The 57,671-nt window shown below is 62.1% G+C and carries 48 protein-coding genes, 1 tRNA gene, 1 pseudogene and 1 riboswitch (2 of these 51 cut by a window edge); of the genes and pseudogenes, 28 read left to right on the top strand and 22 right to left on the bottom strand.

The features are described 5' to 3' along the window. The 5 genes from WS54_RS16830 to glyA form a co-directional block, all read right to left on the bottom strand. Window positions 1-452: the 5' portion of a type IV pilus assembly protein gene (locus WS54_RS16830; RefSeq protein ID WP_059779340.1), read on the bottom strand. 382 nt of this gene lie to the left of the window's left edge; 452 of the gene's 834 nt are visible here — the first part of the coding sequence; the start codon lies at window positions 450-452; its stop codon lies beyond the left edge, outside the window. Beyond that, window positions 442-843 (bottom strand): type IV pilus modification PilV family protein, encoded by a 402-nt coding sequence (locus WS54_RS16825; protein WP_082724994.1) that lies wholly within the window; start codon window positions 841-843, stop codon window positions 442-444. The genes WS54_RS16830 and WS54_RS16825 overlap by 11 nt, the downstream gene beginning before the upstream one ends. Before the next feature lie 5 nt (window positions 844-848). Then, the gene (locus tag WS54_RS16820; protein WP_059779336.1) at window positions 849-1,412 is read right to left on the bottom strand and encodes a GspH/FimT family pseudopilin; all 564 of its coding nucleotides are present in this window, start codon (window positions 1,410-1,412) and stop codon (window positions 849-851) included. Between the two features lie 153 nt (window positions 1,413-1,565). Continuing rightward, complete coding sequence (nrdR, locus tag WS54_RS16815) at window positions 1,566-2,045, bottom strand: transcriptional regulator NrdR (RefSeq protein ID WP_034206522.1); 480 nt, start codon at window positions 2,043-2,045, stop codon at window positions 1,566-1,568. Between the two features lie 6 nt (window positions 2,046-2,051). Beyond that, window positions 2,052-3,299 carry a serine hydroxymethyltransferase gene (glyA, locus tag WS54_RS16810; protein WP_059501074.1) on the bottom strand — a complete coding sequence of 416 codons (1,248 nt, stop codon included), beginning with the start codon at window positions 3,297-3,299 and terminating at the stop codon, window positions 2,052-2,054. 137 nt (window positions 3,300-3,436) lie between these two features. After that, a riboswitch (ZMP/ZTP riboswitch) is annotated at window positions 3,437-3,537 on the bottom strand. Between the two features lie 180 nt (window positions 3,538-3,717). Here glyA and WS54_RS16800 point away from each other — a divergent pair. The 11 genes from WS54_RS16800 (at window position 3,718) to WS54_RS16750 (ending at window position 11,834) form a co-directional block, all read left to right on the top strand. Continuing rightward, on the top strand, window positions 3,718-4,464 hold the full coding sequence (locus tag WS54_RS16800) for an SDR family NAD(P)-dependent oxidoreductase (protein ID WP_059779334.1): 747 nt from the start codon (window positions 3,718-3,720) through the stop codon (window positions 4,462-4,464). 107 nt (window positions 4,465-4,571) lie between these two features. After that, window positions 4,572-5,060: a tol-pal system-associated acyl-CoA thioesterase gene (gene ybgC, locus WS54_RS16795; protein ID WP_059779331.1), complete on the top strand. Its 489-nt coding sequence runs from the start codon at window positions 4,572-4,574 to the stop codon at window positions 5,058-5,060. 144 nt (window positions 5,061-5,204) lie between these two features. After that, on the top strand, window positions 5,205-5,882 hold the full coding sequence (tolQ, locus tag WS54_RS16790; RefSeq protein WP_027783647.1) for a protein TolQ: 678 nt from the start codon (window positions 5,205-5,207) through the stop codon (window positions 5,880-5,882). A gap of 10 nt (window positions 5,883-5,892) precedes the next feature. Further along, window positions 5,893-6,342 (top strand): protein TolR, encoded by a 450-nt coding sequence (gene tolR, locus WS54_RS16785; RefSeq protein WP_006484943.1) that lies wholly within the window; start codon window positions 5,893-5,895, stop codon window positions 6,340-6,342. Next, the gene (gene tolA, locus WS54_RS16780; protein ID WP_059779329.1) at window positions 6,339-7,391 is read left to right on the top strand and encodes a cell envelope integrity protein TolA; all 1,053 of its coding nucleotides are present in this window, start codon (window positions 6,339-6,341) and stop codon (window positions 7,389-7,391) included. Before tolR ends, tolA begins: the two co-directional genes overlap by 4 nt. 109 nt (window positions 7,392-7,500) lie before the next feature. Next, complete coding sequence (gene tolB / locus WS54_RS16775; protein WP_034206517.1) at window positions 7,501-8,796, top strand: Tol-Pal system beta propeller repeat protein TolB; 1,296 nt, start codon at window positions 7,501-7,503, stop codon at window positions 8,794-8,796. A gap of 17 nt (window positions 8,797-8,813) precedes the next feature. Next, window positions 8,814-9,326 (top strand): peptidoglycan-associated lipoprotein Pal, encoded by a 513-nt coding sequence (gene pal / locus WS54_RS16770; protein WP_006484980.1) that lies wholly within the window; start codon window positions 8,814-8,816, stop codon window positions 9,324-9,326. 19 nt (window positions 9,327-9,345) lie between these two features. Further along, entirely contained in the window at window positions 9,346-10,095 is a 750-nt protein-coding gene (gene ybgF / locus WS54_RS16765) for a tol-pal system protein YbgF (protein ID WP_011544679.1), read from the top strand. Window positions 10,096-10,203: 108 nt separating this feature from the next. Further along, window positions 10,204-10,280, top strand: a tRNA-Lys gene (locus tag WS54_RS16760). Window positions 10,281-10,979: 699 nt separating this feature from the next. Further along, window positions 10,980-11,315, top strand: a complete 336-nt coding sequence (locus WS54_RS33680) for a hypothetical protein (protein ID WP_159086681.1) — start codon at window positions 10,980-10,982, stop codon at window positions 11,313-11,315. A gap of 57 nt (window positions 11,316-11,372) precedes the next feature. Next, on the top strand, window positions 11,373-11,834 hold the full coding sequence (locus WS54_RS16750) for a hypothetical protein (RefSeq protein ID WP_059779327.1): 462 nt from the start codon (window positions 11,373-11,375) through the stop codon (window positions 11,832-11,834). Window positions 11,835-12,546: 712 nt separating this feature from the next. On the opposite strand, the gene WS54_RS33675 is transcribed toward WS54_RS16750, so the two are convergent. Next, window positions 12,547-12,735 carry a hypothetical protein gene (locus WS54_RS33675; RefSeq protein ID WP_159086680.1) on the bottom strand — a complete coding sequence of 63 codons (189 nt, stop codon included), beginning with the start codon at window positions 12,733-12,735 and terminating at the stop codon, window positions 12,547-12,549. Window positions 12,736-13,344: 609 nt separating this feature from the next. Between WS54_RS33675 and WS54_RS16740 the strand changes: the two genes are divergently transcribed. Then, on the top strand, window positions 13,345-14,385 hold the full coding sequence (locus WS54_RS16740; RefSeq protein ID WP_082724991.1) for a relaxase/mobilization nuclease domain-containing protein: 1,041 nt from the start codon (window positions 13,345-13,347) through the stop codon (window positions 14,383-14,385). Window positions 14,386-14,467: 82 nt separating this feature from the next. On the opposite strand, the gene yiaA is transcribed toward WS54_RS16740, so the two are convergent. Both yiaA and WS54_RS16730 read right to left on the bottom strand, forming a co-directional pair. After that, entirely contained in the window at window positions 14,468-14,911 is a 444-nt protein-coding gene (gene yiaA, locus WS54_RS16735; protein WP_059779324.1) for an inner membrane protein YiaA, read from the bottom strand. A 103-nt stretch (window positions 14,912-15,014) separates the two neighbouring features. Next, window positions 15,015-15,962, bottom strand: coding sequence for a cupin domain-containing protein (locus WS54_RS16730; protein WP_059779321.1), 948 nt, complete (start codon window positions 15,960-15,962; stop codon window positions 15,015-15,017). A 129-nt stretch (window positions 15,963-16,091) separates the two neighbouring features. Here WS54_RS16730 and WS54_RS16725 point away from each other — a divergent pair, with 129 nt between their 5' ends. From WS54_RS16725 to cysC, 3 genes are all read left to right on the top strand, one after another. Beyond that, window positions 16,092-16,421, top strand: a complete 330-nt coding sequence (locus tag WS54_RS16725; protein WP_006484989.1) for a carboxymuconolactone decarboxylase family protein — start codon at window positions 16,092-16,094, stop codon at window positions 16,419-16,421. A 191-nt stretch (window positions 16,422-16,612) separates the two neighbouring features. After that, window positions 16,613-17,446 carry a class II glutamine amidotransferase gene (locus tag WS54_RS16720; protein WP_011544669.1) on the top strand — a complete coding sequence of 278 codons (834 nt, stop codon included), beginning with the start codon at window positions 16,613-16,615 and terminating at the stop codon, window positions 17,444-17,446. A 739-nt stretch (window positions 17,447-18,185) separates the two neighbouring features. Further along, the gene (gene cysC, locus WS54_RS16715; RefSeq protein ID WP_059779319.1) at window positions 18,186-18,749 is read left to right on the top strand and encodes an adenylyl-sulfate kinase; all 564 of its coding nucleotides are present in this window, start codon (window positions 18,186-18,188) and stop codon (window positions 18,747-18,749) included. Between the two features lie 57 nt (window positions 18,750-18,806). On the opposite strand, the gene WS54_RS16710 is transcribed toward cysC, so the two are convergent. The 7 genes from WS54_RS16710 to WS54_RS16680 all read right to left on the bottom strand — a co-directional run bounded on the left by WS54_RS16710 (window position 18,807) and on the right by WS54_RS16680 (window position 33,009). Continuing rightward, the gene (locus WS54_RS16710; RefSeq protein WP_059779317.1) at window positions 18,807-19,541 is read right to left on the bottom strand and encodes a GNAT family N-acetyltransferase; all 735 of its coding nucleotides are present in this window, start codon (window positions 19,539-19,541) and stop codon (window positions 18,807-18,809) included. Beyond that, on the bottom strand, window positions 19,538-20,866 hold the full coding sequence (locus WS54_RS16705; RefSeq protein ID WP_059779315.1) for an aminotransferase class I/II-fold pyridoxal phosphate-dependent enzyme: 1,329 nt from the start codon (window positions 20,864-20,866) through the stop codon (window positions 19,538-19,540). The genes WS54_RS16710 and WS54_RS16705 overlap by 4 nt, the downstream gene beginning before the upstream one ends. A gap of 64 nt (window positions 20,867-20,930) precedes the next feature. Further along, window positions 20,931-21,848, bottom strand: coding sequence for a UDP-3-O-acyl N-acetylglycosamine deacetylase (locus WS54_RS16700; protein WP_059779313.1), 918 nt, complete (start codon window positions 21,846-21,848; stop codon window positions 20,931-20,933). Beyond that, window positions 21,845-29,482, bottom strand: a complete 7,638-nt coding sequence (locus WS54_RS16695) for a type I polyketide synthase (protein WP_059779311.1) — start codon at window positions 29,480-29,482, stop codon at window positions 21,845-21,847. Before WS54_RS16695 ends, WS54_RS16700 begins: the two co-directional genes overlap by 4 nt. Before the next feature lie 3 nt (window positions 29,483-29,485). After that, the gene (locus WS54_RS16690) at window positions 29,486-31,024 is read right to left on the bottom strand and encodes an LTA synthase family protein (RefSeq protein WP_059779310.1); all 1,539 of its coding nucleotides are present in this window, start codon (window positions 31,022-31,024) and stop codon (window positions 29,486-29,488) included. Between the two features lies 1 nt (window position 31,025). Continuing rightward, window positions 31,026-31,811, bottom strand: a complete 786-nt coding sequence (locus tag WS54_RS16685) for an SDR family NAD(P)-dependent oxidoreductase (protein ID WP_082725002.1) — start codon at window positions 31,809-31,811, stop codon at window positions 31,026-31,028. Continuing rightward, entirely contained in the window at window positions 31,804-33,009 is a 1,206-nt protein-coding gene (locus WS54_RS16680) for a capsule biosynthesis protein (RefSeq protein WP_059779305.1), read from the bottom strand. The genes WS54_RS16685 and WS54_RS16680 overlap by 8 nt, the downstream gene beginning before the upstream one ends. A gap of 1,221 nt (window positions 33,010-34,230) precedes the next feature. On the opposite strand from WS54_RS16680, the gene WS54_RS16675 reads away from it, so the two are divergent. The 7 genes from WS54_RS16675 to WS54_RS16645 all read left to right on the top strand — a co-directional run bounded on the left by WS54_RS16675 (window position 34,231) and on the right by WS54_RS16645 (window position 44,358). Further along, window positions 34,231-35,379, top strand: coding sequence for a hypothetical protein (locus WS54_RS16675; RefSeq protein WP_059779302.1), 1,149 nt, complete (start codon window positions 34,231-34,233; stop codon window positions 35,377-35,379). Then, entirely contained in the window at window positions 35,372-36,178 is an 807-nt protein-coding gene (locus WS54_RS16670) for an ABC transporter permease (RefSeq protein WP_108041910.1), read from the top strand. Before WS54_RS16675 ends, WS54_RS16670 begins: the two co-directional genes overlap by 8 nt. Beyond that, window positions 36,175-36,831 (top strand): ABC transporter ATP-binding protein, encoded by a 657-nt coding sequence (locus tag WS54_RS16665; RefSeq protein WP_059779299.1) that lies wholly within the window; start codon window positions 36,175-36,177, stop codon window positions 36,829-36,831. Before WS54_RS16670 ends, WS54_RS16665 begins: the two co-directional genes overlap by 4 nt. Window positions 36,832-36,942: 111 nt before the next feature. Beyond that, window positions 36,943-39,165 carry a glycosyltransferase gene (locus WS54_RS16660; RefSeq protein WP_059779296.1) on the top strand — a complete coding sequence of 741 codons (2,223 nt, stop codon included), beginning with the start codon at window positions 36,943-36,945 and terminating at the stop codon, window positions 39,163-39,165. A gap of 17 nt (window positions 39,166-39,182) precedes the next feature. Beyond that, window positions 39,183-40,397 (top strand): glycosyltransferase family 4 protein, encoded by a 1,215-nt coding sequence (locus WS54_RS16655; protein ID WP_082724990.1) that lies wholly within the window; start codon window positions 39,183-39,185, stop codon window positions 40,395-40,397. Beyond that, entirely contained in the window at window positions 40,394-41,776 is a 1,383-nt protein-coding gene (locus tag WS54_RS16650) for a sulfotransferase (protein ID WP_059779294.1), read from the top strand. Before WS54_RS16655 ends, WS54_RS16650 begins: the two co-directional genes overlap by 4 nt. 284 nt (window positions 41,777-42,060) lie before the next feature. Continuing rightward, on the top strand, window positions 42,061-44,358 hold the full coding sequence (locus WS54_RS16645; protein ID WP_236872793.1) for a glycosyltransferase family 2 protein: 2,298 nt from the start codon (window positions 42,061-42,063) through the stop codon (window positions 44,356-44,358). A 115-nt stretch (window positions 44,359-44,473) separates the two neighbouring features. On the opposite strand, the pseudogene rfbC reads toward WS54_RS16645, so the two are convergent. The 3 genes and pseudogenes from rfbC to WS54_RS16630 form a co-directional block, all read right to left on the bottom strand. Further along, window positions 44,474-44,920: pseudogene (gene rfbC, locus WS54_RS16640) on the bottom strand (dTDP-4-dehydrorhamnose 3,5-epimerase); the annotation flags it as partial. Between the two features lie 256 nt (window positions 44,921-45,176). Continuing rightward, a complete protein-coding gene (locus tag WS54_RS34460) occupies window positions 45,177-45,383 on the bottom strand; it encodes a sugar phosphate nucleotidyltransferase (RefSeq protein ID WP_335671905.1) in 207 nt (68 codons plus the stop codon). A 46-nt stretch (window positions 45,384-45,429) separates the two neighbouring features. Further along, window positions 45,430-46,602: a polysaccharide biosynthesis/export family protein gene (locus WS54_RS16630; RefSeq protein ID WP_059779289.1), complete on the bottom strand. Its 1,173-nt coding sequence runs from the start codon at window positions 46,600-46,602 to the stop codon at window positions 45,430-45,432. 167 nt (window positions 46,603-46,769) lie between these two features. Here WS54_RS16630 and WS54_RS16625 point away from each other — a divergent pair, with 167 nt between their 5' ends. From WS54_RS16625 to WS54_RS16615, 3 genes are all read left to right on the top strand, one after another. After that, entirely contained in the window at window positions 46,770-47,921 is a 1,152-nt protein-coding gene (locus WS54_RS16625) for a glycosyltransferase family 4 protein (protein WP_059501054.1), read from the top strand. Further along, the gene (locus WS54_RS16620; protein ID WP_082724988.1) at window positions 47,870-49,891 is read left to right on the top strand and encodes a capsular polysaccharide export protein, LipB/KpsS family; all 2,022 of its coding nucleotides are present in this window, start codon (window positions 47,870-47,872) and stop codon (window positions 49,889-49,891) included. The genes WS54_RS16625 and WS54_RS16620 overlap by 52 nt, the downstream gene beginning before the upstream one ends. A gap of 543 nt (window positions 49,892-50,434) precedes the next feature. After that, a complete protein-coding gene (locus WS54_RS16615) occupies window positions 50,435-51,247 on the top strand; it encodes a mechanosensitive ion channel family protein (protein ID WP_059779284.1) in 813 nt (270 codons plus the stop codon). Window positions 51,248-51,332: 85 nt separating this feature from the next. Here WS54_RS16615 and WS54_RS16610 read toward each other — a convergent pair whose 3' ends face one another. Beyond that, on the bottom strand, window positions 51,333-52,016 hold the full coding sequence (locus WS54_RS16610; protein WP_059779282.1) for a DedA family protein: 684 nt from the start codon (window positions 52,014-52,016) through the stop codon (window positions 51,333-51,335). Window positions 52,017-52,199: 183 nt separating this feature from the next. Here WS54_RS16610 and mutL point away from each other — a divergent pair, with 183 nt between their 5' ends. Beyond that, a complete protein-coding gene (gene mutL, locus WS54_RS16605) occupies window positions 52,200-54,176 on the top strand; it encodes a DNA mismatch repair endonuclease MutL (protein WP_059779280.1) in 1,977 nt (658 codons plus the stop codon). Further along, window positions 54,173-55,147 carry a tRNA (adenosine(37)-N6)-dimethylallyltransferase MiaA gene (gene miaA, locus WS54_RS16600; protein ID WP_059779278.1) on the top strand — a complete coding sequence of 325 codons (975 nt, stop codon included), beginning with the start codon at window positions 54,173-54,175 and terminating at the stop codon, window positions 55,145-55,147. Before mutL ends, miaA begins: the two co-directional genes overlap by 4 nt. Before the next feature lie 5 nt (window positions 55,148-55,152). Here the strand turns inward: miaA and tetR are convergent, their stop codons facing one another. Continuing rightward, on the bottom strand, window positions 55,153-55,785 hold the full coding sequence (gene tetR, locus WS54_RS16595) for a tetracycline resistance transcriptional repressor TetR (protein ID WP_059779275.1): 633 nt from the start codon (window positions 55,783-55,785) through the stop codon (window positions 55,153-55,155). Between the two features lie 56 nt (window positions 55,786-55,841). On the opposite strand from tetR, the gene tet reads away from it, so the two are divergent. Then, window positions 55,842-57,035: a Tet(A)/Tet(B)/Tet(C) family tetracycline efflux MFS transporter gene (gene tet, locus WS54_RS16590; RefSeq protein ID WP_218929452.1), complete on the top strand. Its 1,194-nt coding sequence runs from the start codon at window positions 55,842-55,844 to the stop codon at window positions 57,033-57,035. A 22-nt stretch (window positions 57,036-57,057) separates the two neighbouring features. Here tet and WS54_RS16585 read toward each other — a convergent pair whose 3' ends face one another. Both WS54_RS16585 and purM read right to left on the bottom strand, forming a co-directional pair. Continuing rightward, on the bottom strand, window positions 57,058-57,453 hold the full coding sequence (locus WS54_RS16585; RefSeq protein ID WP_059779272.1) for a YybH family protein: 396 nt from the start codon (window positions 57,451-57,453) through the stop codon (window positions 57,058-57,060). Between the two features lie 111 nt (window positions 57,454-57,564). Continuing rightward, window positions 57,565-57,671: the final stretch of a phosphoribosylformylglycinamidine cyclo-ligase gene (gene purM / locus WS54_RS16580; RefSeq protein WP_027783630.1), read on the bottom strand. The gene runs 949 nt beyond the window's last position; the window shows 107 of its 1,056 coding nt (coding positions 950-1,056); its start codon lies off the right edge, out of view; its stop codon occupies window positions 57,565-57,567.

Here is a 57,671-nt window from a genome sequence, read left to right as displayed (position 1 = left end):
TCGAAGCGATTCTCCACCGGCGCCGGTTCGCCCGGCACGCCGACACCCTGCCCGAGGCAATCCGTCGCCTGACCGCTCACCGTCGTCCACGTCGATACGGCATCGCCGACATACCGGATCAGCAACGCGTCCGATGACAGGCGCGACGGCTCGCAGCGCACCTGTGCGCCGCTACCCCGCACGCGCGCCGCGGAACATCCGAACACCGGCGGCAACGACGATACCGCTTCGGCATCGAGCGGCCGGAATCCTGCCATCTGGACCTGCTGACCGATCAGCATCAGCGCGGTAGTCGCCGCGTCGCGCATCCTGAACCCGTCTTCCGCACGGCGCAGCGCAATGCGCTGCGCGTGGTACAGCGCACCGGCCGCCGCAAGCACGAGGAGCCCGACGGTCATCGCGATCAGTACTTCGAGCAGCGTATGCCCACGCGTACGGCGATCAGCGTTCATCGCCTGCCCGCTCGCGAAATGGCATCCGGACACACGATGGCGGTCGCGTCGACGTTCCCGCCGCATCGCAACGCGGCGGCGCGCTCCCATTGCCGCCACGCCAGCGGACAATCGCATAGCGGACGCCGCCCGGCCCACCATCGAGCGTCATCGCGCCATCCGGCAACGACGCTGCCGCCAGCGCCGCGAGGCCGTCGTCGACCGCGGCCGCAGCATGCAGACGCTCGATACGCGCATCGGCCAGCCACAGCGCGCGTTCGCGCCAGATCGTCGCGCGCTGCGCACGCGCCATCGCGAGCTGGCTGCCGGCGACTGCCAACATGACGGTGGCAAGCAGCGCGATGGCCAGCGTCGCCTCGATCAACGACGTACCGCGCATGGCATGGCGCATGGCGATCACACCGCGTCGCAACGGCCGGCGACCATTCGCGCGCGGCCGCCTGCCGCAATCCGCACGCAACGCGACGCGTGCGCATCGTCGGCGCCGGACACGCTGCGCCGCGGACGCACCTCGAAACGCCGGATTCCGCCGATCGACTGACCGACCGGCGGCGCAAACGCAAGCTCATGCGCGGCGCCCGAAACGGCCACTTCGGCATCGCGCGGATAGCGTCGCAGCACACGCGACTGCCCGTCGACCAGCCCGCTGACGACCCAGTCGCACGACCATTCGGCCGGTTCGCATCGCTCGCCGGCGCGCAGACAGACACCGTCGCGCCCGGCACGGCACAGCGTGACGCGCGCGCCGAGACGCGTTGCCTCGGCACGCGCAAACGACAGCGCACCGAGCAGCGCACGCGAGCGGGCATCCACGCGCTCGCGCATGCGCCACTGGTCGAACGTGGGGACCGCATAGAGCGCGAGCCCCGCCGCCAGCGACATGGCGACCATCAGCTCGACGAGCGTGAAGCCGCCCGGTCGTTGCACCACATTCTTCAAGGATTGGACGCCCAGTTCCATCGCAATCGTCCTCCGCCACGGTGATGCGACGACTGTAGCGGCGCGTGCGGACGCGCGCCATTGGCCGAACGGCCGACTGGCGACATGCGATCGCAACCGACACAATCGGCGCGAATCGAACCAACGGAGCAGACGATGAACGAACGCAGCGCGTCAGCGCTTACGTGGGGTCTTGGCGGGAGAGGTGCGACGGAACTCTTCGATCACGTCGGCAAATTCGGAAACGTCCTCGAACTGGCGATACACCGATGCGAAGCGCACATAGGCGATCGTATCGAGGCCGCGCAACTCGTTCATCACGAGTTCGCCCAGCTTCTCGCTACGCACTTCGCGCTCGCCAGTCGCGAGCAGTTGATATTCGATACGGGCGACCGCCGCGTCGATCGCGTCGGCGGCAACCGGCCGCTTGCGCAGCGCGAGTTGCATGCTGGCGACGATCTTGCGACGGTCGAACTCCGTGCGGCTGCCGTCCTTCTTCACGACGAACGGCAGGGACAACTCGACCCGCTCGTACGTCGTGAAACGCTTGTCGCAAGCCGAGCAGCGACGGCGCCGCCGAATCGCGGCGCCATCTTCGGACACGCGCGAGTCAACGACCTGCGTGTCGTCATGCCGGCAGAACGGGCAGCGCATCGGCGATCAGCGGTAGACCGGGAAGCGCTTGGTCAGCTCGGCGACCTGCGCGCGTACGCGCTCGATCGTCGCTGCGTCTTCCGGGTTCTCCAGCACGTCGGCAATCAGGTTGCCCACCTGCTCGGCTTCCGCCGGCCCGAAGCCGCGCGTCGTCATCGCCGGCGAACCGAGACGGATGCCGCTCGTCACGAACGGCTTTTCCGGGTCGTTCGGGATCGCGTTCTTGTTCACCGTGATGTGCGCCGCGCCGAGCGCCGCTTCGGCGGCCTTGCCCGTGATGTTCTTCGCGCGCAGATCGACCAGCATCACGTGGCTTTCCGTACGGCCCGACACGATGCGCAGGCCGCGCTTCACCAGCGTTTCGGCCAGCACGCGCGCGTTCTCGACGACCTTCTGCTGATATTCCTTGAACTCCGGCGACAGCGCTTCCTTGAACGCCACGGCCTTCGCCGCGATCACGTGCATCAGCGGGCCGCCCTGGATCCCCGGAAAGATCGCCGAGTTGATCGGCTTCTCGTACTCGGCCTTCATCAGGATCACGCCGCCGCGCGGGCCGCGCAGGCTCTTGTGCGTCGTCGTCGTCACGAAATCCGCGTGCGGCACCGGGTTCGGGTACACGCCCGCCGCGATCAGGCCGGCGTAGTGCGCCATGTCGACCATCAGGTACGCGCCCACCGACTTCGCGATCTTCGCCAGACGCTCGAAATCGATCTTCAGCGCAAACGCCGACGCGCCCGCGACGATCAGCTTCGGCTTGTGTTCCTGCGCGAGCTGCTCGGCCGCTTCATAGTCGATGTCTTCGTTTTCGTTCAGGCCGTAGCTCACCACGTTGAACCACTTGCCCGACATGTTCACCGGCGAGCCGTGCGTCAGGTGGCCGCCATGCGCGAGGCTCATGCCCATGATCGTGTCGCCCGGCTTGAGCATCGCGAAGAACACGCCCTGGTTCGCCTGCGAACCGGAGTTCGGCTGCACGTTCGCCGCTTCCGCGCCGAACAGTTGCTTCACACGGTCGATCGCCAGCTGCTCGACCACGTCGACGTACTCGCAGCCGCCGTAGTAGCGCTTGCCCGGATACCCTTCCGCGTACTTGTTCGTGAGCTGCGAGCCTTGTGCGGCCATCACGGCCGGGCTCGTGTAGTTTTCCGACGCGATCAGCTCGATGTGATCTTCCTGGCGGCGGTTTTCCTGCTCGATCGCTGCAAAGATTTCGGGATCGACGTTCGCGATGGTGCTTTGGGCTCTGTCAAACATACGGTTTCCGTTAAGTGTGTACAGGTTGACCGGAGTGGCCAAGTACGGTGCGCTGCTGGCGAGACCAGCTCGACGTGGCGGAAGAATCCGTATGACGCGAGGCAGGACAGCCACCGGCGATGCACGCGACGGCGCACAACGGCTGCCCAGGCGAACGGCAAAAACAGCGCCCCGCGCTTCACGGTGGGATGCTCCACCTTGAACCCGAAGGGTTCTATCGCCAGTCACGCAGGGATGATGAGCGCATTAGTGTATTGGATGCGTCATGAATAGGCAACCGCACGGCGGGGCGCCCGAATCAATTGGGGCCAGGTTTTACGCGCCCGTGCCGAAACGCTTCGTCGCCTTGCCGCGGTGCGGCATTCTCAGTAGGCTTGCGGGATTCCACCCGCTATCACGTCACCGACCAGGAGCAGCAATGATCGTGTTCGTCACAGGCGCGTCCGCCGGCTTCGGCGCCGCCATCTCCCGTGCCTTCGTCAAGGGAGGCCATCGCGTGGTCGCGACCGCGCGCCGCAAGGATCGTCTCGATGCGCTCGCCGCCGAGCTCGGCGATGCCCTTCTGCCGCTCGAGCTCGACGTGCGCGACCGCGCGGCCGTCGAAGCCGTGCCGGCCGCCCTTCCCGCCGAATTCGCGGCGCTCGACGTGCTCGTCAACAACGCCGGCCTCGCGCTTGGCGTCGAGCCGGCCCATAAGGCCAGCCTCGACGAATGGCAGACCATGATCGACACGAACTGCTCGGGCCTCGTGACCGTCACGCATGCGCTGCTGCCCGGCATGATCGAGCGCGGCCGTGGCCATATCTTCAATCTCGGTTCGGTTGCCGGCACCTATCCGTATCCGGGCGGGAACGTATACGGCGCAACCAAGGCTTTCGTCCGACAATTCAGCCTGAACCTGCGCGCCGACCTGATCGGCACGCCGTTGCGCGTGACCGACATCGAGCCGGGCCTGTGCGGCGGCACGGAATTCTCGAACGTCCGCTACCGCGGCGACGACGCGAAGGCGGCAAACGTGTACCAGAACGTCCAGCCGCTCACGTCCGAGGACATCGCCGACACGATCTACTGGATCGCGACGCGCCCGGCGCACGTGAACATCAATACGATCGAGATGATGCCGGTCGCCCAGGCACCGGCCGGCCTCGCGATCCATCGCGGCTGACGCATCGCGCACGGCCGCGGCCGCCTCCTGGCCGGCCCGCGGTGTGCCGCGTCGCACTACATTCCGTTACGAAACCGTTACGAATCCGGTTCCTGCGTTCCGGTAGAATGCGCGCCATGACTCAGCCCACCCGCTCCCCGGAAGCGCCGTCCGGCTTTACCTGGCCGGTGCGCGTGTACTACGAGGATACCGATGCAGGCGGCATCGTCTTCTATGCCAACTACCTGAAGTTCTTCGAGCGCGCCCGCACCGAGTGGCTTCGCGCATGCGGCGTCGACCAGCGCCGGCTCGCCGACGATACCGGCGCGATCTTCATCGTGCGCAGCACGTCGCTCGACTACCGCGCGCCGGCGCGACTCGACGACACGCTGACGATCACGAGCCGGCCCGGACGCATCGGCCGCGCGTCGGTGGAATTCACGCAGGAAGCCTGGTGTGGCGACACGCTGCTCGTGGCCGGGCACATCCGCCTCGGCTGCGTCGACCGTCACGGCATCCGGCCCGCGGCCATCCCGCCGGCCGTGCTCGACGCGCTGCAGCGCGGGCCCGTCATCGACGACGCCGGGCAGCCTGACCTGTCAACGAAGCTCGCATGAGTGCCGTTTAGACACAGCCTATGAACTTGCCGTTCTGATTCGATACTAAGCAAGGTTCGGCGTCAGGCATGGCCGGCGCGCCGCGCCGCACGCACACCGGACGCCCTTGCCGGGCACTCCCGAAGGGACGTTACTCAAACCTCTATGAATACTGCTCAAGACCTGTCGATCATTTCCCTCGTCCTCAATGCGAGCGTGCTGGCCCAGGCCGTGATGGGACTGCTGCTGCTGCTGTCGCTGATGTCGTGGACCTTCATCTTCCGCAAGTGGTTCGCGATCCGCCGCGCGCGCGCGCAAACCGAACGCTTCGAGAAGGATTTCTGGTCGGGCGGCGACCTGCAGGCGCTGTACCAGAGCGCAGCCAACAACCGCCACACGATCGGCGCACTCGAGCGGATCTTCGAATCGGGGATGCGCGAATTCCTCAAGGCGAAGGAAAAACGCCTCAGCGATCCGGGCCTCGTGCTCGACGGTGCGCGCCGCGCGATGCGTGCGTCGTTCCAGCGTGAAATGGACGTGCTCGAAGCCAACCTCGCGTTCCTCGCGTCGGTCGGCTCGGTCAGCCCGTACATCGGTCTGTTCGGCACGGTCTGGGGGATCATGAACTCGTTCCGCGGCCTTGCGAACGTGCAGCAGGCCACGCTCGCGAACGTCGCGCCCGGTATCGCCGAGGCGCTCGTCGCCACCGCGATCGGCCTGTTCGCCGCGATTCCGGCGGTGGTCGCGTACAACCGCTACGCGCACGACATCGACCGCCTCGCGATCCGCTTCGAGACCTTCATCGAAGAGTTCTCGAACATCCTGCAGCGTCAGGCCCAGTAAGGAGCGCGCCATGGCAGGAAGCCCCATCCGATCCAGCATGCGCGGCGGCCGCTCGCGCCGCGCGATGGCCGACATCAACGTCGTGCCGTACATCGACGTGATGCTGGTGCTGCTCGTGATCTTCATGGTCACCGCACCGCTCGTCGCGCCGTCGATCATCAACCTGCCGACCGTCGGCAACGCCGCGCCGCAGGAGCAGACGCCGCCCGTCGTCGTCAACATCAAGGCCGACCGCACGATGAGCGTCAAGTACAAGGGCGACTCGGGCGCGACCCAGGAAGACACGATGACGAAGGCCGAGCTCGACAGCTTCATCTCGGCCCGGCAGGCCGATCACCCTGACCAGCCGGTCGTGATCGCAGCCGACAAGACCGTGCAGTACGATGCCGTCATGACCGTGATGTCCGATCTGAAGGCGCGCGGCGTCAAGCGCGTCGGCCTCCTCGTCAAATCGCAATGAACCGGCAGCAATCCACGCGCAGATCCGCGTACCCGCTCCAGCCTCCCCGCGAGCGTGGGACGTGGCGCGCGTTCGCGCTCGCCGCGCTGATGCACGTGCTTCTCGCGCTGTTCCTCTATCACGGCGTGCAGTGGCAGAACAGCACGCCGGCCGGCGCCGAAGCCGAGCTGTGGACCGAAGTGCCCGACGTCCCCGCGCCGCGGCCCGTCGTCACGCCCACGCCGCCCGCGAAGGTCGCGCCCCCTGCTCCGGTGCGCGACGAACAGGCCGACATCGCGCTGCAGCAGAAGAAGCGTCAGCAGGAAGCGGCCGCGCGCGAAGCGCAGCTCGAGCAGCAACGCCGCGCGCAGCAACTGAAGGCCCAGCAGGAAGAGGAAGCGCGCCGCGCACAGCTCGCCGCGCAACAGGCCGCCGCGCTCGCCGCCCAGAAAGCCGCGGAACGCGACAAACAGAAGCAGGCCGAGAAACTCAAGCAACAGCAGCTCGCCGAGCAGCAGAAGCTCGAACAGCAGAAACTCCAGCAGCAAAAGCAGGCTCAGCTCGAAGCGCAGCAGGCGGCGAAGGCGAAGGCCGACGCAGCCGCGAAGGCAAAGGCGGAAGCGCAGGCCAAGGCGAAGGCCGAAGCCGCGGCGCGCGCGAAGGCCAATGCGGCGGCGAACGCGAAGCTCGACCGCGAGCGCAGTGCGCGCCTCGCGCAGCTGCAGGGACTGTCCGGCGCCGGCGAAGGCGGCGGTGAAGGCCTCGCGAAAAGCGGCACGGGCACGGGCTCCGGCGGCAATGCCGCGACGCCCGGCTATGCCGACAAGGTGCGCCGCCGCGTCAAGCCGAACATCGTTTGGGGCGGCGAGCGGGCAGGCCTGACCACCGTCGTCAAGATTCGGTGCACGCCGTCCGGTGACGTATTGAGCGCATCGGTCTCCCGCTCGAGCGGGAATTCGGGGTGGGATCAAGCCGTGGTCAATGCGATCCACGCATCGGTCCCGTTGCCGCCCGATTCTAACGGTCGTACCCCGTCTGACATTACGATCACCTTCAAGGCGGCGGAGTGAAACGAAATGCGCTTACACTCCGGGCGTCGCTGTCAGATGGGAACGAATCGGGTATTTTTACTGTCTCTGCCGTTGCGCAGCGATCCAAGCCATACGGGAAGCAAGAAGCATGAGTTTGATGACAAAGCTAGGTTTCAGGGCACTCGTGGCCTCGTGTCTGATTACGGCCGGCAGCGCCGCTAACGCCCAGGTCAACGTGCTGATCACCGGTGTCGGGTCGACCCAGTTCCCCATCGCCACCGCGAATTTCACGAACGAGGCGAACCTGCCGCAGCAGGTCACGTCGATCGTTCGCGCCGACCTCGCCCGCAGCGGCAAATTCACCAACATCGACGCCGGCAGCACGCCCGTGCCCGAGACCGCATCGGTCGATCTCGGCGCATGGAAGGCCAAGGGCGCGAATGCGTTCGTGGCCGGCAGCGTGAACCGCGACGCAAACGGCCAGTACAAGGTCAACTTCATCCTGTACGACACCGTGAAGCAGCAAAGCCTCGGCGGCCTGTCGCTGACGGCCACCGACACCACGCTGCGCACGGCCGGCCACAAGATCGCCGACTACATCTACCAGAAGCTGCTCGGCGTGCGCGGCGTCTTCGCCACGCGCCTGTCGTACGTGATCAAGACCGGCAACCGATACCAGCTGCAGATTTCGGATTCGGACGGCCAGAACGCGCGCATCGCGCTGTCGAGCACCGAACCGATCATCTCGCCGGCCTGGTCGCCGAGCGGCACGAAGGTCGCGTACGTGTCGTTCGAGCGCAAGAAGCCGATCGTCTACATCCATGACCTGCCGACCGGCAAACGCTACATGGTCTCCGACCAGAAGGGCAACAACAGCGCACCGGCATGGTCGCCGGACAGCAACACGCTCGCCGTCGCGCTGTCGCTGACGGGCAATACGCAAATCTATACGGTCAACGCGAACGGCGGCGGCCTGCGCCGTCTCACGCAGAGCAGCTCGATCGATACCGAGCCGTTCTACTCGCCGGACGGCCGCTGGATCTACTTCACGAGCGACCGCGGCGGTGCGCCGCAAATCTACCGGATGCCCGCACAGGGCGAAAGCGCCGGCGCCGCGCAGCGCGTGACCTTCACCGGCAGCTACAACACGAGCCCGCGCGTGAGTCCGGACGGCAAGCTGCTCGCTTACATCTCCCGCACGGGTGGGGGCTTCAAGCTGTACGTTCAGGATCTGCAGACCGGCGCGGCGAACGCCATCACGAACACCAATCGCGACGAATCGCCGAGCTTCGCGGCAAACGGCCAGTACCTTCTGTACGCGACCCAGTCGGGCGGTCGCAACGTTCTGGCTGCAGTGCCCTCCGACGGCAGCGCGCCGCCGCAGATCCTGTCCGTCCAGGGCGGCTCCGTTCGCGAGCCGTCGTGGGGGCCCTTCATGCAATGACCACAAGGAGAGTAACCATGATGTCGAATAAAGCTCGTCTGGCCCTGGCCGTGATGATGATCAGCGCGCTCGCAGCGTGCAAGTCGGGCGTGAAGCTCGACGACAAGGCAAACAACGCGGGCGCGGTCAGCACGCAGCCGAGCGCGGACAACGTCGCGCAAGTGAACGTCGATCCGCTGAACGACCCGAACAGCCCGCTCGCGAAGCGCAGCATCTACTTCGACTTCGACAGCTATTCGGTGAAGGACGAGTACCAGCCGCTGATGCAGCAGCACGCTCAGTATCTGAAGAGCCACCCGCAACGCCACGTGCTGATCCAGGGCAACACCGACGAACGCGGCACGAGCGAGTACAACCTCGCGCTGGGCCAGAAGCGTGCGGAAGCCGTCCGCCGTGCGATGGCCCTGCTCGGCGTGAACGATTCGCAAATGGAAGCCGTGAGCCTCGGCAAGGAAAAGCCGCAGGCAACGGGTCACGACGAAGCATCGTGGGCGCAGAACCGTCGCGCCGACCTCGTCTACCAACAGTAAGTAACGGAAGAATCGCCGTATGACGCACCGTTTAACCTGGCTGCGCGTTGCCGCAGCATTCTGCGTCGCGGGCGCGGCGTGGTCGGCCGCGCCGGCGCACGCCGGCATGTTCGACGACAACGAAGCGCGCCGTGCCGTACTCGATCTGCGCAGCAAGAGCGACAACCTGTCGAGCCAGTTGTCGGCCGCCCAGCGTACGATCCTCGATCAATCCGGCCGTATCGACCAGCTGAATCAGCAGGTCGCGACGCTGCGCGGCGAAAACGAGGATCTGACGAACCGGCTGACGACGCTCGAGCGGCAGCAGAAGGAGTACTACCAGGATCTCGACACGCGGCTCAAGAAGTTCGAGCCGCAGCAGGCGACGATCGATGGTGTCGAAGGCACCGTGCAGCCGGGTGAAACGGATGCGCTCAGCGCGGCGCAGCAGCAGTTCCGCAACGGCAACTTCAAGGCGGCGGCGGCGTCGTTCCGTGCGTTCATCGCGAAGTATCCGCAGAGCCCCTATCAGCCGACCGCGCAGTACTGGTACGGCAACGCGCAATACGCGCTGCGCGACTACCGCGGTTCGACCGCGACGTGGCAAGGGATCGTCAGCAAGTTCCCGCAGCACCCGCGCGCGGCCGACGCCCTCGTGGCGATCGGCACGAACCAGCTCGAGCAAGGCCAGAAGGCGGCCGCGAAGAAGACGTTCGAGCAGGTCGTGTCGCAGTACGCCGGGTCGAACGCGGCGCAGACGGCCCAAGGCAAGCTCGAAACGATCAAATAATTATCGTGACGGGTCGTTGACAGTCCTGTAACCCGTCGCTATAATCTTTTGCTCTTTAGGTCGTTGCCCAGGTTGTTGAAGCAACGAACCGACCGGTTTCAAGAACGTGGGGTGGTAACTCAGTTGGTTAGAGTATCTGACTTTTAATCAGAGAGTCGAGGGTTCGAGTCCCTCCCACCCTACCAACTATCTTCGATAGTGCAAAAAGCCTCCTTCGCGGAGGCTTTTTTGCATCTGTTGTGTCAATGTTGAACCGTCGCCCCTCAACTGCCGACCGACAGGCCGACGAAGTCGCGTCCGTAAGCGTCGCGAGTACCAAGAGACAGCCCGGTGCAGCATCCGCAGCGTGCAATCGGCTGTCACTTCCTTGCCTCCAAGGGCCGCGCTACACAAACACAAAGCGACTCATCGCAGCGCCCCTACTGAGGCGAGGATTCGGCAAATGCCTCAACGAGCGCTAATAGTGCCTCTCGTTTGCGCACATTAAGCGATCGAAACCCTGCAACTACTCGTTGCTCCTCATCATTCTCGAGGGACGTTCCTACCTGCCCTGTGAGCAGATAGTGAATGTCCACTCCTGCTGCGGCAATCGCAATCAAATAGTCCGAGTTAGGACGCCTCAAGCCCTTCTCGTACTGATATTGCGCGCGTTGTTTAACGGCCCCGAGAGCTGCGAACTCTGTTTGGTTGAGGCCCAATCGTGAACGCTCATGCCTCAGTCTCTCCCCAAATACGTCCATTCGAGGTAATTTCCTTCTTGACACAGGATCAATTGATCCTATAATTGGCGATACACAAGTCCGAATGAGTCATCATGGCAGCGCCCGAGGTCACCCCGTACGCCGGGCGGACAACAAGGGCGCCCCCCTTCACGGAGAACCACCATGTCGACGACTTACGAAATTTGCGGTGCATTGCCCGTTCTCGATCATTTTCGCCCTAGCCACGCGCAGCAATTCGTTGACAGAATCGGATTCGCCGCACGCGTCTACTTCGCCACGGATGCAGTCACGCATACGCTCATGCTCCGTATCAGCGGAGCACTCACGGATGCAGAGATGAAATCGATCGAAACCGCGCTAACCGGATTTTCCCAGAAATGGGCGCGAGGTGGAGCCTTCTTCCGTCGAACCCGCTATGGTGAATCGACATTCGTCCCTATCGGCATAGCGTTGCATGTCGGCTCATCGTGTCCCACCTCGGACCGCGTATGGAATTGATGTTGTTGCCCCACTTCAGCGGAAAAGAGAAAGCAATCGATCTGCTCAGGAGCCACCATGGAAGAGCCTGCAATCTATACGTTGTCTGGAGCGATTTCAGTCCAAGAGGACATCGAGAACGAACAACTTGATCGGGTTTCGCGCCATCTGTGCGGCATCGCGACCGTGCACATCCACCATGATCCGATCGCAAACACGGTATCTTTGCGCATAACCGGCACGCTCATGCGTGATGATAAGCGCTATATCGAACAGCGCATCGAGCGATTCGCCGAGGAAAACGCCCGTGTCGCTGCGATTCTTCTGAGTGAGTGGAATGGCGTTACGAGCGAACTCGTCGTGGGAATGAACTGGGACGCCCAATGCCTCATTCACTTGGGAGCAGTACAAGAGCAACTGGCAAAGCTGTCGACTCGGTACTTCGACTTCATTCTCCGTCTTGAGCCGCCAAGCTCTCCGGCACACGGCGAACCGCTTATGTGCGTCTCAATTGAATCATCGGACACGCAACAGTCCTGACTCAGTCCGCGGCGACCCGTCGAATGTGTGCGCGCAGCAGAAGCTCATGAATGACAACTTCAAACTCAGCACGCGCCCCCTTCCATCGGGAGCAGCTACGCCCGGTCCTTTTGAAACCAGAGTGAGTCCAAGGGTCGCCGAACCGGCTCGGTGACCAAATGTGCACGACTGCCCGCCGTGATACTCAATTGCTTTCATGAAAGCGATTTGCTCGACTTCATCGAACAAGCAGCCGATGTCGATCACGCTGAGCCAACTACGGAAGCATTAGTGCAGCGGCAATCCAACGGAACGTTATCAAGCCACACCCCAGCACTGAGGTGTGCAGGCCGAACTATCCGCGGATAACCCAAGCGAAACGCATTGGCGCGGATCGGATGACATCGTCGATGCACCATCGATCCATATCATGACGCCTTGTCGATACAGAGCTGCTTGCGCGTCGCTGCAATTGTCCCTAGTGAGAAACGTCACTGTATCGCGCGACAAGCCCGCCCATACAGGTGGTCATCCAGAAAACCGTCCTTGCCTGAAAGTCGCTGATGGGGCAATTGCATTTCTCCGATGCGGCGCACCTCACGCGAGTCGCGGAACAATGTTGCACGCCTCCTACGGGCGGACTGCATCCGGCAGCATCGGTGCAGATGGAACTTCTGCGGCTTGCCAGTCGGACAGCGCGACAGCAATGCTCGCATGAGGAACCCTCCTGACTTTAGTAGTTGTCGCCTTCGCGATACTTGCTTAGATTAAAAGTCAACATCTCGGACCCGAACCGCTCGCCGCAGATAGCACCATTGATCTGCGGCAGCTCTGGGCTGTCTTTTCCGATTTTGAATCGCAGCGCATCTTTATTGCAGCCAATCGAACGATCGAGCCGTTCGAGAAGCAATTGCCAAGACATCACCTTCGTTGCCGTCTCGCAGCGAAGCGTATGAACTTACGGATGTCGGAGGACCATCGATGACTACGAGCGTACGACACAAGGCTGGTACACCTGGTCGGTCTCGACTAAGCGTGGAATTGGGAACGCTAAAATCCCGATGGGCAACATGGTGTGCGCAACGTGGTGTGACGCCGAGTGAGGAATTGCGGCGAATCATTACCGAAACAGTTGGTGTTGCAGAAACTCAACCCCGGGCGCCGCAGACGCTACCTGCTCGCAATGGGCCGTGCGCACGCGTCTCGATCGGACTTACCAACGCCGAACTGGAACGCGTTAGGGGGATAGCTTACGTTCGCGGTTTCACGCCGAACCGTTGGATCGTCGCCTTGGTTCGGGCGAAGCTTACCGGCGAACCGCAACTTAGCAGCAGAGAGATGATGCTTGTTGCGGAGTCAAATAAGCAGCTCGCAATAATCCGAACGCTGCTCGGCGAATGTGCAAGAGAAGCAGCCACGAACGATTGCAATAAGTCGTTTAACTGGGAGCAAGTCCGCACCACAATAGAGGCACATTTGCGTACCACAGCGACGCTTTTGCGAAGCAATCTAGATCGCTGGAGTCGTTAAAATGCCGTTCCCAAAGACCTATGTTGATGCACTCTTGGTGAACTGGGGAGATCGGCTATTCCCCAGTGCACTTCGCCACGCCCGGGGCCTGCATCTGCCCCACTGGGCCTTACAGCAGGACGCGCTACATTTGCGCGAAAGGATCGCCCGAACGCTTCGAAGGGCGCCCGAAGTAATGGTGAAGATATCGAACAAAGCATCGGGCACGCAGGGAATGAAGGCGGTTCGGCGCCATCTGCGATACATTTCGCGACATGGTAGCGTTGATCTGGAGGATCAAGACGGACGCATGATCTCCGGAGAAATGGCATTGCAGGATCTTTTCGAGCAGTGGCACTGGGGCAGTTGGGGCATTCCAAATGAAAGCAAACGCAGGGAAACCCTCAATGTGGTGCTCTCGATGCCGCCTGGTACCGATAGCGAGGTCGTATGGGATGCAGCAAGGATGTTCGCCCAGGAAACATTTGGTGATGGACGACCATATGTATTCGCACTGCACAATGACGAAGCGCATCCCCATGTACATTTATGCGTCCATGCGCGTGGCCCCGACGGCCGTCGGCTCAATCCCCGAAAGCAGGATTTGCATCGTTGGCGAGAAGCATTCGCGCAGCAATTGCAGGCACGCGGCGTCGACGCGAACGCTACTTCTAGAACAGTACGCGGGCAAATACAGTACTTTCCTAAACAAGCGGCGCTCCGGGTGGCGTTACGAGGCGGTCACCCTTTCAATGGCACGCATGCCATCGACATCGAGACCCGATGTGCAATGTGGGGCGCCCACATGGAGACGCTAGGCAACTGGTATAAAGTCGCGCGCACCTTGGCTCATTCCGATTCCCCCGAAGACCGCGAAATGGCGATGAACATCGCAGACTTTGCTCGGCGAATGCCAGTCCGGACCCTAAACCCAGAGGCGCCACAGTCGCCTCGGGCTGTCACGCAGGGGTTTCGCGATTCGTATTACATGCAACGTACGCCATATGCGGACGAGCCACGCCCTGAAAATAGTTGCGAGCCATCGATAGAGATAGGTCGCTAATTAGCGAGGCCAAAGTATCTTCTTCGTCGTGCACGATGGCATAACGAAACGAAAGGACGGCAGGCGCCCGCTGCACGCGATATCACTCGTGGACCGACGGCGCGGAATCGGCGTCGGTATAGCGCGGCTTCGCGTTCTGCAAATCGCGCGTGTTCTTCTGCACGGCCACCGAGCCGAACAGCGCGAGCACGAACGACATCGCGTAAAAGCCCTTCTCGCTCAATTGAAGCGTCGCGTTGAACAGGCCAACGATCAGCAGCGCGATCGACAGCAACAGCGCAATCCAGCTGAGGCCGTAGTAGATGCCGGTGACGGGAATGCCTTCCGCGCGATCGCGCACGCTCTTCTGCAGCGAGATCGCCGCATAGAGGCCGAACACCAGCACGGTGAAGTAGTAGCCCTTCTCGTTGAGCTGCATGCCGGCGTTCCAGAGCCCGATCAGGAATGCCGCGAAACCGGCGAGCAGCGCGGCCCACGAGGCAGCCACGAACGCGAACGACGGTTGCTGGATGGTGGTCTGGTTCATTGCTTTGCCCTCTCTTTCTTGTTGTTCGAAATCGTTTTCGTTGAACTGCGTTTTGCGCATGGTAGCAGCTTTGGCGCGCGTCACGACGCGCGCGCTCGCAAGTTCACGTTTCGCGCCGCGCGCGGCGCCAGCGCCCCGGCGTCGTGCCGAGCACCGCGCGAAACGCCTTGCCGAATGCGGCCTCGGACTGGTAACCGACCGCCTGCCCGATTTCCGCCTGCCCGCGCTGCGTGTCCTGCAGCAGCGCGCACGCATGCATCATCCTGATCTGCGCGACGAATGCGCCGACGCTCATCCCGGCCTTCTCGCGGAAATGCCTCGCATAGGTCGCGCGCGACATCGCCACCGCGGCGCCGAGCGATTCGACCGTCCACGGTTGCGCCGGCGCCTGCAGCACGGCCCGGACCGACGGGCCGAGGCGCGCATCGGCCGCCAGCGCGAGCCAGCCGGACGGCACACGCGCGCCGCGGCCGTATGCACGCAGTGCATACGCGAGCAGCGTCTGCCCGAGCGCGTTCACGATCGCGCCGGCGCCCGGCTGCATGTTCGACGCCTCGGTACGCAGCACGCTCGTCAGCAGTTGCAGCGGCGCGGCACCCGATGCGTCGCGCAACCCGACGTGCAACACCCGCGGCAGCGTGCGCATCAGCAGTTCGCCCGCGCCGCGCGCATAGACAAACCGTCCGCAGAGCAGATCGACGCTCGCGCTGCCCGGGTCGGCCGGATCGAGATTCGATTTGACCGGCAGCACCGCGCCGTCGCCGGCACTCGAATCGCGCAGCGGCACGAGCAGCTTCGACCGGCTGCCCGCCGCATCGAGCAGGTCGTGCGCGTCGCCGGCGGGCAGCAGCACGAAATCGCCGTCAGCGAGTTGCAGCGTGCGCCCGTCGGCGGCACGCAGTTGGCAGGTTCCGGCCAGTACCAGATGGAACGCGGCCTCGCCGGGCGGCAGCGGGTCGTGCGGCATCGAGAACGGGCCGTCGAGCAGGCAGCGCACGTCGAGCTCGACATGGCTGCGACCGAGCGACAGCAGTTGACTCAATGCATCCATGAGACGATTGCGCTAAAAATCGACACTCTAGCGTATCGAAACTATCAGCGCGAGCGATCAGAATAGCCTTGCATCGCCCGAGATCGCGGCACCCGCCGCCCTCCTCACTCTTCTCGACAAGGACACATCATGCTGAACTGGAACGAATACCGGAAGGAACTCTCGACGCGTATCGGCGACATCGCCAAGCTGTCTCCCGATACGCTGGCCGGCTACAAGGCGCTGTCCGGCGCAGGTGCCAAGACCGGCCATCTCGACGCGAAGACGCGCGAACTGATCGCACTCGCGGTGGCCGTTACCACGCGCTGCGACGGCTGTATCGCCGTGCATACGGCCGAAGCGGCCAAGCATGGCGCGACCAAGGAGGAAGTGGCGGAAGCGCTCGGCGTCGCGATTGCGTTGAATGCGGGCGCGGCGCTCGTCTATTCGGCGCGTGTGATGGACGCGCTCGGCGATTGAGCCGGCTGCTGCGGCACGACCGTCGGGCCGCACCGCATTGTCGTGTTGCGCCCGGCCGCATGGCCGGGCGGTTGCGCATCGCGCGGACGGCCGGCCATGCATGAAGCGCGCGCGGGTGACGCGCTTGGACGCGTAAGCGTTGCGGAGTCGGCTACCATGCGCGAACGATACACATCGTGAAGGAGCGCTTCATGTGCCGCTGGCTCGCCTATACGGGTAATCCGATCCATCTGGAAACCGTGCTGTTCCGCGCGAAGCATTCGCTGATCGACCAGAGCCTGCATTCGGAGCTGGGCGCGACGACCACCAACGGCGACGGCTTCGGCATCGGCTGGTACGGGCATCCCGACGAACTCCCGTTCCGCTATCGCTCCGTGCATCCCGCGTGGAACGACCGCAACCTGCGCGAAGCCGCGCGTGCGATCCGCTCGCGGATGTTCATCGCGCATATTCGCGCGGCAACCGACACGCCCGTCCAGGAAACCAACTGCCATCCGTTCCGCCACGGCCGCTGGCTGTTCGCGCACAACGGGCTGATCCGCGACTTCCACAAGCTGCGCCGCGACCTGACGATGAAGGTCGATCCCGCGCTGTTCCCGACACTCGAAGGCTCGACCGACTCCGAGCTGATGTTCCGCCTCGCGCTGACGTACGGTCTCGAGCAGGCGCCACTGCCGGCGCTCGAACGCATGGTCGGCGTGGTGGAGGAAACCGCCGCGCGGCATCGCGTCGCCGATCCGCTCAACATGACGATCTGCGCGACCGATGGCGAACGAATCGTCGCAGTGCGTTACTCGAGCGAACGGCAATCGCGGTCGCTGTTCCACAGCACGTCGTTCAAGCACCTGCACGAGTTGTATCCGCATAATCCCCGTATCGCCGAAGCCGGCGACGATGCGTTCATGGTCGTGTCGGAGCCGCTCGTCGACCTGCGCGGCGCGTGGGAGGAAGTGCCGGAGGGGATGGCAATCGTCGCGCACGGCGCCGATGTGCAGCAGCGGCCGTTCGGGCCGCGGCACAAGTGACATGCCGCAGTCCTGACGAAAGCGAGCGCATTCGAATGTCGAATACTTCGGCGCGATACGGCAATTGCGGCGATTCGTTTTGACGGACCGGCGATCGGTACCGCCGAATCAATCGAAAGCGATACGAAACATCTCCCGACGAATACGATCGGGCAACCGGCCTGGGATAATTCCCCAATTCGATAATGAGCGACGGAATCGCATGACGAAAGCAGACCCGCGCACTACTGAAATTTTCGCCGAATAAAAAATTAATACTCTTGCGATTTGATCCTGACCAGAAATACAGGGCGATAATCGACGTACGCGCGACAACATATGTCCGAGGAATTCTGCGACATGTCGACGAACAATCGTCACCGCTCTTCCAACGAATGCCGACGCAAATCGTCCGGGCCCATTGCCCTCATGGCACGGGCCTGATCGGGACACACCGTAAATCCAGCGGGCGATAAAACGGGGGGCGACATTGTACGCACCTTCCACCCCGTCGGCGACACGCGCTCATTTCGAATTATTACGGCGAATCGGCAATCATTACCTGACGGACAGGGCTCGCACATCGTCGGGCCGCGCGAGGGCGAACGCTTATTCCTGATTAAAATATTCAAGTTACGAATTTTGAAAAGGCACGTTACAATTCGCCAACGGATGAATCCGCATCACAATAAAGTAGCGACGCAGTTACCGGCACATCGACTCCGAGATGACTCAAGATCTCCAAAACCCACTCCCTGTCATGCTGACGGGCAATCAATCCATGCTTTCCAGCATGAAGCAGGACCATGCCTTCGTGGTATGGCTCACCGGTGTCTCCGGTGCCGGCAAATCGACGCTCTCGAATCTACTGAAGGAACAACTCGACACGCGCGGCCTGCGGACTTTTCTGCTGGACGGCGACCAGCTTCGCGAAGGATTGAATCAGGACCTGGGTTTCAGCGACGCAGACCGCCACGAGAACATCCGTCGAACGGCCGAGGTCGCGCGCCTGATGGTGGATGCGGGGCTCGTCGTCATCGTTGCGCTGATCTCGCCGTTTCGGGAAGCACGGGCCAAAGCGCGCGCGCGTTTTCCGCAGGGCAGGTTTTTCGAAGTCTTCGTCGACGTCGCGCTGGATGTGGCGGAAGCGCGCGATCCCAAGGGGCTGTATGCGTTGGCAAGGCAAGGGACCATTCGGCAGTTCACCGGCATCGAATCGACCTATGAAAAACCGGTATTACCCGACGTGCATGTGCGCACGGGCGAAGCAAGTCCGCTGGAATGCGTGCACGCGATCATGCAGAAATTGCCGTTGAACGGCTGATACTGGCGCGGCCATCGGCTCGCCAGCGCCCCCGCTCCCGTCTTCTTTTTCGGCGCGCTATTGCGGCGACCGACGGTTGAACTGTCCGCCTTGCGCCACATCGGCCCACTGTCTTGGTTGGCCGCGACGATCAAACCGCATCCGAATCGAATCGAGCTCGCCCGGCAACCTGCGCGAACGCGCGCGCAACCGCGGCAGCGCAACGAACCCGAGGCGTTCGTACAGCGCGCGGGCGCGCACGTTGCACGTCAGCACGTCGAGTACGACGTCACGACTGCCATCGGTCGGCAACGCGCCGATATCCAGCGCATCGCGAAACAGTGCGCTGAAGATGCCCGTACCGCGCTGGCGCTCGTCCGTCGCGCAATGCGCGACGAGGATCTGCGAACGCTTCGGCGCCGGAAGTTCCGTTTCGAGGATCAGCCCGCGCAGCAACTGGCCGATCGTGCGACGCACGCCGAAGAAACGTGCGAGCGCCCAGACGACGTGCACGTCGTCGAACGCCGTCCGCTGCCCGTCGTGAATCGCCATCACCGCGAGCACCGTGCCATCTTCGGCGACTGCGACGCGATGCCGGCGCCACGAGAAGCGTCCGTGGCGCGACCGGAAGGCCTGTTGCAGGAAAGCGATGCAGCGCGCGTCGCTTTCGCCGAGAAAGAAGCCGAATTCGGCGACACCGGACGCAAACACGAGCGGCGCGCATGCTGCCGCGTCATCCGCATCGGCCGCGCGAAACCGCGCCGGTTCGCCGGCGCGCGGGATCGCTTGCGAGACCGTGGCGGCCCGCGTCACGCACCGCGCCCTGCAAGACGCGACAACACGGCAACCGCCCGACTGATCTGCTCGGGCTCATGCGTCGAACAGATGAAAAAGCGCAGCCGCGCGGCCTTTTCCTCGACGGCCGGATAGAAGATCGGCTGCACGTTGATGCCTTCGTCGAACATCGCGTTCGCCCACTGGGCGGCCTTCAGCGAGCTGCCCGTGATTACCGGCACGACCGCATACCCGGCGCTCGTGCCCGTATTCAACCCCGCGGCACGCGCCTCCGTCAGGAACTGCCGCCCACGCGCCTGCAGTTGCGCGACGCGCTCCGGCTCGGCCTGCAGGCGTTCGAGCGCGGCCAGCGACGCTGCGGCGAGCGTCGGCGCGAGCCCGACGCTGTACAGAAAACCCGGCGCCAGATGGCGCAGCATGTCGACGAGCGGCTGGCAGCCCGCAATGAAACCGCCGCAACCGGCCAGCGTCTTGCTCATCGTGCCCATCCACATGTCGACCTGGTCGGGCGCGACGCCGGCGTGCTCGCGGATGCCCTTGCCGGTCGCGCCGAGCACGCCGAGCGAATGCGCCTCGTCGACCAGTAGGAATGCCCCGTGGCGCGTCTTCACGTCGACGAAGCGCTGCAGGTCGGGGAAATCGCCGTCCATGCTGTACAGCCCCTCGATCGCGATCAGCACGTGCCGGTATTCGCGGCGCACGCGCGACAGCAGCTCGTCGAGCGCCTGCCAGTCGTTGTGCGCGAAACTCAGCCGCTTCGCGCCGCTCAACTGCGCACCCTGCACGATGCTGTTGTGCGCGAGCGCGTCGTGGACCACCAGGTCGCCCGGGCCGAACAGCGCGCCGATCACGGTCACGTTGGTCGCATGGCCGCTCACGAACGCGACGCAGTCGTCGGTCTCGTAGAACGCAGCCAGCGCCCGCTCGAGCTCGCGCTGCACCGGCCGCTCGCCCGCGACCATCCGGCTCGCCGAGGCCGACGTGCCGTAGCGGTCGATCGCGGCTTTCGCGCGCGCGGACACCGCCGGATCGCCGGCCAGGCCCAGATAGTTGTAATTCGCGAAGTTCAGGTATTCGCGGCCGCCGATCTGCGTGGTCGCTCCGGCGACGCCGTCGTGCACGCGGAAAAACGGCGAGTCGACCCGCAGCTTCTCGCCCATCTCGCGCATGATCCGGACCTGCTGATACTGCGGCATCGATTCGAAGCGGCTGCGCGCCGACGTGGCCTGCGCCGCCAGCGTACCCGGCACGCCGGGCGCCGCCGCGGCGTCGGTCGCGCGCTCCAGTTGCCGTTTCAGCGCTTTCGCCGCCAGTTGCTGGCGAAGATGCTCTCCCAGTGCCATTGCTTCCTTCGCTGTATCTCGAAAAGACACTATGTTACGCCGCGTATTTTTAAAAGGCGTGGTGTCATGCGTCGGAAAAGTCGGCCCACTGCCACGCATCGGGCGTAGCCAGCAACGCATCGACCAGCCGGAAATTCATCTCGTGGCTCGGCCGCAGCGCGCTCACGCGCGCGAGCAGCGGCGCACCGGCCAACGCGAGATCGCCGATCAGGTCGAGCACGCGATGCCGGACGAACTCCTCCGGCAGCCGCATCCCGCCCAGCACGCGATTGCCGACGATCGACGCGGTGCACGAGGGCCGCGCGCCGCGCAGGATCGGCACGCCGCGCAGATAGCCGGCGACGATCGCCGGCACGGCCCACTTCACGCGCCCGTACGAGCGCGACGGCGCGATGTCGGTCGCGAATGCGGCCGGCGTCAGCGCGCCGTCCCAATGCATGTCGCCGAAGCCGCGCAGGTCGTTGCGCACGCTCAGTTCGTAGCGCGGCGCCGGCTCGAGCCGCATTTCGCGCCGCTGGTCGCCATCGCCGTCCGCGACGACGACCGGCCGCAACACGCGGATGAAGCGCTTCGGCGCATCGAGCGCGACGCGGCCGCACGCGCGGATCGCGTCCACCCATGGCGTTGCGCTGCCATCGAGAATCGGCACCTCTTCCGCGTCGAGCTCGACGATCGCATGATCGATCTCGCATGCGAGCAGCGATGCAAGCAGGTGCTCGATCGTGCGCACGCCGATGCCGTCGGCATTGCGCAGCATCGTGCAGAGCGGCTGCGCACGGCGCAGCGCGGGATCGACGGGCAGCGTCGCAACCGTGCGCCCCTGCTCGACCCGACGGAACACGATGCCCGTCACGCCGTCTTCGGGACGCGCGGGCAGAATCCGCACGGCGACCCGGCGGCCCGTGTGCAACCCGTGCCCGTCGATCGTCAGCGGGCGCGCGAGCGTGCCCTGCCGCGTCGCCCAGCCGGTCGGCGCGCTCACCGCGCCACCTCGAGCGACGGCGACGGCTGGCCGGCAACCGGTTCCGGCCGCGTATCGAGCATCGCGCGCGCTTCGCCGTCGATCGCATGCTTCGCGGCGAGCGCCGCGACGGCCTCTTGCGCGGCATCGGTCGCCGACGCGGCATCGGCGCCGGTATCGGCCGACGCGCCGATCGAATCGACGATGCGCGCGGCCAGCGTCGTCACCGACGCGCCTTCGGCGATCGCCATCACCGACAGCTTGACCTCGAACGCTTCCTCGACCGCGAGGCCGAGCTCCATCCCCATCAGCGAATCCATGCCCATATCGAGCACCGACTTGTCGAGCGCGATGCGATCGGGCGTCATGTGCAGAATCCGCGCGATCTGCGCCTGCAGCGTCCGCGCGACCAGCGCGATCGCTTCGTCGCGCGGCAGCGCGAGCACCTCTTCGCGCAGCTGCGTGCCGCCGTCGCGCGCATCGCCGCCCTTCGCCTGCGATTGCAGCAGCGCATATCGGCGCGCCTTCGCGGCCGGCATCCCGCGTGCGACCGCGTGCCAGTCGAGCCGCACCACCGCTTCGCCGGCCGCGCCCGCGATCAGCACGCACTCGAGCGCGGCCATCGCTTCGTCGGACGTGATCGACGCGCCGCCGATCCGCGATTGCAACGCTTCGCGCGTATCGGCATGGCGTGCGAGGAAGCCGACGTCCTCGAGCGGCCCCCAGGCCATGAACGTACCGGGCAACCCTGCTGCACGGCGATGTTCGACCAGCGCCTCGAGGAAGGTGTTGGCCGCGACGTAGTTCGATTGCCCCGGATTGCCGAGATAGGTCGTCGCCGACGAATAGACGACGAACAGATCGAGCGGCAGCCCGCGCGTCGCGCGATGCAGGTTCCATGCGCCGGCCACCTTCGGCGCGAGCACCGCGGCCATCCGCGCATCGTCGAGATTGCGCACGAGGCCGTCGTCAATCGACATCGCGGAATGCAGCACGCCCTTCAGCGGAAGGTTGCGCCGGACGATCGCCGCAATCATCGCGTCGACCGCCGCCGCATCGGTCACGTCGCACGACACGACGTCGACGGCGACGCCGAGCGTATCGCGCCAGCGCGCGACCTCGTCGCGCGCCGCCGCAGCGAGTTCGCCGGAGCGGCTCGCCAGCGTCAGCCGGCGTGCGCCGTGCTCGACCATCCAGCGCGCGCTCGCGAAGCCCAGGCCGCCCGTGCCGCCGACCACCAGGTATGCGCCGTGCGGATCGAGCGCGAGCGCCTCCGCCCGCGCGACGCCGCGCGTCGGCGCGGGCGTGCCGGACGGATAGGTCACGAGCACCTTGCCGATCTGGCGCGCCTGCTGCATGTAGCGGAACGCATCCTCGGCCCGCTCGGCCGGGAACGCGCGATACGGCAGCGGATGCAGCATGCCTGCCGCGAACAGCGCCATCACTTCGCCGAACAGCCGTGCGGTCAGCTCCGGCAACGCGCCCATCAACTGGTCGGCGTCGATGCCGAAATAGCTGATGTTGTTACGGAACGGCCGCAGGCCGATATGGCTGTTTTCGTAGAAATCACGCTTGCCGAGTTCGAGAAAACGACCGAACGGACGCAACGTATCGATGCTGCGCACCATCGCCTCGCCGGCGAGCGAATTCAGCACGATGTCGATGCCCTCGCCGCCCGTCATCGCGCGAATCTCGTCCGCGAAGGCCAGGCTGCGCGAATCGAGCACGTGATCGGCGCCGAGCAGGCGCACGAACTCGCGTTTCTCGTCGCTGCCGGCCGTCGCGAACACTTCCGCGCCGAAGTGGCGCGCCAGCTGGATCGCGGCGATCCCGACGCCACCCGCGCCGCCATGCACGAGCACGCGCTCGCCGCGGCGCAGCCGTGCGAGTTCGACCAGTGCGTAGTACGCGGTGAAGAACGTGGTCGGCACGGTCGCCGCTTCCTCGAACGACAGGCGTTCGGGTTTCGGCGCGATCGCCTGCGCGCGTGTCCGCACGCGCGTCGCGAACGATGCCGGCGCGAAGCCGAGCACCGCGTCGCCCGGCGCGAATTCCGTCACCGCGCGGCCCACCCGGACGACGCGGCCGGACAGTTCCATGCCGATCGTCGCGCCCGCGAAGCCGGTCTCGACCGCTTCGTCGGACAGAAGCCCCATCGCATACATCACGTCGCGGAAATTCAGGCCGGTGGCAACCGGCTCGATCTCCACCTCGTCGTCGCCCAGCGCACGTTCCGGCAACGCGAACCATTCGAGATTGCGCAGCGAGCCCGGTGCGTCGAACGCGAGCACCGACGCGCGCGCCATCGCGCCGTCGCTGCGCGCCGCGGCCTGCGCGGCCGTCAGCATGCGCGGCACCAGCCGCCCGTGTGCGCTCAGCACGACTTCTTCCTCGAGCGCCGCGCCGGTCAGCTCGCGAATCAGCGCATCGGGAATCCCGTCCGCCGCGCGATCGACGTCGATCAGCCGGCATGCAAGTTCGGGATGCTCGTTCGCCAGCACGCGACCGAGGCCCCACAGCGTCGCCTGTTCCGGGTGCGCATGCGCGGCCCCGGCGAACGGCGCGCCGCCGCGCGTGACGACGGTCAGTCGCGTGGCCGCGTTCGGCTGCGCGCCGAGCGCGCGCACGAGCGCTGCCAGCGCGATCACGCCGTGACGCAGCGCGGCCATCACGCCGTCTCCCGTCGTCGTATCGGCGAGCGGCGTCTCCGGCGCGCAGAACACGACATGCGCCGGCTGCCCGGCCGGCAACGACGCGATCGCGTCGGCCGCATGCGTGACGTCGACGATATCGGCCGGATAGCCCGCGTGCGCGAGCGCATCGGCCAGTCGCCCGCCGAAACCGCCGGCCGCATCCGGCGCGTGCATCACGAGCCATCGTTCGCTGCGGGCAAGCGTATCGAAATCGCTCGCGTCGCTGCCGCATCGCGCGGCCACGGCGCTCGCCGGGTTGCGCGCAATGACGAACGTCGGCGTGCCATCCAGATCGAGCCCCTGCTCGACATGCCGCACGACGTCCACATAGCCCGCGCGCGCCAGCGCCGCTTCAAGATCCACCGGCGCCAGCTGCGCGGGCGCATCGGCCTCCGTCGCCGCCGCCTGCGGGGCGAACACGATGTCGGAGAAGCGGCCGCGACGCGACTCCGCCAGCAGCAGCAAGCCGCCCGGCGCCAGCCACGACCGCATCGCATTCAGCGCATCGGCCGGATCGTGACGACCGCTCAGCGCACGGTTCGCGACGATCAGGTCATAAGGCCCGGCATCGTCGGCGGACAGCGACAAGCGTTCGCCCGGCTGCAACGCCACCGTGCGCACCGTCGCTTGCGCATCCGTATCGAATCCGGCCAGTTGCCCGGCCGTCGCGGCGATCGTGTGATCGCAGCGCGCGGCGGCGAGATGCATGCCGAGCGTCTGCAGCACGTCGCCGTCCGTCGCACCGAGTTCGAGCACGCGCAGCCGGCGCGTCGGCCGCCACGCGTCGACCGCCTGCTCGACGCCGGCCGCCAGCAGCGCATGCACGTGCTGCCAGGTCGGCGATGCGGCAAGCAACTGCTCGACCAGACTGTGCCCGGTCGGCGACAGCCAGCGAGCATCGTCCTTCGCACCGTTGAGCACGTCGGGCAGCGCCGCGCCGCAATGGGCGAGCAACGTCAGTTCGGCCACGTGCCCCGGCGATTCGGCCAGCAGCCCGCGCCACAGATCGTCGAGCGGCGGCAGCGCCGCGCACGCCGCATCGTCGCGTATCAGGCGTGCACCGTCACGCGCGGCAAGACCATCCTCGACGAGCATGTCGGCCAGGCGTGCAGCGAACGCCGCCCGCTCCGGCGCGGGCTGCCACGTGCCGGCGAACACGCCGAGCGCATCGAACGCGCGAAGCACGTACAGGCTTGCCAGCACGTCGAGCAGCGGCAGGATTTCGGTCAAATGCTGCGTCCGGCGACCGTCGAGCCCTGCGGCATCGACGCGCGCGGCGGCTTGCGCGAGCAGCGCGTCGGGCGCCGGTAACGCAGCCGCGTCGACGTCGTTCGGCAACGGCATCTCTTCGAGGCGGTAGACGAAACGCGAAGGCAGGTTCTGGCGACGACCGACGAGGTCCACGCGCCGGAACCGGCATGCGTCGAGCCGCGCCACGATCGCGCCTTGCGCGTCGAGGAATTCGAAATGCGCGACGATCGAATGCGGACTGCGCCGGTCGATCCGCGCGAGCACGCGGGCGACCGTGTCGCCGCGCAGATAATCGACCCGGCCGATCTGCACCGGCACGTAAGCCGGATGCTCGCCGTCGCGCGCATGCGCGGCAAGCAGCGCGAACAGCGGATGAAACCCGCTGTCCATCACCGCCGGATGCAGCAGATAGGCCGACAGCGCCCGCGCATCGCCGCACGCGGCCGGCGCGGCGACGTCGGCCAGCGCGGCGTCCTCGGCCGCGGCAACCCGCACGGTGCGAACCCAGCGGAACGCCGGCCCGTAGCCGAGGCCGATCGCCGCGGTATTCGCATAGAGCGTGTCGCCGTCGGCGGCCGGCAGCGCGAGCAGGCGCTCGAGCGTCTCGGCCGGCACGATGCTCGCGGCGCCGAGCGCGTTGCCGCTTTCGAGCATCCGCCCCGTCACGTTCAGCGCCCATGCGCCGTCGGACATCCGGTCGCGCGTCTCGATCGTGAACGTCGCGGTGCGCGGCTCGATCACGAGCCGGAACAGCTTCGCCTGCTGCGGCTGGAACACGACCGGCGTGCGGATCTCGACGTTTTCGAGCGCCGCATCCGGCGTAGCGAAGAAAGTGCGCGCCGCGGCGAGCGCCATTTCCACGTAGCCGGCGCCCGGGAACGCCACGCCGCCGTCGACGACGTGATCGGCCAGCATCGGCAGCTTCGCCGGATCGAGCTGGTTTTCCCAACCGAATGCGTGTTCGTGCAGGCGATAGCCGAGCAACGGATGCTCGCGGCGGCGATCGACGAGACCGTAGCCTTCGATGGTCGGCGTGAGCCAGAAGCGGTCGCGCTGCCACGGATAGGACGGCAATGCCGTACGCGACGCGCCGGGCGCGAAGCGGTCGGGATCGACGCTCGCGCCGTGCGCGATCGCCGCGAGAATCGCTTGCCGCAGCGTCGCCGCGCTGCCGTGATCGCGCTTGAGCGTCGGCAGCGCCACGCCCGTCACGCCGGCGGCCGTCAACGCCTGCTTCACGTACGTGCGCAGGATCGAATGCGGCGAGACTTCGATGAACAGCCGGACGCCCTGCTCGATCAGGTACGCGATGCCGTCGCCGAAGCGCACCGGCTCGCGGATGTTGCGCCACCAGTAGCGCGCATCCAGTTCGTTGCCGGCCAACGGGCCGCCGGTCACCGTCGACACGAATGCGCCGTTGCCCGGTTGCGGCCGCACGCCGGCCAGTTCGGCCAGCACCACCGGCTCGATGCGGTCCATGTGGCTGCTGTGGAACGCATAGTCGAGATCGAGCATCTGGAAGAACTTGCCGCTGCCGCGCAGCGCCGCTTCCAACGCCTGCAAGCCCTGCAATTCGCCTGCGAGCGTGACCGCATCGGGGCTGTTGATGCCGGCCACCTCGACCCGGCGCGCCAGCCCGTGGCGCGCGATCAGTTCGCGCGCCGCCGCCTCGCCGATGCCGACGGCTGCCATCCGGCCGCTGCCGCGCGTCATCGCCTGCGCGCGACTGCGGATCTTGATCACGCGCACCGCGTCGGCGAGCGACAGCGCACCCGTCACCCACGCCGCGGCAATTTCACCGACGCTGTGGCCGATCGCCGCGTCGTAACGCATGCCGCGTGCGTCGATCACGCGGATCATCCCGACCTGGATCGCGAACAGCAGCGGCTGCGCGTTCTCCGTCGCGGCGAGCCATTCGGCGCCCGCGCCGGCCAGCCATTCCGCGCTCGGGCCGCCGCGCATCACGTCGACGAGCGACGGGCTGCCGTCCTCGCACCACAGCGCGTCGACTTCGTCGAGCGCCGCACGGAAAACCGCGTTCTCCGCATAGAGTTCGTTGCCCATCCCGACCCACTGGCAACCGTTGCCCGAGAACACGAGCGCGGTGCGCAACGCGTCGGCCGGCGCCTGGCCGGTTGCGACGCAGGCTGGCAGCCCTTCCTGCGCCGGTTGCGCGAGCGCCGCAAGCGCCGCACGGCCTTCCGTCACGTCGGCGGGCGCGACGATCGCGCGATGTTCGAACCATTGACGCCGACGCGCGGCCGCGCCGGCGAGCGCCTGCCAGTCGGCGCCGTCGTCGAGCATGGCCAGATAGCGGCCAGCGAGCGCCGCGAGCGCATTCGCGCTGCGCGCCGTCAGCACGAGCGGCGACGGTTGCGCTTGAATCGGCTCGGGCGCTGCCGTCGACGCGTCGTTTGCGACCGGCGCCTCGGTCAGCACGACGTGGGCGTTCGTTCCGCCGAAACCGAACGAGTTGACGCCGATCGTCAGCGGCGCGCCGCCCGCGTCGAGCGGCATGTAGCGATCGACGACACGCAGACGCCCGCCGTCGAAATCGATCCCGGGATTGGGCGTGACGAAGTGCAGCGAGCGCGGCACCGCGCGATGCTTCAGGCACAGCACGGCCTTCAGCAGGCCGGCCATGCCGGATGCCGTTTCGAGATGGCCGATGTTGGTCTTCACCGAACCGATCAGCAGCGGACGGTCCGCCGGGCGCTCGCCCGACACGACGTCGATCAGCGCGCGCGCTTCGATCGGGTCGCCGACCGCCGTACCGGTGCCGTGCGCCTCGAGATACGCGAGCGACTGCGGATCGATGCCGGCGCGTGCATACACGCTGCGCAGCAGCGATGCCTGCGCGGCCGCCCCCGGCACACTGATCCCGCCGGGCGAGTGGCCGACCGAATTCACGCCGGAGCCGGCGATCACCGCATGGATCGTGTCGCCGTCCGCCAGCGCGCGATCGAGCGGCTTGAGCAGCACGACCGCACCGCCTTCCGAGCGCACGTAGCCGTCGCCGGTCGCGTCGAATGCGCGGCAACGGCCGCGCGGCGACAGCATCGATGCCTTGGAGAAGCTGACGAAGCCGAACGGATGCAGCAGCAGGTTGACGCCGCCCGCGAGCGCCACGTCGGCTTCGCCCGACTGCAGCGCCTTGACGGCCTGATGGAGCGCGACGAGCGACGACGAGCAGGCCGTGTCGACCGTCATGCTCGGGCCGTGCAGGTCGAACAGATAGGACACGCGGTTCGACGCGATGCTCAGCGTATTGCCGGTCGCCGAATACGGATCGATCACGTTCAGATCGTCCATGTTGCGGTTGCCGTAATCCATGCTGGCCGCGCCGACGAAGACGCCGCAGTTGCTGCCGCGCATGTCGGCCGGGCGCACGCCGGCGTCCTCGAACGCTTCCCATGCGAGTTCGAGCAGCAGGCGCTGCTGAGGGTCCATCTGGGCCGCTTCGCGCGGGGAAATGCCGAAGAACGCGGCGTCGAAGCCGGCGACGTTGTCGAGCACGCCGGCCGCGAACGTGTAGCTCTTGCCCGGTTCGCGTTTGGACGGGTGCTGGTAGAAATCGGTACCGAAGCGGTCGGCGGGGATTTCGGTTACTGCGTCGCGTTCGTCGCGCAGCAGTTGCCAGAAGTCGCCAAGATTGTTTGCGCCCCCGGGAAACCGACAAGCCATCCCAATTATTGCAATCTTACTGTTCATCTTTTATGTCGCTTTCTCGGATGCGTGCGGTTCTTCCGCGCGATTTCCGTCATCTTGTACCACATGCAGCAGTGCAACCCCAAGCTCTTCGGCTGCCAAATCCCGGCATTCTGGAGTATCTGTGCCGTAATTTCGCCAAATGAAGTAGTCGCTGGTTTGTGGAGAAACGCCCAGCTTTTCGAATACGTGCGGTAGAGCGGGAACGTGATCGCCGTAAAAGCAAACGACTGTTTCACGATCGCTGGCGCGCAAATGATCGAGCAAGCGACCGATCATTGCGTCGGCGTTTTCAATGTGTCTCAGATAGGCAGTCAGATCGCGCCAGGATGCGCCCTCGCCCAAAGTATGCCGTGAAGAGGATTCTCCAGGCAAAACCTGCTCGAGATGCAGCGGGCCGTGGTTTTCCATCGTCATCGCGAAGATGAAGCGCGGTTTCTCGCGCTCGCTTTCCAGTGCGGTGATCACCGCGTCCAGCACGGCGGCATCGGAGATATACGGGCCAGCACGCGGCGCGTCGGCAAAGTATTCGATGTCGAGGAATGTGTTGAATCCGAGCAACGGAAAGACACGATTTCGGCCAAAGAAATCGGCGTAATACGGATGCAGCGCGAGCGTTTCATAGCCGCCGCGGCCAAACCAGCTTGCGATCGACGCGCATGCGCGACGCACGAACGCATACGGATAAAAACGCGCGTAGCCGAGGCGCTCGAACGACAGGCCGGTCAGCACCGAAAATTCCGTGCGCATCGTGTTTGCGCCCCAGGCTGGCACCGTCAGTTCACCATAAACAGTCGCCTCCTGGCAGGCCCGATCGAATCGGGAAAGAATATCGCGATTGATTGCCGGCCCCACTCTACGAACGTCAAAAAAGGATTCGCTCTGGATCACAACGACATCCGGACATTTAGCCGGGGCACCGGAGACGAATACCCCCACCCCCATCTGCCGCTCGAATTCTCGGACTGTGGAAATGCGCAAGCCATTCAGCAAATAGGCGGCGAATACTGCAAAAAAGCCGAACCGCCTCCGATCGTCCGCAGCGACAAGCGATAGCTCGAGATCAGCGGCAAACCAACGCGCGCACAGAAAACACATCGCCGCACCCAACATGGCAACACCGCGAAAGCTAGGAAACAACGGACGCTCGAGCACGTAGCCGCTCATCAGCAATATCACGCCGGTCGCAATCGCAACTACCTTGCCTCCGCTCAGGAACGGCAGGTAGAGACGTGGATGGGAGAAAAGTTGACTGAACAGACTGAGGTCCGTGAACACGAAAGGCTCGAGCAACGACTCGTACTTCGCATTGTTCACGGCAGCTAGAAGACCAACAAGTGCAACAGAAACAAACGCTGAAAAGAGCGGCCGAATGGTTAGCGAGAACACCACGCAAAACACGCACACGACTGCGAACGCGTGTAACAAGACGGCAGCCAGCGGCCGATGCCACGCGCCTCGAGGGCGGGCGATCAAATCGAGGCCAAAGGACAACACCAGTGCCGCTGCAACTGCGAGACCATGCGTCGCAAGTTCCCCATTCAAGCTATCGCCCCTCTCGCGGAACGTAGGACAGGCGCGACAGTATGGCGTCTGCAATCCACGCCGGTAAAAAGTTAAGTAGTCGCATGCCTACTGCGAGCATTGCAGGAAAGGCAATTTCCGCACGTTTAGCCGCAAGCCCGGCACGTATGTGGCGGGCCGCCTTGTCGGCCGACCATATGAATGGTTTATCACCGGGAAACACTTCGCTCATCGACGTTTTTACGAATCCCGGCAAAACAATGGACATGACAATCCCGTCACGTGCAAGCAGCGGACGAACGGAGTCGCCATACGCCTTGATCGCCGCCTTGCTGGCGCAATAGGCCGGCGAGATAGCCATACCCCGCAGTGCTGCGATCGAACTGACCATTGCAATCTGCCCGCATTTGCGCTCACGCATCCTCTCGACCACCGGCAGGACTGCATGTAGAGTGCCGTAGAAATTGGTATCGTTGACTGTTACCGTTCGATCGAGGGCCTCCCAGTCGGAACTGGACGCGAGCGTGCTTGCTGTCCCTGCATTAGCGATCAACAGGTCGATTGGATAAGCGTCGTCGAATCGATGAAGCCATGCCTCCAGTTGCAACGCATTTCGAACATCAACACGACCGGCGACAACAGTTGCCCCCCGTTCACGACAAGCCGCTTCGCACGCGTTAAGTCTCGCTTCGTCACGAGCAACCAATCCAAGGACAACCCCAGGAGCGGCATAGTCTAGTGCCAATGCAAGCCCAATTCCGGAACTAGCGCCCGTAACGACTACGTGACGTACGCGCTCCTTAAGCACGAGCCGCCTCAAGCCGCACGACTGTGCGCTCAACCGCCATCGCAATTCCGCTACGGGTATAAAAGTCACCGTTGATCTGGGTGTGATGCATGATGTAGTCAAGGAATGCTTGATAAAGCGCCATGTCGGGACGATCGGCTTGCGTCCAGAAATCCTCAAGCGTCCCTTGCCAAGTGAGGCCTTTTATATCGTAGATCGCAGTTCCCAACGTGATAAGCGGTCGGCGATGGTGAACCGCGGACAGCCCCACCGTGCTATTCACAACCACGACGCCCCTTGCATGCTCCAGCAGAGTTGGCAAATGTCCGGAATCAATGAAACGCAGACGGTCGGCAAGACCCAGAACGCCAGCAAGCTGCGAGACGAACCTACGATAATTGATCAGTCCCGTGTCTAGTGGATGATTTTTGATCACTAGGAGGCTGCCTTGGGGCGAATGGACTGCAAACGACCGCACGACGCGATCAATTGCACTGCAGATTCCGTCAAACGGAGAATGAAAAACTATCTGCGCATCGGAATTGAGTTGCAACGGGAACAGATAATATGCACGCCCCTCATCAAGCAGCGCTTTCGTTACTTTGGTCGCCTCGCGACGATGCCTGCCTTGCTGGAGAGCGCGAAACCCTAATCCGGCATATTCAACCACACCGTTCTTCGGCCGATGCGATTGATAGTTAGGAAACCGCGCAGCGTAGAAAGCGTTAGCTGCGCGATACCGAATATCGTGCAACGAACGCTCGTAGAGATTGTAGCCAGTCGGCAAGCCCGCAGGACTTGGCGGAGTCACGCCGCGCTGGTCAAAATACCATTTCGGATCACGCGGCAGCAGTGAGCGCCCATTGACACCGTGCGCCTCGAGTGTTAGCCAGTGCGGCCGCACATAACCTTCCTCAAACACATGTACTTTCACACCCATTGCCTGCGATATTGGGTGAACATGCGCATGCACCTCACGACAATCGCCGAACATGAGGATGTCTGAATAGCTGCCTGCCTGCAGCATTTCCCGGTACCACCCTGGAAGGTCGCTCGCGCGGCCACTGTAGTTCAGAACGGGTCCTTTACAACTGTAAGCAAAATCCCCACCGCAGAAATTTACTCTGCGTACCGCATGCCCTCGGTCACGCAACGCAGACGCAAGCTGGCCGAAGAACGGTGAAGCCGTGCCCTGCAAGGCAAGGAAGGATCGATGCATCGATTTTTTGAGCGGAGCAAAAACAGGGCGCCCAAGAGCCCCCCCTTGGGAAACGAGCCTGTCTGGATGGTCTTGTTGGCGCTACGGGCTGGACAGCGGAGAATACATCATTACGCGGGAAAGAAATATAAAGCTCACAAAAATTTAAAATCAGTGTCGCTCCGACGCCGAAAAACGATAGCAATAGTCATATCAAGTCGTTATATAATCGCCGCTGCGCCGCTCCCCTTCCTTGCGCCGCCCTCCCTGCCATACCCTCAAACGTATCGGCAAATGCTCAAGCCCCCGAAGATGTCAGGCGTGTGAACCAAGCGAAATTCAACCGAGAAAGCGGTATCAGTTGATGGGATCTGTTGTTTTTCGGGTTAATCCGGCTGCGTCCAGTTCCTCCATCATGACAGGTGATGTGCGGAAGTATTGGTACGAGCCGAGCATGTGGCGGCAAAGGCTGGTGCCCCAGGAAATTCCTCTGGCCGCTGGAACTTGTCAAGCAGCCCTCGACCGCCAGACGACCGAGGCAAAATCGGCGAGATCGCTCGGTCTGTCAGTTCGAAGCGGGAGGGTGCGGTTTTGCGCTGCGTCCGTTGGTCTATCCGTTCCGCTGTTACCGGAATCACACAATGCGCTGAACCTGCTCGCCTCACCGGCAACATCGAGCAGAGAACCACGCAGCGCCGGCCCCATTGTAGCTATCAGTTCACCGACCCGGCTGCACAAGCGATCCGGAGCACAACCTCACAACGCAATGGCAAACTACGCAACCGCTCGCCGAGGGACAACTCGCCGCCGACGCTCCGCTATGCCTCCATTATTGAGCGATTGCTGGAGCGCTTCTCGTTGGAACGCTAAAATCGCTCGACGAAGGATGCGCACCGCTGGACTACTGGCTCAGCGGCAATCCAGCCGCGCTGTACCGGGTATCACCGACATTGCGCATCGCCTTCGGGGCCCTAATCGCAGGCCGTCGTCCGTGCGTCGATGAAATCCAGGGAATCGGCCGACTAGGTACTCGACTCGAATGTCCGACTCGCTTTCCTACATAGCCGATCTGTTGTTCGACATCATCGTCTCGGAAAACTGCCGATCGTGCTCGAATTCGCAACACCGACCCGTCTGCCGTGCACCGCAGCTTACTTGAGATTTTTTGATAGCTGCACCGTACGTTCCCGTTTGATGCGACACGTTCGCCAAACCCCACTCTTTGATTGTGATCGATTCGAAATGGAAGTTACCGCTTCTTCCGCAGCGCGCCGAGAGTCGCTGGTGCACAAAGTAACGAACAAGCTTCGTCGCGCCAGCCCGCTCTTCATTTGTACGGTGGTCATTCCGACAGTTATTGCCACGACGTACTATGGTCTGATCGCATCCGACGTCTACATCTCAGAATCCCGCTTCGTGGTGCGGAGCCCCGAACGCCAATCTCAAAGCACTCTCGGCGCATTGCTTACCAACACCGGGCTGTCTCGCTCACAGGACGACAGCTATACGGTCGAGGACTACATCTTGTCGCGCGACGCGCTGAAGCGCTTAAACGAAAAAATTGACCTCGTCGGCGGTTACTCGGCACCGGCAGTCGACATATTCAGCCGGTTTGGCGGCTTTTCGTTCGACAAGAGCTTTGAAGCGCTTTACCGCTACTACCAGAACAAGATAACGGTCCAGCTCGACTCGGCATCTTCGATCACGACCCTCACCACGCGTGCGTTCACGCCGGAGCAAGCATACGCTGCGAACGAAAACCTCATCGAGATAAGCGAGGGTCTGGTCAACCAGCTCAACAACCGCGCACGCGAAGACATGATCAAGTTTGCATCGCGCGAAGTGGAGACGGCCGAACAACGCGCTAGAACCGCAGCACTTAATCTTTCGGATTACCGGAACAAGAAGGGCGTAATCGACCCGGAACGGCAGTCGGCCCTGCAGCTTCAGCAGGTCGCCAATCTTCAGGATGAAATGGCCGCGGCTACGGTCACACTCAACCAGGTCAGACAAGCGTCGCGCGACAATCCACAAATCCCGATCCTAGAGAGCCGGATCAGCTCGCTGCGCGACGAGATTGCCAAAAGAAGCAGTCAAGTTACTGGCGGTGACCGTTCGCTTGCCAACAAGGCCGCCGAGTATGAACGCCTCTCCCTCGAGCGAGATTTCGCCGATAAGCAACTCGCGGTCGCACTCGCTTCGCTCGAGCAAGCCCGGAACGACGCAATGCGCAAGCAACTTTATCTCGAGCGTGTCGTGCAACCGTCCAAGCCGGATATGGCACTCGAACCGCGTCGCCTGCGGAGTATTCTTGCGACCTTGATCCTCGGTATTATTGCCTGGGGTGTTCTAACGATCCTGATCGCCGGCATTCGAGAGCATCGTGACTGACACGACAACGACCATCAAGCCTTCTCTCTGGCGCTCGTTCGAGATCCAGCGCCAGGTCATTTTCGCGCTAATAATGCGCGAGATTATCACGCGGTATGGACGCCACAATTTCGGCTTTCTGTGGCTCTTTCTTGAGCCGATGATGTTCACGTCGGGGGTAACGATCGTTTGGTCTCTCGGTCACTTCACCCATGGATCGAATTTGCCTATTGCCGGCTTCGCCGTGACTGGTTACTCGTCACTGCTCGTCTGGCGAAACTCGGGCAACCGCTGTTCGAAGGCAATCGAGCCGAACCTGAGCTTGCTGTATCACCGCAATGTCCGGGTACTCGACGTCTTCCTATCACGCTTGATACTCGAAACGGCTGGCGCCACCGCATCCCTGTCGCTCCTTATCCTTATATTTACCGCGCTTGGCTTGGCTTCGCTTCCTGCCGATCTGCTTACGATGACGATCGGCTGGCTGATGCAATGCTGGTTCGCATTCGCCATTGGCCTGACGATCGGCGCCGCCTCCGAGCGCTCGGAGGTGTTTGAGCGCGTCTGGCACACCGCCACGTACCTCCTCTTTCCGTTCTCGGGTGCCGTGTTCATGGTCGACTGGCTACCGAAGGCGGTACATCCATACATTCTCGTGTTACCGATGGTTCATGGTGCTGAAATGATTCGGCACGGGTACTTCGGGAACATTGTCCGCACGCACGAAAACCTGCTCTACTTTATTGCCGCCAATTCGGTATTAACGTTGGTCGGGATGATGCTGGTCAGAGACGTCAGCAAACGCGTGGAGCCAGAATGATCGCAATCAAAGCCGTCACAAAGGTTTATCACACCCGCCAAGGTCCACGCGTCGTCCTCGACAAGATCAACCTCAATGTGCAGAAAGGGGAAAAAATCGGCATCCTCGGCCGCAATGGCGCAGGCAAATCGACGCTCATCCGGATGATCAGCGGTGCCGAATTCCCGACCTCCGGCAACATTGAGCGGAATATGACCATTTCATGGCCACTCGCGTTCGGCGGGGCATTTCAGGGCAGCCTCACCGGATACGACAACCTTCGCTTCATTTGCCGTATCTACGGGGTGGATTTCGCTAAGGTTGCACCGTATGTCGATGACTTTTCCGAACTTGGAGTGTACCTACGGGAGCCGGTCAAAAAATACTCATCCGGGATGCGAGCGCGACTCGCGTTCGCAATTTCTCTAGCCGTCGATTTCGACTGCTTCCTGATTGACGAGATTGTGGCAGTTGGAGATGCACGCTTTCATGCGAAGTGCCATCACGAATTGTTCGAGAAAAGAAAGGACCGCGCCATGATTATAGTTTCTCACGACGCCGGATATATGCGCGAACACTGTGATCGCGCTGCCGTCCTCGTGTCCGGAAAGCTGCACAACTTCGACACGGTCGACAATGCGCTCGATTTCTACCACAACGAATCTAACGTTTGATTTTCTAGAGTTTTTCTTAATCCACAAACACCAATTGCATTCACGATCGATCGATATTCACCGCACTTTACTGCCACGAAAACCTGAACATCGATTTAAATTTGGCCGGCAATGAAAAAAATCTTTCTCAGATCTCGCAGAAATGCATCGGGCCGCGACACTACTCCGGCCGAACTCGACCTCTCGTTCTATCGCTGCTGGTACAACGATCTGGCGTCGCTGAGTGATGCACGACTGGTTATGCATTGGCGCAAGGAAGGGCCAGAAGAAGGCCGTCATCCTAATCTGAATGCGCTACTTCAGAAGGAACACCTCGACCCCGCCAACTTGCCCGAGGACTTTGCACCGGAGACCTATGTCGCACTCAATCCAGACATCAAGACCTCGTTGCCAAGCAGCTATCACGCGACTTATCACTATCTGAAAACCGGGGCTGCGCACGGCCGACCATTCCGGTTCGACTGGCAATTCTATGTCGATGCCTACCCGGACCTAGCTCACCTGAAGAGCAGAGAGGAGGCGATCCAGCACTGGCTCCAGCAGGGACGTCAAGACGGCCGATTTCCGTCACTCGACGACTTTCTCTCGTCGCTAGGCGTCACGCGCCGCGTGCTGCCCTCGCAATTGACTCTTGACGAAATTCACCGACTGAATCCGGACGAGCATTTCCCGAATTTCTTTACAGCACTCAAGGAAATCGCCACTCAGATTCCGGTACGCAAATTGTCGATTTCCGACGATGCCGCAACTAACGCCAACTTTTACCTCCAGCTCGCCCTACATCAAGAGCGCATCGAGTCTCGTTCACGGGCGGACGAGTTGTATCAGTTGTCGCTTCATTTTGCGCCTACAGCACTTGCGCACGAGCATCTCGGCAATCTTGCTGTTAATCGTCATGAGTTGCACCAAGCGGTCGCTCACTACCAGCATGCGCTGAAGCTCGGCTCCCGCTCAGAATGGGTGCCACAGAATCTCGCACATGCTCTGTCCAAGGTGCATCAATTTGACAAAGCAGTTGAAGTGCTGATTGCAGCGACCGCAACGCAATCCAATCTCGATCTTCTCTCCGACAAGCTCGACGACGTCCTGTACAACTACTGGTATACGCAGGAGCAGGTGTTCAACTGTCTTGCGATCAGCCACGAGCGCAACGCGCTTATCGAAACGTCAGAGGCTGCCACGAAGTTCGTTGCTGATGCATACGCCCGGTTTTTCACCGCCTACTCCATACAGCGCAAACTCTCGACCCCGATTCGCAGCAACCGTGTCCTGATCATCGGGACGTTTGATCTGCCGCAATGCCTACGGTATCGGATCGAACAGAAAGTCGAACAACTGGAACTTGCCGGATATCAGGCTACCGCCGCCAATTATCGCGATCATGACCAATGTGACGAGCTCGTCAATTTCCACGACGTCGTAATTTTCTACAGGGTACCCGCCTCGATCCGAACTATCCGCACGATTGAGCGCACCAGGGCACTCGGGAAAATCACGTTCTACGATATCGACGATCTGCTTATCGATCCGGTCAGCCCGCCGCCTATCGAATCATTCGGGGGCCAAGTATCGCTGCAAGTCTATGCAAACCTGACCAAAGATACCGCTGTATTCCGTGCAGCCGCGACGCTTTGCGATTTCGCAATATCGTCAACCAAGCCGTTACTCGACAAGTTGTCTGAACTGGTCAGATATCGGACGGGATTTCTCCATCGCAATGCGCTAGATGACATCATATTGAAGTCAACAAAAGCGGCCATAAACTCGTCGGGATATATTAATATCTTCTATGGCAGCGGAACACTAGCGCACAATAGCGACTTCATCGATATCGCACTGCCGGCAATCAACAAACTGCTGCAGAACTATCCGAAGGCGCGCCTCGTCACAATCGGCCATCTCAAGCTCCCTTCACAGTTCCTAAAGAAGCACGGGCATCAGGTCGTCCAGTTCCACTCCGTACTTGAACCAAAGAGTTACCTGAATTTTCTGTCATCGGTTGACATCAATCTCGCCGTTCTGCATGACGACGTCATTAACGACTGCAAAAGCGAGATCAAGTGGATGGAGGCCGCGTATTTCGGCATCCCCTCCGTCATGAGTAAGACGAAAAACTACGTTGACACGATCGACCATGGGGTCACTGGCTTCCTGGCGACAAACCCCGAGGAGTGGTATGAATACCTCGAAAAACTCACGGTTGATGCGTCCCTCCGGAAACAAATGGGCGTCGCCGCGCAAAAGCATATTCAGTCAACGTACATGCCTGAAACGCTTTCCGAAAACATCGTCAACTTCATCGATTCTGCTGTTCGCCAGCATTCAGAAATCTAATTACACGCCGCGAAGCCATGAGTAACAACAGACCGAAAATTGCCATTGTCAATGTCTTTTTCCCGCCTCAGGCAATCGGGGGAGCAACGCGCGTCGTTGCCGATCAGGTGCAACTTCTGACGGAACGGTATTCTGAGAATTTCGATCTGGTCGTATTCACGAGCGACGCGCACAATCATAAACCGTACATGCTGCGCCCGTACGTCCACAATGGGGTGCGTGTCTATTCGACGTCGATTCTGTGGCGCGTCAACATGGACTGGCACGAAACCGATCCGAAAATTGGGGAAATCTTCGACAAATTTTTGGAATTCGAGAAGCCAGATCTAATCCATTTTCATTGTATTCAACGCCTCGGCGGGGGCATTGTCGAAGCAGCACGAAGTCGGGGTATTCCGTACTATGTCACGGCTCATGATGCGTGGTGGATTTCCGACTATCAATTTCTAACCGATACGAAGGGAAATGTTTACTCCGACGGACATCCCGATCCATTCTCAAAGTATCAGCTACCGGAAGGTATTACCTGGGAGGAATCTCTTCAGCGTCGCAACTACCTCAAGGCGCTGCTCGCCGACGCCGAAGAGGTGTTGTGTGTCTCGGAAACATATACGAAACTCTACCAGGGTAACGGTATCTCCAATTGCCTGACAAATCGTAACGGAATTTCTGATTTTGTTAACTGGAAGGCAAAGGACACGGCATATAGCAAACGCGTCGTCTGCGGGCATATTGGTGGAATGGCCACCCACAAGGGATTCTTTTTATTTCGCGACGCCGTCATGCGAAGCCGCTCTAACAATATCGAGGCACTGGTCGTCGATCATTCACAACCGGAGAACTTCTTCGAAAAAACCCTTTGGGGTGACGTGCCCGTCACCGTTATTGGCCGCGTCGCACAACAACGAATCATAGATGTTTACGGGCGTATCGACGTACTGTTCGCTCCTTCGCTCTGGCCTGAAAGCTTCGGGTTGGTTACCCGGGAAGCAGTTGCCTGTGGCTGTTGGGTTGTCGCATCGAATGTCGGTGCTATCGGAGAAGAAATCACCGAAGAAAACGGCTTTGTCGTAGATCCAACAGCAGATGCTATCTCGTCAACGCTGGACATCATCGATCAAAATCCAGGAAAATACAAACAACGATCCACGTCAGGAAACATACGCTACTCCTCGCAGCAAATTAATCAGCTTGCCGAACTGTTCAATCATAAATTGACAAAACAAAAATGATCGAAAATCTTTTCATGAGCGTCGGCGCGATGAAAGCATCAACGTCGTGGCTTTATACACAACTTAAAGATCATCCCGACATTTATTTTCCGCCCCAGAAAGAAATACACTATTTCTCTCATGTTAGGCAACATTGCGACTTCGAATCCCGAGACAACCGTGTCCGTGCACTCGCCTCTTATCTCGATCAACAGAACGGTTATTCTGGCGACTTCGTAGAAGACAACGCCACCGAATTCAAATGGTACGGGCGGTATGCCGCACAGCATGAAATCGATGATCGATGGTATCAGTCGCTATACCAGGACGCTGGAAGTGCCAAGTATTGTGCCGACTTCTCGAATCTGAACAGTTGTCTCGATGAAGCCGGGTGGCAACTGGTTCGAGCAAATGCGAAAAATATCCGGGCAGTTTACGTGCTCCGTGACCCACTCGAACGAGTTTGGTCGCACTATAAGTTTGAGCTGGCCTGGAACGGACTCGCTCATGAGATCTCACATGAGTACTTTCAGCGATTCCAAGAAACACTCGATCAAGATTGGTTCTGGAAGCATGCGCGCTACGATCAGATTATCAAAAATCTCCGAGGGTTCCTAGCGGATCACGAACTCCGAATCTTCTACTTTGAGGATTTTCGCAAAAACCCCCGAGAAGCACTGGCAAGTGTATGCGATTTCCTCGAAATCGACCATCAATTCCCAGCGATCGATAATGCAAACGACAAGGTCAACTCGTCTCCAGAGGTTCGAATCCCTGACGAATTTCTTGTTTATTTGGCAGATCGACTTCAGCCGATCTATGACGAACTTGACGGGCTCGGGATCGGTCATATCGACTGGCGTCGCCACGAGCAACGCACGACCACCATTGCGCACCGAAATCGGCGGACGGCTGCATCGGACTATTACTCCGAAGATCCGCTTGTACTTCGAACGTTGATCGACAACTACGAGAAGGAGTTGAGCTCGCTCGGTACGATGCTCGGAAGCAAAGCTGAAGAGATCTCACGTCTTCGGCAGTTGTGCCTAAATTACGAAGAACGGATCCTGCAGCAGGATCGCATCATCTCCAGCCTGAGCCCTGGCGCAACCGCATCCAACTGGGCAACATTTGAGGCAGACACCGTGAACACTAGCGCGACATCAATCGCACATGGTTCCTCATTTCATGTCGCGAGCATCATGGACCAAACATTCATGTTGTCGCCCAACGAAACCGTCGACTTCACGGAAAATACCCCCCTTATCGGCACGTCACCCGAATCAGCCATTGAATCGATGGGAAACGAGAAATTGCCGAGCAAGTTCGCTAATACTGAGTGTGCTGCAAAGCAGAACATCCCATCGGGCGTTCGCGGATCGGACAATATCGCGTCGTGATCATGCACGGCATCGACGCTTCGACATGCATCGCGGTGGGAAGAAACGCGCTCCGGCAAACGCTCGGTGCCCTTGGGGCCGATATCTATTGACAAAACTGCAGCGCATATTGTTCGACCAACAACAACATCCCGCCGCGCCTATGCAGTAGACATGCTTCCCGTGCTTGATAGCATTGGTCTGTATGAGTAGCCCGTGCGCAGCAAACGGGAGAAGTAACGAGCTCCAGCTAGACTGGCGTTCATCGCAGCCAAATACGTTTCATTGCTTACCGACAAAGTTAAATGCCCGCCCAATCCATTCCGTTTATTCGCCGCGCGTTCTTATTCAAACTGGCGCCCATACAAGACGTGGCGATAGACGACACTCGATCGAATACGTGGACATCTATTGGTACCGACCCCACGTTCGAACTAATTCCGATAGATGGTACATATCCTCGTGGGTGGGTGTATATGCAATCATCTTTGGTTCGACGTGGCGCACAGCTTCAGGCACAACTTTATGTCGACAGCGGCTCAGGGTTTTCCGAGGCAGAATGCATTGTTGTTCCCACGACTCGGCCCGGAAACATCAAGCACATATTTAAGCTTCCGCCAACTGTTCGTGCACTTCGTTGGATACCGATGCGAGGCAAGGGTGTGATCGTCCAACAGCCGATCGTCATGACCGCAATAACTGAAATCGAGCGTGTCGCGAGGATGGTCGAATGGGTTGCGAGCGACATCTGGAAGTTTAGAAAAACCAATCAAGCGAAGCAGTACTCGCTAAAGACAAGACGCATCTTCTTTGATCTCCTCGGCGCCTATGATGACTGTGCAAAACTCAGGATTCATTCCGCACCGCCTTCCTATCAGACATTCATCGATAATTACACTGCATTGAGCAATGCAGACGAAGCCGCGATTCGATCCCATATCGCACAATTTTCGCAGAAACCGCGAATTTCGATTGTAATGCCAACGTTCAATCCTCCATTAAGTTATCTCAAAGAGGCAATCGACTCGGTACGAGATCAACTGTATTCAAATTGGGAGTTGTGCATTGCAGACGATTGCTCCACCGCTAGCGACGTTCGACCGTTCCTGACATCATTACCTGTAATAGATTCGCGTATCAAGGTACATTTCAGGGACGTCAACGGCCACATATCAGCCGCATCGAATAGTGCACTGGCAATCGCTAAAGGTAGTTTCGTTGCACTTCTCGACCAGGATGATCTTCTGCCGAAACATGCACTCTACCATGTTGCGCTGGAGATCAATCGCTTCCCCGACGCAAACGTGATCTATTCTGATGAAGATAAGATTGACAACGCAGGCAATCGAAGCGACCCGTATTTCAAGAGTGACTGGAACCCCGATCTTTTCCTTTCGCACAACATGATTTCACATCTGGGTGTATACCGAGCCTCTCTGCTTCGTGAAATCGGGGGATTTCGCATTGGTTATGAAGGCAGCCAAGATTACGATCTGGCACTGCGATGCGTGCGCGCCAGTCGACCGGCTCAGATCCGACACATTCCACATGTCCTTTATCATTGGCGCCTTCATGACGAATCGACGGCGGCCAATCCAAACGCCAAACACTACGCCTATGACGCCGCATTGCGTGCCATACAGGACTTTCTCTCAGACAAACCGGGCGTGCGTGTCGAGCATGGCCATATCGTTGGAACCTACCGCGTCATCTATCCGATTCCAGAAAGACAGCCTCAGGTCAGCATACTGATTCCGACACGTAACGGCCGGAATATTCTGAAACAATGCATCGAGAGCATCCTCCGCAAAACCAAGTATAAAAATTACGAGATAGTCGTCGTTAACAATCAGAGTACATGCTCCGAAACAATAAGTTACCTGAAGCAGATCTCGAATCACGAAAAAATTCGCGTCATAAACTACGATGCGCCGTTCAACTATTCCGCTATCAACAATTTTGCGGAAAAACATGCAAACGGCGAGATTATTGGTTTGCTGAACGATGACGTCGAGGTCGTCTCACCTGACTGGTTGAACGAAATGGTATCCCAAGCACTTCGACCCGAAGTCGGCGTCGTTGGGGCCAAACTACTCTATTCCGACGGTTTTGTTCAGCATGCGGGTGTAGTCATTGGTATCGGCGGCTTTGCGGGTCACGCGCATCGCCTGCATCCCGGAACGCACCCTGGCTACGCGGGGCGCGCCGTACTAACGCAGAACTTCTCGGCGGTTACCGCCGCCTGCCTGGTTGTTCGACGATCGGTTTACCGGGAACTCGGCGGCTTCAACGAACAGGATCTGACCGTCGCGTTCAATGACGTTGATTTCTGTTTACGCGCAGGCGCGGCGGGATACCACGTTACATGGACGCCTTATGCGGTCCTGTACCATCACGAATCATATTCACGGGGTAGTGACCAAGCATCGGCGGAGAGCCGCGCGAGATTCGAACGAGAAAAAAACTACATGCGGGCACGATGGAAAACGGATTCCAAGCCGGACCGCTTCTACAACCCCAACCTGACGTTGGAAAAAGAAGATTTTACCTTGGCGCACCGTCCGCGCGGCGAACGCCCTTGGTTACCGTTCATGAAGCAATAAGTCCTTCTGCCGACTAACCTAGCGGACACCTCGGCGTTTAGAAATATGCAGCGTCTTTGAATGCCGAGGCCGCACACCCCTTGTCCGAAACGGGGCCGTCGTTGGTAACTGGTCATTCGATCACTAATATCGGATCGCCCCAACGAATGACCCCGCTCGGCGTCTGGGTACCAGTATTCGGTTGTCTTGTATAGGAATTCGGCTGTATCCGACATCACGGCCAAGCCGTGAGCAAACTCCTCAGGCATCCACCCTCAGGCAGAGTCACGCCGACCCAGTGACCAAACGTCGGCGGCGGGCGCCGAATATCGACCGCGACATCAAATACTTCACCCGCGACAATACGGATCAGCTTTCCGGTGCATGATGGATTTGATAATGCAGCCCCTCACGACGTTCCTTGCCGACCTCGAGTGATTGTCCTGCACGAAAGTGATTGACTGACCGATTGTTTCTTCAAAGGAGCGGTGATTGAAACTCTCAAAGAAAAAACACGCGTATCACCAAACACCTTTGGTTCCAATATCTTGACATTCGGAATGATCGCATCGATGCCATTCATTGAACCTTGCCCTCCTTCAGAAGATTCCGCAAGTAGCGCCCGTATCCGCTCTTGCTGAGTGGCTGTACAAGTTGCTCAAGCTCTCTGCATCAATGTAGCCTTCCGGTATGCAACCTCCTCGACGAAGGCGATTTTCAGGCCTCGTCGATGCTCCATCGTAGCAATGAAGTGCGATGCTTCGAACATCAAATCGTGTGCTCCGGTGTCAAGCCAAGCATAGCCGCGCCCATTGTTTTTACATCGAGCAACCCTTCTTTTAGGTACAGTCATTGAGATGGGTGATCTCAAGCTCGCCGCATGACGATGATTTGATCGACTTCGCGAAGTCGACCACACGTTCATCGTAAAAGTACAGAACCGTCACCACGTAATGGGATTTCAGTATTGCTGGCTTTCCCCCAATACCAACTGCTTTCCCTGCATGGTCGAACTCCACAACACCATACCGCTCGGGGTCTTGCATGTGATAGGCGAACACGCTAGCACCCGGTATTTTAATTGTAAAGCCATTACTTGAATGTCTGCACACCGGTAACAACGGGGTAAGCGACAGAAAATACCAAATTAAGTACCTTCTGAATATCCGTGATCGGTGCGTTCGACACGTATAGCAGATCCTTGTTGTCCATCATGAAGCTCTGAGACACGAAGAACGAATTGGGATCATGCAAGTTGAGTCGATAAATAACAGGAACCCTGCCATCCGCCGTGACTCGGACCGGTAAATTGGGCCACGCAAGTGCATTCGCCTTTTCCATTCTGAAGACGAACACACCCTTGGCGTCGGAACGGGAATCCTGCAAACCGCCAGCCCGCGCAAGAGCTTGCGCAAGCGTGATGCCTTGCGCTTCAAAGTTAATTTCCTGATTCTTGCCAGTCGCACCAAGCGCCATGAAACTGTAAGGTTGGAACAATGCAGTTACGACATCCCCCGCGCGCAACGGAATGTTCTGCCTCGGATCGCGAATAACCGTTTGCAGCGGCAACGATACGACTTCGTTGCCACGCGTGACCTGTAGCGTGATCTTATCGATCGGTTGCCGAACACCGCCCGCGTTTGCGAGCGCGTCCAACAAACGTTCGCCACGAGCGGAGAGTTGCATTCGATTGCTGCTTACGACATCCCCGACAACCGTCACGTACGACGTTGCGTTACGCGATAGCTTGACAAGCACCTGTGGATCGTGCGCAATGTTCTTCAGGCGCCCGGTAATGTCAGCTGCGAGTTGCACCGGCGTCCGTCCGATAGCCTTCACGTTACCCACGAACGGCACATTTATCATGCCACTTCCGTCGATGGTCTGGTCCGGCAGGACTGTAACGCGGGCATTGCTAGGGCCGCCTCGACTGTCGCCCTGTAGTGCACCGAACAAGGTCGCTGGAGGGGCTTCCCAGATCGACACTTCAATCGAGTCCCCCACGCCGAGTTGCTGACGAAACTGAGCCGTATCACCCAGTGCTGTCGCAAAATCCGCTTGTCCGCGCTCCGCGTGGAGCTTACGCGCGACGTCATCGGTCATATCGACGACTTGGATGCCCGCAGCCTCGGCTGCATTGTTCGAGGAATCAGCGACTTGATTAATACGTGCAGTGCTCGGTCCGGATGTCGGAACAACGGAACACCCGGTAAGCAAGCCGACTATCAAGGTGGGCAGTACAGCACGACTGAGCAAATGCGGCATGTGATGCGGTCGATAAATATGGGCTGGCGCGAATTGTCGCACAATGCAACATGCCATAGAATAACGGGTTGGAAAATTGTTGCATCCGAACTCGCAACCTTAACGGGGTACAAAGCCCTCTCCGGAACAACATCCCCCACCTCCCGGCACACTCTTATTTCAACCGAGTGACAAACATTCTCCTCGACGTCACCCGCCTGACCACGCGCCACTACGACGGACTCATCCCGACGGGAGTCGACCGGGTTGGACTCGCGTATATCAGGCGATACGGAAATCACGCACGGGCGGTTTTCAGTGAACGGGGTTTCTCAACCGTCCTGACTGAAAGCAATTCCCAACGCATCTTCAATCTGTTGCTCTCGCCTCGGCGGGAGAAAAACGAGGTGCGTTCAATTGTTGCGCGGGCACTACTGAATCGGTTCAACAGAGATCGATTTGAACGAGCAATATTGTTGCATACAAGCCACAACGGGATGGAATTTCCACGATACTACCGGACCATGCGTGCACTAAACGCTCGTCCAGTTTTTATGGTCCACGACCTGATTCCGTTGACGCATGCAGAATATTGCCGCCCTGGCGTCGACGCGACTCATCGTCTGCGTATTCGTACAGCATTGAAGCACGCGAGCGGTCTAATCGCGAACTCGCATGCGACGCTTGACGAACTAGCCATCGAGGCTCGGCGCGCTGGGCTTTCGCTGCCGCCGAGCGTCGTTGCACATCTCGCACCTGCAGTCTCGCATTACGCGCCAGCGCCGCCCCCCCTCGACGCACCCTACTTCGTAATGCTCGGTACCATCGAACCGCGCAAGAATCATTGGTTCGTCCTGCATCTCTGGCGCCGCCTTGCGGAACGCTTGGGAACAGCAGCGCCACGACTCGTGATCATCGGTCGTCGCGGCTGGGAATGCGAAAACGTGGTCGACATGCTCGAACGCTGCGCAGAGCTTCGCGGTCTAGTGCACGAAGAGTCGAATTGCTCCGACGAGCGCCTTCACGCACTGCTCCAACATGCGCGGGCGCTCCTCTTTCCGTCTTTCGTCGAGGGCTACGGCCTGCCGCTTGTCGAGGCGCTGATGCTGCGCGTGCCCGTCATTGCGAGCAATCTCGCAATCTTCCATGAGATCGCCGCTGACATTCCCGACTACCTCGACCCGCTTGACGGCACCGATTGGATCAACCGAATCCTCGCATACGTGCCGGCCAACAGCCCCGAACGCTCAGCTCAAATGGCTCGGGTTGCCCATTTCCGTGGACCAACATGGTCCGAACACTTCGAGCGAGTCGACGCGTTTCTCGACTCACTCGCTTGACGCGACGACGAATCTCAGGAGCAGCCACGTTGCGCATCGAGAACGTACTGATCCGCCGACAACGGCGCGCCTGTTCATCCCCGCACCGAACCAGTGCATCGGCAACTACGACAGTATGGCCCGGACCGCTCGCTGCACGGCCATCCCCTTCCGCAGTAAAGCTTTCGTGGTTCCAGGTGTCCGTCGAGAGGGCGCCGCAGAACGCGCTGATAGACTCGCTCGACGCAATTCTCCGCTCAGAACCACGGCTCGGCACATCAAGACGAAACGCAACACTGATGTCTCGCGTACTTGAGAGTGATGCACTGCATCTGCGTAGCCGGATCGATCCATTACCGGATGCGCTGCGCCTCAACAATGGAAGCAAACATGTTGTCGTCATGGACGAGCGCATCCGTTCAGAGATCGACGTGGGCGTGTCCGTGCGCGACCGATGTCGTCAATTCTCGGCGCTGCTCCGCCACCTCGCGGAATTTCAATCGGACGCACAAGTCTGGATCTTGCGTAGCAACGATCCCGGTAGAGGGCCCTGGTTGTCAGAACGGGCACGTTTGCCTCATAACGTACACCCAGTCTCCGGCTCAAGCTCACTGCGCGATATCCTACGACAAGCGAACCATATCTATACGGTTGCCGCCTCGGAAGGCATGGCGGCACTGCTCGCTGGGGTGCCCATCTACGTGTTCGGCGCCCCCTATTATGCTGGCTGGGGACTCACGAATGATGCGCAGCCACTGCCCGGACGTCACGCGCGCCCCACACTCGCCGCTCTGTTTGAAGCCGTCTTTTCGCGGTCGGCCCGCTACCTGGACCTTGAGACATACACGGTTGGCACACTCGACGCAGTTCTCGATGCTGTCGATCTACAGCATGCAGTTGCACACCGTTTTGCCGATCTGCGGCGCGTTGCCGGCATCCACTTTCAATGGTGGAAACGCCCTTTTGCAACGCCCTATCTGAATGCCGGCGGAGGTCGCCTACGCTGGAGTGCCCGACCGGCCACTCTCGGTACCGACGAACATGCGGTTTTATGGGGCGCACGCGACGCGACAGCGCTGCCTGCCACTACGCCGCGGGTGAGGATGGAGGACGGCTTCATCCATTCCAGCGGACTGGGTTCCGATATGTCTGCGCCACGCAGTCAGGTCATCGATCGGCGCGGAATCTATTTCGATGCCAGTGCGCCGAGCGATCTGTCGACCCTGCTCAACACGATAGATTTCCTTCCAGCGGAGTTGGCACGCGCTGCTGCACTACGAAGTCAAATCGTTGCGGGCGGCATCACTAAATACAACCTCGGGCGCAAAGCGCCTATCTGGTTGGCACCCGTCAATCAAAAGGTGGTGCTTGTCGTTGGTCAAGTTGCCGATGACGCATCTATCCGGCTCGGCGCGCGCGGCATCGATAATCTTGACGCACTGCTGCGCCGCGTACGCGAGCGTCGCCCCGATGCATTCATCGTGTACAAGCCTCACCCGGATGTGCTGTCTGGAAACCGGAACGGCCTCACCAATGCCGCCCAGTTGGCAAACATCGTTGACTCTGAGTCAGACATGATCTCACTCATCGAGGCGGCAGACGAGGTGCATACACTATCGTCTCTTGCCGGATTCGATGCGTTGCTGCGTGGCAAGACCGTCTGTACCTACGGGCTACCGTTCTATGCCGGGTGGGGCCTGACCGACGACGATCTCTCCCCTCTACCTTGGCGGGAGCGGACTTTGTCGCTCGATATGCTGGTGGCGGGCACTCTGCTGCACTACCCGCTTTACTGGGACTGGAAACTCCAGCTCTTCACAACCCCCGAAGCCGTCGTCAGCCAGTTGGCGGAGGCTGCTGCGCGTCCGCTGAGAAACGTCGCCCGGGATCGCTGGCGACCATATTTGAAAGCATTTCGCTGGACTCGCAATATCTTGCGCCATCTTTCGTGGCAGTATCGACGAGTCATGACTCGAGGCCACTCGGTCTAGCATTGCGTACGCAGCAGCTAAAGGCGACCAAATTGGCGCTTCGTAGCACCATGTTTTGCTAGAATGGCTCGCCTCGACAACTGAGGGCCGGCCTAGGTATTCCACATCAGCCTCCATCCAATCATTCTGTGCGGCCGCAACGGCAGCCGGCTCTGGCCGATGTCCCGCAGCAACTACCCGAAGCTGGCGGGCGAGCAGATATCGTCCGCTTTGAAGACACGTACGGCCGCGCGCCGAAGTAACCGGCCGTTGAACCCGCATGACCAGGCGCTCCACGTGACACGGGTTCCTCTCCCGCTACGGCATACTCCAGTATTTCCGGACGTGCTTGCACCGACGCTCCCGTCGGCGTCGTTGTCTGAACGCCATCGTGTCCGTCCCAACGGACAACACCGCACATCCGTCAGAACCTCCCTCAGCGCCCATGTCTTTGACATTTCTTGAGCATCTCATCGCACCCGCTCGATTGCCGTCCCGCCGCCGCACAGGTATAACTGCGCAGCCAGGCGCACTTCGCGCCCCGTTTATCTACCCGGAGAACGCATGATCGATCTCGCCACCGCCCAGCAATTCCTGATGACCCGCGGCCTCGACTTCGGCCTGAACCTCCTCGCCGCGATCGTCCTGTGGTTCGTCGGCCGCTGGGCGATTCGCATCGGTACCCGCCTGCTCGGCAAGGTCGTTCGCCGCAGCGGCAAGGTCGACCCGACGCTCACCGACTACCTGACCTCCGTCGTCAGCGTGCTGCTGACGATCCTGCTGATCCTCGCGATCCTGCAGATCTTCGGCGTACAGACCACCTCGTTCGCCGCGTTGCTCGCCGGCCTCGGCCTCGCGATCGGCACGGCCTGGGGCGGCCTGCTCGCGCATTTCGCCGCCGGCGTGTTCATGCAGGTGCTGCGCCCGTTCAAGATCGGCGACGTGATCAGCGCGGGCGGCGTCACCGGCACCGTGAAGGAGCTCGGCCTGTTCGGCACGACGATCATCACCGCCGACAACATCGTGACGATCGTCGGCAACAACAAGATCTTCTCGGACAACATCGCGAACTACAGCGCGACGCCGCACCGCCGCGTCGACCTGACCGCGAAGATCGCGAACGGCGTCGACGCGGCCGATGCGATCAACCGCCTGAAGACGCAAATCCAGTTGATTCCGAACGTGCTGAAAGTGCCGGCACCGGACGTCGGCGTGCTGCAGTTCACGCCGGAAGGTCCGCTGCTGTTCGTGCGCCCGTCGACTCAGCCGGAGAACTACTGGCAGGTGTACTGCGACACCAACCGCGTGATCCTCGAAACGTTCCGCGACGCCGGCTATCCGACGCCCGAAACGCCGATCTCGCATCGCAACACGTAAAACGGAAGCAGCGGCCGAACCGTACGAACGAAAAAAAGCGTGGCTCTCGCCACGCTTTGACTGCTCCAGACAAGAAGCAACGCGCTCAGCGCCCGCCCGCCTTCGGTGCCCCATCCGCCCGCCGCCCGCGCACGAGCTTCCACACCGCGCCGAGTGCAACCGGCACGATCGCCGCGCCGATCCCGACCAGCACGATCACGTTCAGGTACTGGCGGATGAACGGGATGTTGCCGAAGAAATAGCCGAGCAGCACGAGCAGCAGGACCCACACCAGCGCGCCGATCACGTTGAACAACTGGAAGCGCGCGACGCTCATCGACGATGCGCCCGCGACGAACGGCGCGAACGTGCGCACGACCGGAATGAAACGGGCGAGCACGATCGTCTTGCCGCCGTGCTTGTCGTAGAACGAATGGGTCTTCTGCAGCGCGGCGCGATCGAGGAACCGCTCGAGCACCGGAATATGCGTATTGAACACCTTCGGGCCGATCCAGCGGCCGATCAGGTAGTTCACGGTGTTGCCGGAAATCGCCGCGACGAGCAGCAGCACGATCAGCAGGCCGACGTTCATTTCGCCCGTCGCCGCGAACGCGCCGCCGATGAACAGCAGCGAGTCGCCGGGCAGGAACGGGAACACGACGAGCCCCGTCTCGCAGAACACGATCAGAAACAGGACGAGATAGACCCACGCGCCGTACTGCCGGATGAAATCGCCGAGGAAAGCGTCGATATGCAGGACAAGGTTGACGAAATGAAGCAGCGTATCCAAATGCGATTCCTCGAAGGCGGTAGGGCCGGAACGGCCGGAACAGGCCAGGGATGGCCGAGGCGCCCGCCAGCCAAGGCGGCGCGTGCAACGGGGTGATGATACCGAAACTACCTTAAGGCTCCGTGAAAAAACGTAACGGCCGGCCGCCCCGGCACGCGTTCGCGGCCTCGCTATAATTCGGCCATGTCCGATATCACCGAAACGGCCGCGGGCGCCGCGCCCGCCCCCGCCGCGCGCCCGCTGCGCGCGATCCAGCCCCTGCCCGACCAGCTGATCAGCCAGATCGCCGCCGGCGAGGTCGTCGAACGCCCGGCGTCGGTCGTCAAGGAACTGCTCGAGAACGCGATGGACGCCGGCGCGACGACGCTGCGCATCGTGCTGGAAGAAGGCGGCGTCAAGCGCATCTCGATCACCGACGACGGCTGCGGGATTCCGCCCGACGAACTGCCGCTCGCGCTGATGCGCCACGCGACCAGCAAGATCCGCTCGCTCGAGGAGCTCGAGGCGGTCGCGACGCTGGGCTTTCGCGGCGAAGCGCTCGCGTCGATCGCGTCGGTGGCCGAGATGTCGATCACGAGCCGGACGGCCGATGCTGCGCACGCGACGAAGATCGACGCGCAGACGGGCGTGCTGTCGCCCGCCGCCGGCTCGACCGGCACGACGATCGAGGTGCGCGAGCTGTACTTCAACACGCCCGCGCGGCGCAAGTTCCTGAAGAGCGAGCAGACGGAATTCGGCCACTGCCTGGAAATGATCCGCCGCGCGGCGCTCGCACGGCCGGACGTCGCGATCTCGGTGCTGCACAACGGCAAGGCCGTCGAGCACTGGAATGCGACCGAGCCCGCGCAGCGCGTCGCGAAGATTCTCGGCGAAAGCTTCGCGACGGCGCACCTGCCGCTCGACGAGCAGGCCGGCCCGCTCGCCGTCTACGGCTGCGCCGGCCTGCCGACCGCGAGCCGCGGGCGCGCCGACCAGCAGTATTTCTTCGTGAACGGCCGCTTCGTGCGCGACAAGCTGCTGACGCACGCGGTGCGGGCGGCCTACGAGGACGTGCTGCACGGCGACCGCTACCCGTCGTACGTGCTGTTCCTCGACCTGCCGCCCGAAGCCGTCGACGTGAACGTGCATCCGTCGAAGATCGAAGTGCGGTTCCGCGATTCACGCTCGATCCACCAGTACGTGTTCCACGCGGTGCAGCGGGCGCTTGCCCGCCATGCGGGCGCATCGCCGGAAACCACCGCGGGCGGCCATGCCGCGCATATCGAACCCGCGCCGCGCGGGCCGGCATCGTTCCTCGATACGCCGCTCGGCCGGAGCCCGAGCGGCGGAAGCAGCGGCAGCGGATTCTCGGCGCCGTCGTCTTCGTCGTCGGCGGGCAACACGTGGATGCGCCAGGCGCGGATGACGCAGGGCACGCTGCCCGTCGCGCAACCGCTCGCGCTCTACGATGCGCTGTTCGGCCGCAAGGACAGCGGCGCGGGCACGCCGGACGGCACGACGCTCGTAGCGCGCGATGCCGCCGACGCCCCGGCCGCGCCGCTGCCGGGCTTCGCCGCGTCGCCGCCCGCGCACGACGAGCAGCCGCTCGGCTTCGCGCTCGGCCAGATCCACGGGATCTACGTGCTCGCGCAGAACGCGTACGGTCTCGTGATCGTCGACATGCACGCGGCGCACGAGCGGATCCTGTACGAGCAATTCAAGAACGCGCTCGCGGATCGCTCGGTCGCCGTACAGTCGCTGCTGCTGCCGATCTCGATGACGGCCACGCCGGTCGAGATCGGCACGGTCGAGGAAGAGCGCGACACGCTCGAATCGCTCGGCTTCGACCTCGCGGTGCTGTCGCCGACGACGCTGGCGATCCGTGCGGTGCCGGCGCTGCTGAAGGATGCCGACCTGCAGTCGCTCGCGCGCGCGGTACTCGCCGACCTGCACGCGTTCGGCGGCTCGCGCGTGCTCACCGAGCGCCAGCACGAACTGCTCGGCACGCTCGCGTGCCATCACGCGGTGCGGGCGAACCGGCGCCTGACGCTCGACGAGATGAACGCGCTGCTGCGCCAGATGGAGGCGACCGAGCGCGCGGACCAGTGCAATCACGGCCGGCCGACCTGGTATCAGCTCACGCTGAACGATCTCGACCGTCTCTTCATGCGCGGGCAATGAGCGCTTCTTCGCAGTCCAGCCCGACGACGATCGCCTGCCTGCTCGGCCCCACCGCTTCCGGCAAGACGGCCGCGGCGCTGGCGCTCGCCGCGCGCCGCCCGATCGAGATCGTCAGCGTCGATTCGGCGCTCGTCTACCGCGACATGGATATCGGCACCGCGAAACCGTCGCGCGACGACCGCGCGAGCGTGCCGCATCACCTGATCGACATCATCGACCCGGCCGACGCGTATTCGGCCGCGGAATTCCGCGCGGACACGCTGCGCCTGATCGGCGAGATCGTCGCGCGCGGCCGCACGCCGTTGCTCGCGGGCGGCACGATGCTGTACTACAAGGCGCTGACGCAAGGGCTCAACGACCTGCCGGGCGCCGACGCGGAGATCCGCGCAGCACTCGACGCCGACGCCGCGCGCGACGGCTGGCCCGCGCTGCACGCGCGGCTCGCGCAAGTCGACCCCGACACGGCCGCGCGGCTCGCGCCGAACGATTCGCAGCGGATCCAGCGCGCGCTGGAAATCTTCATGCTGAGCGGACAGCCGATGTCGGTGCTGCTCGCCGCGCCGCGCCGTACGGACGATGCGGCCGCCGCATACCGCTTCGTGCCGGTCGCGCTCGAGCCGTCGGATCGCGCGGTGCTGCACGCACGAATCGCGCAGCGCTTCGACGCGATGCTCGACGCGGGCTTCATCGACGAAGTCGAACGGCTGCGGCGCCGCGACGATCTCCATCCCGACCTGCCGTCGATGCGCTGCGTCGGCTACCGGCAGGCGTGGGAATTCCTCGACGGCGTCACCGACTACCGGACGATGCGCGACAAGGGCATCTTCGCGACACGCCAGCTGTGCAAGCGCCAGATCACGTGGCTGCGCGCGATGCCGGAGCGGATCGTGGTCGACTGCATCGCGCCGGATTCGACGGCCCGCGCGCTCGACGCACTCGAACGCGTCCTCGACGGCCGCTCGCCGGGCTGACGCGGTCAGTCCGCCCGCCGCGCCGTCAGGCGCGCGCGGGCGCCGTCGACGATCCACGCGATGCCGCGCTCGAACGCTTCGTCGCCGCTGCGCTCGCGCAGCGCAGCCCAGCCTTTTGCGAGCCGCGGGTACTCGGCCGCGTCCGGCAGCGGCGCATCGGCTTCGCCGTCCGGCGCCGCCTGCTCTTCCAGCACCCATCCGACCACGAAGCGGCCGATCGCGACCATCACGTCGACCGCTTCGTCCGGCGTGAATCCCGCGTCGCCGAGCAGCGCGACCTTGCGTTCGATCGAGCTGAAATGCAGGGCGCGCGGCCGCGTGCCGGCATGCAGGCGTGCGCCGTCGCGATAGGCCAGCAGCGCTCGGCGAAAACTGCGCGCATTCTCCGCGAGCCATGCATCCCACACGTCGCCCGGCCGCGGCAGCGACGCGCCGTGACGCTCGAGCATGATCGTCTCGGCCATTGCGTCGAGCAGCTCGGCCTTGTTCCTGAAATGCCAGTACAGCGTCGGCGATTGCACGCCGAGCCGCTCGGCAAGCCGTCGCGTCGACAGTCCGTCGATTCCCACCTCGTCCAGCAATTCGAGCGCCGCGCGCAATACCGTGTCGCGCGTCAGCCGCGCTCCCGTGTCCTTCATCTCTATCACCGATAGGGAAACTGTGGAATACTTCGCACTCTATCATCGATAGAGTGATTCTCTTGAACCCGTCCCTGATTGCCATCCTGGCCACGGTCCTGCTCGACGCGATCGGCGTCGGGATCGTGATGCCGATCCTCCCCGGGCTGCTGCGTTCGCTCGCCGGCGCGGGCAGCACCGACACCCACTACGGAATCCTGCTCGCGCTGTACGCGTTCGCGCAGTTCCTGTGTGCGCCGCTGCTCGGCGCGCTGAGCGACCGTTTCGGCCGCCGCCCGGTGCTGCTCGCGTCGCTCGCGGGTGCCGCGCTCGATTATCTGCTGATGGCGCTCGCGCCGACGCTCGCGTGGCTTTACGTCGGGCGGCTGCTCGCGGGCATCACCGGCGCGAACGTCGCGGTCGCGACCGCGTACGTGACCGACGTGACGGCCGAACCGGATCGCGCCCGGCGCTTCGGCCAGCTCGGCGCGATGATGGGCATCGGCTTCATCGCCGGCCCGCTGATCGGCGGGCTGCTCGGCGTGCTGCACCTGCGTGCGCCGTTCGTCGCGGCCGCGTTGCTCAATGCGCTGAACCTCGTGCTCGTGTGGCGCGTGCTGCCGGAATCGCGGCCGGCCCGGGAAGGCCGGACGGTCGGCGCGCTGAACCCGTTCGCGAGCCTGCGCCGGCTGAGCGGCGCGCCCGCGCTGGCGCCGCTGGTCGGCATCTACGTGATCGTGGCGCTCGTGTCGCAGGCGCCCGCGACGCTGTGGATTCTGTACGGCCAGGAACATTTCGGCTGGTCGACGCCGGTCGCCGGGCTGTCGCTCGCCGGTTACGGCGCGTGCCACGCGCTCGCGCAGGCGTTCGCGATCGGGCCGTTGATCGCGCGGCTCGGCGAGCGGCGCGCGCTCGCACTGGGCCTCGCAGGCGACGCGCTCGGGCTGGCGGTCATCGCGTGCGCCACCGCCGCCTGGGTGCCGTTTGCGCTGCTGCCGCTGTTCGCGGCCGGCGGCATGACGCTGCCGGCGTTGCAGGCGATGCTCGCTCGGCAGGTCGACGACGCGCGCCAGGGCGAACTGCAGGGCACGCTGGCGAGCGTGGCGAGCCTGATCGGCGTCGCGGGGCCGCTGGTCGTCACCGCGACCTACGCGGCGACGCGCGCGACCTGGCCGGGGCTCGTGTGGGCTGCGGCCGCGCTGCTGTACCTGCTCGTGCCGCCGTTGCTGGCCGGCGCGCGCCCAGTGAACGCACCGCGGGCCTCCGCGTAAGCGCAGTCGGGCGCCGTCGCGCTCAGCCCGCGAGCGTGACGAGATTCGCGTCGCGCACGAGCTGCCAGCGGCCGTCGGCCTTGCGGAAAATCGTCAGCGTGTGGCCCGACCGGCGGATCGTCTCGCCGCCTGGCGGCGTCGCGTCGATCTCGATGAAATTGCGCATGTATGCCCAATCGCCGATCACGCGCAGCTCGTCGATCCGGTAGCGGCCGTCGATCTTCGGCGGGGGGGCCGCACCGGCGTTCGCGTCGCGCGACGCGGCCGCGAACGCCGCCTTGTCGAACGGCGGCTTGCCGGCCACCATGAAGATCGCGTCGTCGGCGATCAGGTCGAGCACGGTCGCCAGATCGCCGCGCCGGCTCGACACGAACCAGGTTTCCACGAGCTCGCGGATCGCGCGTTCGTCTTCGGTCATCGTCGCTCCTCCTTCATCGGCGCGCGTCCGTACGCACGCGGCGCCCGAAAAAAAAGCCGCCCGGAGCGATGCCGGGCGGCTTTCCATACTGCATTCTGCTGCTGCCGTGCGTCAGACCACGACCGTCTGCGCCTCGCCTTCGCGGGTCGCACGCACGGTGCCGATCTTCCACACCTGTTCGCCGGCGGCGGTCAGGTCGGCGATCGCTGCGTCGGCAT

Source organism: Burkholderia sp. NRF60-BP8 (assembly GCF_001522585.2).
Classification (GTDB): Bacteria; Pseudomonadota; Gammaproteobacteria; order Burkholderiales; family Burkholderiaceae; genus Burkholderia.
The sequence above is the reverse complement of the archived record's forward strand: the minus strand, read 5'-3'. Positions and strand labels throughout refer to the sequence as shown.

Excerpts from the sequence above, each read along its gene's own strand:
- WS54_RS16825 (WP_082724994.1), bottom strand. The coding sequence starts at position 843 with ATGCGCCATGCCATGCGCGGTACGTCGTTGATCGAGGCGACGCTGGCC.
- WS54_RS16820 (WP_059779336.1), bottom strand. The coding sequence starts at position 1,412 with ATGGAACTGGGCGTCCAATCCTTGAAGAATGTGGTGCAACGACCGGGC.
- nrdR (WP_034206522.1), bottom strand. The coding sequence starts at position 2,045 with ATGCGCTGCCCGTTCTGCCGGCATGACGACACGCAGGTCGTTGACTCG.
- glyA (WP_059501074.1), bottom strand. The coding sequence starts at position 3,299 with ATGTTTGACAGAGCCCAAAGCACCATCGCGAACGTCGATCCCGAAATC.
- WS54_RS16800 (WP_059779334.1), top strand. The coding sequence starts at position 3,718 with ATGATCGTGTTCGTCACAGGCGCGTCCGCCGGCTTCGGCGCCGCCATC.
- ybgC (WP_059779331.1), top strand. The coding sequence starts at position 4,572 with ATGCGCGCCATGACTCAGCCCACCCGCTCCCCGGAAGCGCCGTCCGGC.
- tolQ (WP_027783647.1), top strand. The coding sequence starts at position 5,205 with ATGAATACTGCTCAAGACCTGTCGATCATTTCCCTCGTCCTCAATGCG.
- tolR (WP_006484943.1), top strand. The coding sequence starts at position 5,893 with ATGGCAGGAAGCCCCATCCGATCCAGCATGCGCGGCGGCCGCTCGCGC.
- tolA (WP_059779329.1), top strand. The coding sequence starts at position 6,339 with ATGAACCGGCAGCAATCCACGCGCAGATCCGCGTACCCGCTCCAGCCT.
- tolB (WP_034206517.1), top strand. The coding sequence starts at position 7,501 with ATGAGTTTGATGACAAAGCTAGGTTTCAGGGCACTCGTGGCCTCGTGT.
- pal (WP_006484980.1), top strand. The coding sequence starts at position 8,814 with ATGATGTCGAATAAAGCTCGTCTGGCCCTGGCCGTGATGATGATCAGC.
- ybgF (WP_011544679.1), top strand. The coding sequence starts at position 9,346 with ATGACGCACCGTTTAACCTGGCTGCGCGTTGCCGCAGCATTCTGCGTC.
- WS54_RS33680 (WP_159086681.1), top strand. The coding sequence starts at position 10,980 with ATGTCGACGACTTACGAAATTTGCGGTGCATTGCCCGTTCTCGATCAT.
- WS54_RS16750 (WP_059779327.1), top strand. The coding sequence starts at position 11,373 with ATGGAAGAGCCTGCAATCTATACGTTGTCTGGAGCGATTTCAGTCCAA.
- WS54_RS33675 (WP_159086680.1), bottom strand. The coding sequence starts at position 12,735 with ATGTCTTGGCAATTGCTTCTCGAACGGCTCGATCGTTCGATTGGCTGC.
- WS54_RS16740 (WP_082724991.1), top strand. The coding sequence starts at position 13,345 with ATGCCGTTCCCAAAGACCTATGTTGATGCACTCTTGGTGAACTGGGGA.
- yiaA (WP_059779324.1), bottom strand. The coding sequence starts at position 14,911 with ATGAACCAGACCACCATCCAGCAACCGTCGTTCGCGTTCGTGGCTGCC.
- WS54_RS16730 (WP_059779321.1), bottom strand. The coding sequence starts at position 15,962 with ATGGATGCATTGAGTCAACTGCTGTCGCTCGGTCGCAGCCATGTCGAG.
- WS54_RS16725 (WP_006484989.1), top strand. The coding sequence starts at position 16,092 with ATGCTGAACTGGAACGAATACCGGAAGGAACTCTCGACGCGTATCGGC.
- WS54_RS16720 (WP_011544669.1), top strand. The coding sequence starts at position 16,613 with ATGTGCCGCTGGCTCGCCTATACGGGTAATCCGATCCATCTGGAAACC.
- cysC (WP_059779319.1), top strand. The coding sequence starts at position 18,186 with ATGCTGACGGGCAATCAATCCATGCTTTCCAGCATGAAGCAGGACCAT.
- WS54_RS16705 (WP_059779315.1), bottom strand. The coding sequence starts at position 20,866 with ATGGCACTGGGAGAGCATCTTCGCCAGCAACTGGCGGCGAAAGCGCTG.
- WS54_RS16695 (WP_059779311.1), bottom strand. The coding sequence starts at position 29,482 with ATGAACAGTAAGATTGCAATAATTGGGATGGCTTGTCGGTTTCCCGGG.
- WS54_RS16680 (WP_059779305.1), bottom strand. The coding sequence starts at position 33,009 with ATGCATCGATCCTTCCTTGCCTTGCAGGGCACGGCTTCACCGTTCTTC.
- WS54_RS16675 (WP_059779302.1), top strand. The coding sequence starts at position 34,231 with ATGGAAGTTACCGCTTCTTCCGCAGCGCGCCGAGAGTCGCTGGTGCAC.
- WS54_RS16665 (WP_059779299.1), top strand. The coding sequence starts at position 36,175 with ATGATCGCAATCAAAGCCGTCACAAAGGTTTATCACACCCGCCAAGGT.
- WS54_RS16660 (WP_059779296.1), top strand. The coding sequence starts at position 36,943 with ATGAAAAAAATCTTTCTCAGATCTCGCAGAAATGCATCGGGCCGCGAC.
- WS54_RS16655 (WP_082724990.1), top strand. The coding sequence starts at position 39,183 with ATGAGTAACAACAGACCGAAAATTGCCATTGTCAATGTCTTTTTCCCG.
- WS54_RS16650 (WP_059779294.1), top strand. The coding sequence starts at position 40,394 with ATGATCGAAAATCTTTTCATGAGCGTCGGCGCGATGAAAGCATCAACG.
- WS54_RS16645 (WP_236872793.1), top strand. The coding sequence starts at position 42,061 with ATGCCCGCCCAATCCATTCCGTTTATTCGCCGCGCGTTCTTATTCAAA.
- WS54_RS34460 (WP_335671905.1), bottom strand. The coding sequence starts at position 45,383 with ATGCAAGACCCCGAGCGGTATGGTGTTGTGGAGTTCGACCATGCAGGG.
- WS54_RS16630 (WP_059779289.1), bottom strand. The coding sequence starts at position 46,602 with ATGCCGCATTTGCTCAGTCGTGCTGTACTGCCCACCTTGATAGTCGGC.
- WS54_RS16620 (WP_082724988.1), top strand. The coding sequence starts at position 47,870 with ATGGTCCGAACACTTCGAGCGAGTCGACGCGTTTCTCGACTCACTCGC.
- WS54_RS16615 (WP_059779284.1), top strand. The coding sequence starts at position 50,435 with ATGATCGATCTCGCCACCGCCCAGCAATTCCTGATGACCCGCGGCCTC.
- mutL (WP_059779280.1), top strand. The coding sequence starts at position 52,200 with ATGTCCGATATCACCGAAACGGCCGCGGGCGCCGCGCCCGCCCCCGCC.
- miaA (WP_059779278.1), top strand. The coding sequence starts at position 54,173 with ATGAGCGCTTCTTCGCAGTCCAGCCCGACGACGATCGCCTGCCTGCTC.
- tetR (WP_059779275.1), bottom strand. The coding sequence starts at position 55,785 with ATGAAGGACACGGGAGCGCGGCTGACGCGCGACACGGTATTGCGCGCG.
- WS54_RS16585 (WP_059779272.1), bottom strand. The coding sequence starts at position 57,453 with ATGACCGAAGACGAACGCGCGATCCGCGAGCTCGTGGAAACCTGGTTC.